The following is a 57,671-nucleotide window of genomic DNA, read 5'->3' as shown; positions in this document are numbered from 1 at the left end:
GCACTTGCGATAAAGTCTCTTCTATTCAAAGTCCACCTCCTGTAGTTTTGATACCATCTTTTATTTTCCCAACAATCCGATATCCGTTCACATATATTTATGTGGAACGGAGACCGTGTTCGCAGATGCACCATAGCCAGCATGTCTTGACAATTTGAAATAGTAGTTTGGATGATTCGTTGTCTGAGTTAGCTAATCCAGACATTTATTGACAGCGTCGATGTCAATACCGGGCCACGATATTATTGGCTGGCCAGTCCAAAGCGTACTAGGTGCCTGTGGTATCGACAGGGTACGATCGAATGGTAGTGTGCCGTCATTTACCGCCATAGGGTTTCATAACGGTGATAATGTATTGCTAGCTTTTGAGCAGTTTTTTTCGATAATGTTTTTTGTGATAAATATGCTCCAGCGAATGCAATGTCAGCAGCTAAAAGAGCAAGTGCCGCCGATTTTTTTTTGTCTCATCTTATCCCCCCATTTATTTTGGGAATAGTTTATCATTTGGAGTCAACGCCAAGTCAAGCTTTTTCTGTAAAAATATGATTTTATTATTGGGGGTACATAATGTCTCTAATCCGAAAGCGTATTAAGCAGCAAAAAATAAAATGTGATTTATACCTGTTTAAAAAGTACCAATCGCCTTTTTTTATATCTTTTCTAAATTTAAATCTTATTATAATTATGCGAGCCGTATAATAACCGGATTGGTATTAGGTAGATGTTTTTACGGGTGGCTGTTTCGAGGTAATCAGTCGAGAATCACATAGTGATAATATTGAGATAATAGTTTCTTTATCGACAAAATGGAATTAATAAAGGATATTAATATTCAATTCCCATTATCAACGGCCTAATATCAATAGCATGCATTATATAACTCACGTATACCGTCATTTTAATTTCTAAAAACAGCCGTTGAAATCTTTCCGTAGCTGTACTTAGGAGGCGAGGGGATGTCCGAACCGCCAGAAAAAAAAACGACACACAAGGGCCACAAGCCATGGAACATGGCATGTTCAGCAAAAAGGATTTGAGAAAACTTATTGTCCCATTGCTGATTGAGCAGACATTGGCGCAGACCATCGGCATGTTTGATACTATCATGGTTTCCTGCGCAGGAGAAAGCGCTGTTGCGGGTGTGGCGCTGGTTGAGACGATCAATGTGCTGATCATCAACCTGCTCACAGCGCTTGCAACTGGCGGAGCGATTGTCGCCGGTCAATATCTTGGCAGAGGTGACAGGAAAAATAGCAGCCGGGCGGGAGAACAACTGGTGATCACGACAGCGGGAGTCTCCATACTGATCATGCTGATTTGCCTGCTTCTGAACCGCCAGATTTTAGTAACCTTTTTTGGCAATATAGAAGCGGATGTCATGAACAGCGCAAGGATATACTTCTACATTACGTCGTTTTCCTACCCATTTATCGGGGTCTATAACTCTGTCGCCGCATTGTTTCTAGGAATGGGCAAGACTAAGGTTGTCATGACAAACTCGCTCATTATGAATGTGATAAATATCATGGGTAGCGCGATTTTTATTTACGGGCTGGGGATGGGCGTAGTCGGGGCGGCGCTGTCTGGCGCAATTTCGAGAACCGTCGCCGCCATTATCATGATAGTCAAGCTGCGCAATCCCAATTTGGCAATTTCTGTTCGCTCCTATTCTCTGCGGAATGTGGACTTCGGTATGATCAAACGAATCCTGCGCATTGGCGTTCCAAATGGACTGGAAGGTGGCATATTTCAAGTCGCAGAATTATCATGACCAGCCTAGTTGCTGCCTTTGGGACCACTGCCATCACCTCATGCCGTGGGGACCAGTTTGACCGGCCTGGAAGTCATTCCAGGGCAGGCCCTGGGATTAGCAATCACGACCGTAGTCGCCCAGTGCATCGGCGCAAAAGAGTATAAGCAGGCAGACAAATACATCAAATATCTGCTTAAATTATCCTGGATTTATATGATAACACTCAATGTGGTCACAATGCTCTTGTTAAAGCCGATCCTGGGATTGTACAATCTGTCCGAGGGAACATTTTCACTCGCTTTTAAGATCATGCTCATTCACGGAATTGGTTGTATGACGGTCTGGCCCGCGTCCTTCACCCTGCCTAACGCATTTCGGGCGGCTGGCGATGTGAAATACCCTATGTTCATTTCCATTCTATCCATGTGGTTTTTTCGGATTGGTTGCAGTTATCTACTTGCCTATAGTATTGGACTCGGCGTATTGAGTGTGTGGATCGCCATGCTTGTGGACTGGGTATTCCGCAGCAGCTGCTTTATCTGGCGCTGGCGGAGTGGAAAATGGAAAAATTACGCGGTCGTTTAAGAAAACAGAGTCGTTTCAATAAGAAGGGCGCAAATATGCCAAACAATCAAACCGCTGGATTCACCAGGAGAAAAATAATGCTTGGATTTTAGCTATCTATCAATTATTTACTTTTAGGCATGAATCAAATATAATATCAACAAAAAAAGCATCAATAATTTTGGAGGTATTCGCATGGAATTTAGAGTTCTGCAATACTTTCTAGCCGTTGTCAGAGAAGAAAGCATTACACGGGCAGCTGAAGTACTGCATATTACTCAGCCGACATTAAGTCGGCAGTTGGCACAGCTGGAAGAAGAACTTGGTGTTAACTTATTTTCCAGAGAGAAGCGAAAAATCGCACTGACGAACGAGGGTGTTTTATTGCGTCGCCGTGCAGAAGAAATTATAGAATTGATCGACAAGACGGAAAGGGAACTACTTGAGGAGGAAGCACTGATTGATGGTGTGGTTTCGTTTGGATGTGGTGAGCTAGCTTCAGTACAAGTATTGTCTGATTTTATTAAGTCCTTTCATCAGAAATATCCTCGCGTCAGATACGATCTATACACTGCAAATGCAGACCAAATCAAAGACAGGATGGATAGAGGGTTGACAGACATTGGCTTGTTATTGGAACCGGTTAATATTGAAAAATATGATTATATACGACTCAATGTAAAAGAAAGATGGGTTGTATTAATGCCTCCAGACGATGAATTGGCGAAGAAAGACTATGTCACAGCTGAAGATTTAAAGAATTTACCAATGATTATAACGCGCCGTACCAGTTTGCGGAATGAACTGGCAAGCTGGTTTGGGGACTATTTCAAAAGTCTCAATATTGTATTTTCACATAGCATGAGTACCAATGCAGCAATCATGGTACGAAACGGCTTGGGATATGCCCTGGTAATTGAGGGGGCAATCCCCTTTTGGGATAAATCAAAAATTTGTTATAAACCTCTGTACCCGGAAATTACGGCAACTACTGTCTTAGCCTGGAAAAGACAACAACCTTTCAGTTTGGCAACAACCGAATTTATAAGACACGTTAAATGCCTTTTAGGCATAAATAAGTAAATATGAGTATTTTTCATCTTTTTACTCCTAAGTTTATAATGCGAGTGTAAAAAGCCTTTTACACTCGTTTTTGTATGATAAAAGCGGAATCAGAGATTATACAGAAGAAGACTGCGGGTGGGTCGAATTTGTCAAATGCATGCGAGATGCAGGTCTTCCGGCTAAAGTATTGGTGGATTATGTTGCGCTTTTTCTTCAAGGTAATGAAACCCTTGAGGCAAGAAAAAAACTACTTATCGAGCAGCGCAATCTGCTCATGTCGAGAATGAAAGATATAAAGAAAACGTTGGATTACATAGATCATAAAATTGCAAATAATTGAACAGAAAATAGTTGAAAAAGGAATTAATAGCTAGAAGAATTAATCTTATAGGTAAAATCGTATTGATATTTTCTAACTCTAAAGAGCTCCAGCAATACTTGGCTGGAATTGGTTTGTTTGTTTGCGTATCTGTCTTGTGTGCGTCCCATGCAAATACCCGCTCGGTGATCTCCGAAATAAAACAGTTTGTCCAAAGGAGCGCTGCAAAACATAATGAAATACTGATCAAAACAGTTCTTCTAGATACTATTCCTTTCATAGGTTTCCTCCTTGCCAATATGAAGAGTTTTAGTAATAACACCTGCGAGCTATTGGCAGAATTAGCTATGCTGTTCAATGGATTGAACAAAATTTTGAACGACTCTACCATACCGATAGTGGTCATCAAAAATGGCAGCTACATGTTTAGCGTGCGGAAACAGATATATTTGTCGGGGGCCTTTGGTGGCATTATAGAGATCTAGGGCCATATTGACAGGAACAAGTTCATCGGCTTCACCGTGAATGTAAAGAACGGGAGTGGTGATATTGCGCACTGACCGGATCGGTGATGCCTGATGAAAGGTAAAGCGGGAATTGAAATATGCAGCAACATTTGCGTATGGTAGTAAAAGCTTAGTCAGAACCTTTCCCGGAAGATTCAGCCGCTGCTCCATTTGTAGCGCTAACAATGTTTCAAAATCAGAGTAGGAGCTATCGGCAATATAGAAAGCTACCCGTTTGCTCTTTTCATTAAGTTCGGCATGCATGAGCGCGGTCGCTGCCCCCATGGAAATTCCATGAACACCGATCATGCCTCCGGGAAAACGATGACCAACCCAATCCACCCACTGGTCCAGATCATATTTTTCATAATTGCCCCAGGTGACCGAATTACCGCCGCTATTGCCATGAGCCCGTGAGTCAACAAGCAGGAGATTAAAGCCGTCATTCAGATAAATATCTAAATAGTTTAGACCAGTCGCGCGATCTTCGGTAAAACCATGTAGGAAGATAAGAGTTTTATCTGTGGATGCTGGGTTTGGAATATACGTGGCAGACAACGGATAACCAAAGCGGGATTCGATGGTAATATCTGACCATTGTCTCTTCTTACCATTTTCTAAGATTTGCTTAAGCTTGCCGGTATTTTGGACATTCATGCGGGAATGTAAGATGCTTGTTTCTTTATAAATAACGTTTCCTATGAATAGGCCAACTCCGCTTATACAAAGAATAGCAATTAGTATACAGACTAGTAGCCGTCTTCGTCGTATTCCCTTTTCTGACACTTTGAAATTAGTATTCGATTGCATGTCCACCTCGTATGGATCTTTATGAGAAAATTTGGTATCTAAGCTTCTCGCTTCTTATATCAGTGGCATTCCTTAAATTCTTCAAAGCTTGTTATTGTCACATAATAAACCCTGAAGTTATGTCCAAGTCAAGATCAAAATTTATTTATTTGTACTATAATTCAAATTGGCGTTGCTCTAAGTTGTAATTTGACGATTGTGGAGCCAGAATAGAGGCAAGCCACAAAAGAATAAGTGTGTAATTAAAAATACATGTTCGATTGAGGACATGTATTTTTAATTTTGGCTTGACTTGGTGTTAAGTCCAAATGCTACTTTTAATTTATTTAATAAACAAAAGGAGAGGAACCCCATGAGAAAACATATTTGTATCTGTTTAGCTTCCATCCTAATGTTTTTTTTGATTGCAGGCTGTAGTACGAACGCTAATAACGGTACAGCAAATGCTGGATTTAAAGCTACGCCTGAGCCGGCGGAGACAACGAGCCGCATTCCGGTTGCCGAGAGCAGCCCGGCTAAGGGGGGATCAACAAATAAAATTCTTGTAGCCTATTTTTCGCATTCTGGCAACACACGGCAAATTGCCAAGTATATCCATGAAGACGTCGGTGGCGATATTTATGAAATTACACCAGTAAACCCATATCCCGAAAACTACGATGCTGTGGTTGCACGATTTAGACAAGAACGAGCCGTAGATGCCCGGCCTGCCCTAACTGCGAAAGTTGAAAATATGGAAGCCTACAACGTGATTTTCGTTGGTTTTCCCAACTGGGGCAGCGACATGCCTAAACCGGTTTACACTTTTTTAGAACAATACGATTTTTCCGGTAAAACCATCATTCCTTTCTGTACTCACGGCGGAGGGGGCTTTGGAAATAGCATACAGCATTTGACTGAGCTTGCCCCGAAGGCAACAATTTTGGATGGCTTTGAAACATCAGGCAGTAATGTAGGAAATCAGAAGCATGCAGTGGATAACTGGCTGCATAATATCGGGATGTTTTCATTAACCCGCACTTGAGATATGGGGTTTCAACAAAATTTTTCACTTTTTTTCTTGACCTTGTGTTAAGTCCAGGTTGTACAATAACAAAAACAAAGATACAACCCTGAGTAAAAAATGTATATGGTTGTTGTAGTGTGCAGCGAAACGATATGGAGGTGAGATGACTTTACTGGTTTTTCAACTTTAAAACACTAAATTAAAAGGAGAGAAAAAAATGAGACGACTAACAGCAATAATCCTGTCGCTTTCTCTGCTTGTTTCTGTGAGTACTTTCACAGGCAAAGCACTCGCTGCTGAGGTAAACAAAGATTCGCAAACAATTACTCGAGCCGGTTCGCAGCCTTCCAGAAAAGCCCCGACCGAATATTTTACCGGTAATGTACGCATTGACCCCCTATTCCCCGCAAACGATTCAGCACATTTCTCTGGTGGTAATGTTACGTTCGAGCCAGGAGCCCGAACCGCATGGCACACCCATCCAACAGGGCAGCATTTGATCGTTACCGCCGGCGTTGGCCGGACACAGGAGTGGGGTGGGCCGATTATGGAGGTCAAGGCGGGCGATGTAGTCTGGTGCCCGCCTGGCGTTAAACACTGGCATGGGGCTTCACCAACCACAGCAATGACGCATGTTGCACTCACAGGAACTCTTGATGACAAAAACGTTGAATGGATGGAGAAGGTTACTGACGGGCAATACAATGGCAAATGAGTGGTACATATCAGCTATTTCGGAATTTAAAAATATCAAGTAAAGGGGAAATAGCATGAATAGAAAAATCACGACAATTCTATTGGGGGTTTTCATCACTGTATTTAGCCTAACAACTATTTCAGAGGCAAAATCCATAAATGATCAAGGCTTGGACGCGAGGCAACAGGGTATTGTCACCATTGCGGCATTTACTGCCAGAGGTGATTTGCCAAAATTAAAAACGGCTTTGAACGAGGGATTGGATGCTGGGTTGACTGTTAATGAAATCAAAGAAGTCCTCGTGCAGATGTACGCCTATTGCGGCTTCCCGCGCAGCCTGAACGGAATCACTACCTTTATGAGCGTCATGGAAGAACGGAAAGCGAAAGGCATTCAAGACGAAATGGGTAAGGAAGCAAGCCCCTTACCTACCAACAAAAGTAGAATCGAACTCGGAACAGAAGTTCAGACAGGCCTGATAGGAGCACCTGCCAGGGGGCAGTTTTCACATTCGCCCCCGCCATTGATGAGTTTTTAAAGGGACATCTATTTGGGGACCTCTTCGGCCGCGACAATTTGGACTTCCAGAGCCGGGAGATTGCAACCATAGCCGCTCTGGCAAGTATGGCGGGCGTCAATTCCCAACTGCAGAGTCATTTTAACATGGGATTTAATACCGGGCTGACTGAGGCGCAGATGAAAAGTTTAATATCCGTTCTTGAGGACAGAATTGGCAAACAAGAAGCCGATAATGCGGATGAAGTGTTAGCTAGGGTTATGCGTAACAGAGCAAAATAAGCATCTTGATATGTATCTCTATTAAACGAAAATGCCCATACAGCAGGACTAAAACTTGCTGCATGGGCATTTTTGCTTTTCAGACTTTCAGAACCAAATGAGTGAACCGGCTTCGAAAATCCAGAACGCTCCTGTTGGTGAAGTTCAGCGACCGAAGAATGTATTTGCTGTGCGCATGCGTTCGAGTATATCCACCTGGAACGGGCAGCGCGGTACACATTGGCCGCAGTACGTACAGTCTCTGGCTGTTCGCCTCAATTTGAAATAATGGTCTTTAGCGAGTTCGTCGCCGGCTTGGGCAAGGTCAAGATATTTATTGACCGCGGCGATATCGATGCCATAAGGACACGGCTGACAGTGATTGCAATAAATGCAGACGCCCTTCATGTCCTGATGTGGTGTACCGGCGATAAAGGCGTAGTCGCGTTCCGCCGGCGAGCTTTTATAATAAGTGAGGACACTGGTGAGGTCATCCATATTACGCACGCCGGGCAGGCAGGAGACAACGGCCGGGCGGTCTAATGCATACTGGATGCACTGCGGCACGGACATAGCGCGCCCGAAGGGTGAAGAACTGTTGTTTAACAGGCGTCCGCCGCCATACACTTTCATGACGGTGATGCCGGCACCGCGTTTTTCCGCTTCCTGATAGAGCAACCGTCGTTCTTCGGACAGCTTCAGCTTGCCATCAACCGGAACAAAGTCATAAGCGGGGTTGAGGCTAAACATAAAGATGTCAATGAGGCCGGTTTCGAGAAAGCGGCGGGAGATATCCACCGAATGCGAAGAAAAGCCGAGATAACGGATGGTTCCATTCTGCTTGAGCTTCTGGGCGTAATTCAGGGTGCCGCCGGAAATTACCCTCTCAAAATCATCGGCCTGGTCTACGTAATGGATGAGCCCAATATCGCTGTAGTCTGTGTCGAAGCCCTGGAGCTGCTGCTCGAAACCCTGTTGTACCTCTTTTAGATCGCGTGTCCTCGTGCAGACCTGGCGCGGATATATGGCGCCAATATGCATCATCGTCATCATCTTGTCACGCCGTCCCTTCAGTGCACGGCCCATAGCTTGCGCCGGCCCAAAGTTCGACATGACGGTATCAATATGATTGATGCCTTGTTCTGAAGCATAAGCGATCATTCTTTCGATCTGAGCTGCAGAAGACTCATGCATGGAACTTACCCCGAGACCTATAGTGCTGAGTTTTACTCCAGCACGCAGGGTACGATATTCAACCGTACTGGAGAAATCCGGCGCATTTTGGTCGTTGGTTGATGGCTTGTCTGAGGGAACAGTCGATGAAGGCGATTTAAAATTGCAACCGCCGAGCAGCATGAGACCTACGGCTCCGGCTCCCATGGTTTTGATAAAATCACGACGTTTTATGATGATATACCTCTCTTTCTTTTCTAAATATAGAATAATGTATCAATTGGAGCTAACTCGAGGTCAAGCTTTTCTTGAGAAAATTTTAAACACCGGAGACATATATATATGGCTTCGGTGTTTTTCTAGATAGGTTCACTTTAAACAGTAATGTTATTGTCTGTTCTTACATAAGACATTTCCCTTTGAGTCAATTTCAAGCCAGGAGAAAATCTAACGCCCGAAAAAAGCTTGACTTTAAGTTAACTCAAGATGATAAGCTTCTATTTAGAAGAAGATAGAAAGGTAATTTAACTATGGAGAATTTTTATGACTATTAAGGAGCTTCACAGATCTCAGATATTTCAGTAGATAGCCTGTGTTATGATGTGAATCAGATTATGATGAGATGACATTGCACTGATTTATCGATGAAGTTCAAAAGAACCGTCGGAAAATTAGCGCTTTTGCAGGATCTAGAAATGAACTGGGGGACGAAATTTTGATTAGAAATATATTGAATGTAGCAATGATGGTACTTCTGCTGTTGAACATGAATTATCGTTTCATGGGAAATGCCTTCCATGAAATCGGCGGGGTGGTTCTTGCTTTTCTGTTTATTTTCCATAATGTGCTGAATTGGCGCTGGTATGTTGTCTTCTTCAAAGGCAGGCAGAGTATTAGACGTTCCATCGTTGTTATTGCTTATGGCGTCTATGCATCCTTTACGAATAACATCGGAGAGAAGCTTCTTATGCAGAGTTTTTTCGTGGGGTGGGGTGAAGAGCCTTCCCTGTGGGGGTTCCTACTGGACCATTTGGCAATTGTAGGCTGTTATGTTAGCATAACATATTATCTGTTATGTTTGCTGCGCAAAAGAAACATGTGAAATGCCTTTTAAGCATTGATTGACCATGAAAAGAAGGTATTAGACATATTAAAGGTCTAGATTTATCATAACATGTAAGTGAAGTTGGGAAGGATAGCTTATGCTGCAAAGCCCAATAGCACTTACATTTTTTATTAAGGAAAGAAGAAGGATGAACACAAACGAGGCAAGCAAACATTTTCCCGTCAGTATGGAAAAATTACAGTATTACGAGCAGAACGGCTTATTGGAAAGCGAAAAGCTCCAAGATGGTTCTTCTAATTATAAGAATGCAGATTTTCGCCGCATTGGCTTGATTCACTTTTTGTTGGACGCGGGGTTGGAGCTTAACGTTTTGAAAGAGTTCGTGAAGTTGCTTGATAGCAGAGCAACAACAAAATATGAACAAATCCGTATATTGAGAAAACAGAGATATAAGCTGCTGGATGATATTCACGACAAGCAGCAATCATTAGATCAACTGGATTATCTGATTCACGAAATCAAAAAAACAGAAATATAAAAGAAGAACGAGGTGAAACCATATGTTGATTGCAGAAATAAGTCAAAAGTTTGATATTTCGCAAGATACGCTTCGCTATTATGAACGCGTTGGACTGATTCCCCGTGTGAAACGCAATAAAAGCGGAAGCAGGGTTTATACGGACCAAGACTGCAGGTGGGTCGAATTTATCAAATGCATGCGCGGCGCAGGTCTTTCGGTTGAAGTATTAGTTGAGTATGTTGCGTTGCTGCAACAGGGCGAGGAAGAAACCCTTGAGGCAAGAAAAAAACTACTTATCGAGCAGCGCAATCTGCTCATGACGAGGATGGAAGATATAAAGAAAACGTTGGAACGCCTGGATTATAAAATTAAAATATTTGGCCAATCAACAATTGAGAAAGATATAACACAGCAAAAACACAGAATTGGAGCTAATCTTTTGGGCTGTATATTCGGTTAGGTCTAGCAACTTGGCCACTTCTTTACAGTATACATTCAACTTCCTCTTTTACCCAAAAAACTCGATTTCGAGTTACACGAAGGTATAGTAGCTGTATCACAGGAAACATTTCAATGCGGTATGAATGAAAAAATTTGGATTTGGGTTAACGCGGTTATCAATAACTGAAGAGGAAAATCTGCAAAGTACTAATTAGGAACTTGTAAATAGAATATGAAATGGAGATGTCTTTTTTATGAAGAAGAGAATGCTTAGAGATATTGAAGTTACAGCAGTAGGGCTTGGCTGCATGGGATTCAGTCACGGTTATGGCCTGGTGCCGGAGCGTGCAGATTCGATCACATTGATCCGAACTGCCTATGATATGGGCTGCACATTTTTTGATACGGCAGAGGCTTACGGAGCTGGCCACAATGAGGAGCTTGTTGGCGAGGCTTTGAAGTCGGTTCGGAGCGATGTTGTATTGGCAACAAAACTGCATATTCCTGATCATAACGATAAAAGCGTTCGCGAGGTAATCAGAGAACATCTGAATGCATCGCTAAAGCGGCTACAAACAGATTATGTTGATTTGTACTATCAACACCGGGTCAATAAGAGCATTCCAGTGGAAGAAGTAGCGGAATGCATGGGCGAACTGATACAGGAAGGCAAGATTCGCGGTTGGGGTCAGTCGCAGGCTACCGTAGAGGAAATCCGGCGAGCTAATGCGGTCACGTCTCTTACTGCCATTCAGAGCGAATATTCCATGATGGAGCGCATGTTTGAAAAGGATGTCATTCCTGCTTGTGAAGAACTGGGAATCGGATTTGTACCCTTCTCTCCGTTGGCAAGCGGCTTTTTGAGTGGTAAATATACGCAAAACAGCAAGTATGTAGGAGATGATGTTCGGCGTGTAATCACCCGGTATCAGAAAGAAAATGTGGAAGCAAACCAACCATTGTTGGATTTATTAAATCACTTTGCTGTTCAGAAGGATGTAACACCGGCACAGATTTCCTTAGCGTGGATGCTCTATAAAAAAGATTTTATCGTTCCGATTCCAGGTATGCGAAAGGTTGAGCGGTTTAAGGAGAATCTTGGAGCTTGTGATGAAATACTTTCTGAAGAAGAATATAATGCAATTGAATTTGAGCTTACAAAGATAGAAATTCATGGTAACCGCACAGATGAAGATATAGCAAAGTTATATGAATGATTGAGGGGCGGTTTGTCAAACTGGACGCAACAAATAAAGGAAATCCAAAACTATGGAATTTACTCAAACCCATAAGGTGGTATTTGCAATAGTTCCAGTTGGAAGTATTGAACGTATATGTTAGTCGTTTTTTAAACAGAATTTTGGCCGTGAAGTCAAAGCTCAAACAACTCCAGTTGAACTGGGGCAGCACAATTAAAATAGCATGGAGTAATAGGAGAGACTATCAAATTAATACATTGTTGACGATGTTTCATCATTATAATGAACATGGATTTGCTGGCAATCCGAATGTTTTGACGTGGAAACTCGGCCGAAGAGCAAATGATTTTGTATCCTTTGTACATAGGAACAATGCAAAGCAAAAGATAATCTCTGCCTTAGAAAAGAACAATGAAAAATTTGATTGCAAGCGAAGGGGGATCTATGCGCCTTACAGGAAATATGATTTTGATAACAGGAGGAGCCTCTGGAATTGACCTGAGTTTGACTAAACGATTTTTGGAAACCGGACATTTGCGGCAGAAGACCGGACAAGTTGATGAGACGTCCCTGGTAAATTGAAACTGCACCCGCCAAGTATGATGCCTACAGCTCTATATGCAGATTTTACAAAGAAAGTTGCCGCTTATTATACCGGTGCAGGGGCGTCAGGAGAGTTTCGTCCATTTCAAAGAGTAGTCTCGTTTGTGCAAATGAGATAGAGTTTTTTTCTTTCTGGCTTCATAAGTTAAAATGAGTTTTTCCTGGTTGCTATATCGCACAGACAAGAAATTAATTATAAAAAATCAAAGAAACTAGTAGTTTCTGAATTAAGATGAAAGGATGAAGGAAAGATGAAACCGTTAAAAAAATCAACACTTTTATTATCGTTTCTGCTTATTTTGCTTTTGGCTAGTACATCTTTGGCTAAAGAGACTGGCAATAAAGGGCAGCAGCCCATTGTACTAAAAACCATGGGAAGTTTATACTTTGGTGGAACAGTAAGCTCAGACAACGATGGTGAAACTTTTCATGGTGATCATGGTTATGCCCAGTATTTCATTCCGAAAAATTCCCGAACGTATCCGCTTGTCATGTGGCATGGTCTAGGACAGTCTGGCAGGACATGGGAAACTACTCCCGATGGTCGTGAAGGATTTATGCAGATTTTGCCCCGCCAAGATTGGTCTGTTTATATTATTGATCAGCCTCGCCGCGGACGTGCCGGACGAACACAAGCTACCTTTGCAGATCCAAATGCTATTCCTACAACTGCACGGGAGAGCGCTGCATGGAGTGTTTTCCGGCTTGGTACTTGGAATCCTCCAAACGGTCCTACTTTTTTCCCGGGAGTGCAATTTCCTCAAGATGCAGCTTCAATAGAACAGTTTCTGCGCCAACAGACACCTAATACAGGCGATGAACCTTCTCCTAGTGTTGAGCATAGGGACTTTATGGCTGATACAATGGTGGACCTTTTCCGTCAAATCGGCCCTGGCATTCTCATTACTCATTCTCGCAGCGGACAGTATGGTTGGGCTACAGCTATGAAGCAACCAGAATTAATTAAAGCTATAGTAGCTTACGAGCCTGGAGCTTTTGCTTTTCCAGAGGACGAGCCCCCTGTTGATATTGCTACTGATAATGATTTACTGAAGAAGTCTCAAGCACCACAATTAGTCCCCAAAGAAGACTTTTTAAAGCTAACCAAGATGCCGATCCTGGTGGTTTTTGGTGATAATATTGCCAAAACTCCAAGTTCAATCTACGGAGTCGAACTCTGGCGAATGGATATTGAGAGAGCAAAACAGTTTGTGGAGGCTGTGAACCGCCATGGCGGAGATGCTGTACTCGTTGAGCTTCCGGAATTTGGTATCCATGGCAATACTCATTTTCCATTTGCTGATTTGAATAACGTCGAGATTGCCGATTATTTGACTAAATTTCTGAAAAGCAAAGGTCTAGACGGGCGCAATAATCCTCACAGTGGACCGGGAAAAAAGGCGATTTAAAGCCCATACCCTTTGAGAATAAAGCAAGGACTGGGCCTGAGAGCAGGACTCCTTTGCAGATAATTTGTACAACGTATGATGGAGCGTCGTTGTTCTTGTAATAATGTCCTGCTACAATCCAAGTTAAAGGATGCCTAGCGTGCAAAAATGTATATGCATTCTCTTTACAAAAAGAAGTGATAAATCAGTGTAGAGAAAACGATTTGGCGACTTTTTCAAAGCTAAGTGCCTAAAAAGGAATCAAACTTAAAGCCCTGGCAAAAAAATGAATTTGTCCATACTGTATTGGAGCGATATTGAAACTAGCCAGAGTTACCCTATAACTGGCAAACTTAAAGTATTAATTAAGACGCTTAGCTTATTTCCTGAAAAGCAGACCTTCTATATGATTCTAGTAGGAAGAGAATGGAAGTATTCCCCAATTTACTCCAATACGTTATGGATTTAAAAGCTACGTGCGTTGCAAGGCAAAACAGTACGCGGCAATAGATTTTAAGATTACTGAAGGAGGCCACTTATGATTGCGATTCCACAAGACTCTTTTCGGCTATATTTTCGAGATTTATGCGGCGCATTCAAATGGCATAAGCTGTTTCAAGGGGATATATCTGCGACAAAAATCTGATCCTCGAATTCCTTGGAAACGCAATAACCCATAATTTAGTTTGGACAATGGACTATTTTAATATATTCTATGAAAACTTTACTTCCTTTACTTTCGATACCCGACCGAAGAGCAAATTTTGTATGCCATAGAGAATGCAACCAAAGCCACAATTCAGGAAATAGGTAAGGCGGGGATTCCATTTCAAGTATTCATTCGGCAGGTTGATGAAAATAAGTGGATTTGGATGCCTAAATATAATGCGATTGTGTGTGATCTAACTCATATAACAGAACTTACTTATATGGACTTATGAAAGGCGTGCTAAGTAACTTAGATCGATTCGATATTTACTATAAAAACAGCAAAGCGTTGCCAGAAAAAGCAGATGTTGATGCTTTAGTTTCGGCAATTCAAAAAGAAGCCGGAAAAAGCTAATCTTTTTCGTCTTCTTTGTTTTATGGAGAAAGCGACTAACTAACACTTTACCTATGACTAGTATGCAACACCATTACTGATTCTAAAATGTCCGCAATAATTTTTAACATTAAAATACCATGTATACTGAGCAACGGAGCCAGTAGTTTAAACCGCTTGAGTTACTAAATGGCCGGATGAAGCTAATTTCAATTAGCTTCATCCGGCCATTTTTTTTATGCCTAAAAGGAGTGGAGCGATGAATGAAAATCAAGTATGGATTCGTGATAGGAGAGATGGTGGAGATTGAAGTACCGGAAGTAATCGGCAAAGTGCTGATTGGAATTGACAAGGAAAACCAAAACAGCGAACGACAGGAAAGTCGTCGGCATAATTCGATTGACGCATTGGCGGAGTTAGGCGTTCAGCTGGCAGCTACCTGTGAAGAGCTTACTGACTCCATCGAAGCGCGGGAAGCAAGGGAAGCATTACGCCATGCACTCGACAAGTTGCTTCCTCAGCTCCCCACCCGCTATGCGGAATCCGCATCGGGTGGTCCTGACCTGCGCAAGTGAATTTTTGTATTTATTGTAGATGATAAGATCGTAAATAGATGACTATATGTCCAATAAAAGCAATATCTCGAACATTTTAGATGCTGTATTATGCGGGAAAGGAAGTTATCGATAAAATCAATAACAAAAATTAAATTTTATTATGACTTTTGAAATCATTTTGCTATAATTATTATAGATACTATAAGAAGTAAAGGGATATGAAATAAGGAGGATTTTGTTTTGCAAAAAAAAATTTATCAAGTGTTTTCCTTGATGTTAGCTCTTATTTTAATCTTCTCAATTGCAGGTTGTTCAGGTGACAAGCAGGCGAATCAATCAAATCAGCCAGCAATGTCCAATGCAAAATCCATTAAGTTAGGCACATTAGTTACCTTACAGCCTTTTATGGTTGTTTTAAAAGATGAGCTTGTCAAAAAGGGATATAACGTAGAACTTGTGCTGTTTGATGCCAATAATATGCCGGCTACGGCAACAAAAGATGGCAATATTGATGGTTTTATCCATAATCATCTTCCCTGGATTAAAACTTTTAACCAGCAAAATAATTCAAAACTCGAAATGATGCAGCCGTACCTGTTTTATTATCGCACCGCAATGTATTCTTCCAAGTATAAAAACATCGACGAGTTTCCTAAAGGTATTCAGATTGCCATCCCCAATGATCCTACCAATATTGAAACTAGCTTATTAATGCTTCAACAACTGAATTTAGTTACTTTAGGAGAGAAAAAAGAAAAGTTTTATACGATTCTCGATATAAAAGAAAATCCAAAACAAATTAAGTTCTTAGAGACTGAGATTTCAACAACGGCTAGAAGCATTAGTGATGCTGGAGCCGTGATTTGCCCGGCGATTCGTGCTAAGCAAGCAGGCATTGATCCGAATTCTTTCCTTGCCGAAGATAAAACAACGGTAAATTTCCCAGTCGGTTTAACGATTGATGCCAAGAATGCTCAAGCACCCTGGGTTAAGGATGCAATGGATATCCTGAAATCCGAGAGTATAAAAGCCAAATTCAACGAACTCTACAATGGAGCTTTGGTTCTGTTATAATCATCATGTAAAAACTTTAATATGTCCTCAGTAAAAAGTAAAAAGCAGCAAATATTTGTTGCTTTTGCTTTTTTCTGAGGACAGCAGAAATGGAAAAGGGTGATCAATTTGATCTCGATCAAGCATTTGAAAAAATGCTTTGCTGAGCAGACTGTGCTTAATGATATTAATCTACATATCGGAAAAGGTAAAATCTATGGCCTGGTTGGGCGCAGTGGAGCGGGGAAATCCACACTGCTCCGTTGTATCAATGGATTGGAAAGCTATGACGAAGGATCGTTGACTGTTGACAGTATTGAAGTAAGCTCGTTATCAGCAAAGGCAGCCCGGGAATTCAAAAAGGATATTGGTATGATCTTTCAGCAGTTTTCACTTTTAAGTCGTTTGAATGTATATGAGAATATCGCTTTACCCATGAAATGCTGGAATTACAATCAGACTCACATCGACAGAAAGGTTAAAGAGCTCGTGGAAGTAGTGGGGATTCACGATAAAATCCACGCTTTTCCTGCACAACTATCCGGAGGGCAGAAACAGCGGGTTGCTATTGCGCGTGCTCTTGCCATGAATCCTAGAATATTATTGTGCGATGAAGCCACCTCTGCGCTGGATCCGCAAACAGCTAACTCCATTATTTCGCTGCTTGATACAATTAACAAGCAGATGGGAATTACTATTGTTGTCGTTACCCATCAAATGTCTGTGCTTAGACGATCTTGCGAAGACATTTCGATTTTGGAAAATGGCAAAATTGCGGAGAGTGGCAGCGTAGTAGAAATTTTTCTGCGACAACCTAAGGCACTAATCAATTTAATCGGCCGGAAAGATCAGATATTGCCCCATACTGGAATAAACATAAAAATTTCCTTATCGCAGGAAGTAGCACAGAAACCGCTTATTACAGAAATGGCCCGGAATTTGCAAATCGATTTTCTGTTCATGGGTGGGGAAATGGAGCGTTTTCGAGACAGCGTGCTTGGTTCGCTAACTATAAATGTAAATGATGAAGACTATACCGGGGTAACTGAATTTTTGAATGCCCATCGGGTGCCCTGGCAAGTATTATTGCCCCTTGAGTGTGCTGAGCAAGCCTTGGCCGAGGAGGAATATTGATGTTCGATAGTATGTCTTGGGCAAATCTGTGGCGCTATTTTGATGGAATAATAGGTCCTTCCATATTTTCGACGCTACGTATGCTTGTAGCAACCATGATTCTTGCTTTTATTTTTGGCTTTTTATTAGCCGTTGCCTTGTATATTACTCATCCGGATGGACTGAAACCAAACAAGACAATCTATCGCATTCTCAACTTTTTTGTTAATTCCATTCGTTCTTTTCCGATCATCATTCTTATTGTTGCCATATCTCCAATTACTCGGATAGTGGTTGGGACAACGATTGGCGAAGAAGCGGCTATTCTGCCCTTAACCCTTGCTGCAACTCCTTTTTTAGCGCGAATATTGGAAAATGCCTTTCTGCAAGTTGACAGGCAATTGGTTGAAGCGGCCCGTTCTTTCGGTGCTTCAGATCGCCAAATTATTTTCAGAGTAATTGTAAAGGAATCGGTGCCTTCCATCGTTTCTGGTACTACACTGGCAACAATTACTTATCTTTCGGCCACAACAATGGCCGGAGCAGTCGGAGCTGGCGGGTTAGGTGCTGTAGCGCTAAATTATGGCTATCAAAGCTTTAATGATATGGTACTTTATACAGCGGTAATCATTCTTTTGATTCTAGTCTATATCATTCAAATTACAGGTGATTACTTGTACAAAAAAATATGATTTTTACAAGCTGAGGTGATTTTTTTGAATAGGGAATTGTATATGGAAACCATCATCAGACTGAACTGCGCTTTGGATTTGGAGAGAAAAGCTGTCGGGGTTAAGTTTCTTCATACGGAGGAGGAGTATCAGCTTGCCGCTGCGAAGACAATTACGGAACCGATTAATTATTGCGTCATGGTTCGTTTGGCAACCCAAGGCAGGGCAACGAAAGCCATTGGCAATAACCTTGCTTGTTTGGCAGGAGCTAGGGCATTAGGATTAAAAGAGATAGACGCTTACCACCGGTCAGGTCAAAACGGAAAAAAACTGGGGTTATATAACGATATGCCCACAGCGAAGCGAACGCGGGATGGAATGAGTTACTGTGACCATCAAGCCTTCGGCATTATGGTTAAACCATTAGAAGACTATGATAGTGAGCCGGATGTCGTGATTATCGTTTCTACCCCTTATAATATTATGAGAATCGTACAGGGGTACTCTTATTATAATGGCATGCAATCGAACTTTAAAATGACTGGCAACCAAGCTGTTTGTTCTGAGTCAACAGCTTACCCCTATTTAAGCAATGATATTAATGCTTCTTTGCTTTGTATTGGAACACGGCATCAAGCCGGCTGGAGTGATCATGAACTTGCTGTCGGTTTTCCAATTGGCCTTTTCACTAAAATTGTAGATGGTATTATGAACACAGTGAATATAATGGAGAATAATCAAAAAAAAGAGGTTATAGAAAAAAAGCTTCTCGCAAACGGAATCGGTGAATTGAAAATTAAGTACGATTTTAATTATTACCGTTAGAAATGTTCCCTAAAAGGGGGGGCATCTTTACACGAAACGTTATTTTCGCGATTAGTATTACCTTTCTAACAAAACACACGTGGAGTGTGCGTTTGGCTGAAAAAAACACAGCCCGTGAAACCAGGCGCGAACTGGGTTTGATGGCTGTGGGGAAATATGGTATATGTTTCCTTTGACGTAGTTAGAAAACATCATTTGGAGAAAAGGTGGCATTAAAGCCGGGTACAGTAGTCCGGCTTTTGGCTATTTTGGTATCAGTTAAAGCAGAGCATGAAGAAAATGGCTGCAGGGAAAATACGGGGATGGGTATATTTTTAGAAACATTTACCCCTGTCCTCGTTTTTTCTTTGCCTTGATAGAGAAAATAATAGTAGTTGGCAGGGAGCAAGTGATTGTTAGCTTGCTTGATGGTATGGAGATGGAGTGGGAAAGGAAACGCCGGCTAGGGTGGTTTTGATGACCATCTTAGTCGGCTCTATTTCCATTCAAGTTAGCAAAAAACATACTAAACATATGTTCTGATATTATGTATATGGAGGTGGATAGTGATGAGCGAACATGTCTGCTAACCGTCAAATTATTACATAATATCACTTGTTTCCCCAATTTTATCCATATAAATTATATACTTAACTTTATGACAGTGGATGTTAGATTGTGCGAAAGTAAAATAAATCATATTGACATAGAATAGTACGAATTGTATAATTTTGTTGTATACAATATGTGTACGACATGAATATTAAGGAGGATTGGTGAAATATTAGTTCAAGAATGTACCAGGTCACGGGGACGAACGAAATAACTTTCATATATTTTGTGCTTTGAGCGACGGGCTCGATTGCGGCATACAGAGAAAGGAATGAAAATTACAATGTCAGTATTTTTGGTTTTTGTTGGGGTAGCTTTGATATTAGTACTTATGGTTGTTTTAAAGATCGATGGCTTTATTTCATTGATGTTGGCGGCCATAGCCGTTGGATTAATGGAGGGTATGCAGTTAAATGCAATTACAAAATCAATATATAATGGGATTGGCGATCAATTAAAAAGCTTAATTTTAATACTTACATTTGGTGCTATGCTAGGTAAATTATTGGCTGAATCAGGTGCGGCCCAAAAAATCGCCAATACCCTCATCAAAAAATTTGGCCTTAAAAATATTCAATGGGCTATATTGTTAACTGCAATTATTATTGGTATTACAATGTTTTATGAAGCAGGTTTTGTTGTACTAATACCGATTATATATACAGTTGCTGCTGAAACAAAATTACCCTTATTATATATAGGCCTGCCCGGTATTGTCGGCTTGGCGGCAACACACGCTTTTTTACCACCGCATCCGGGGCCTGCGGCAGTTACCGTTGTTTTTAATGCCAATATGGGAAAGACCATGCTTTTGGGTCTTCCTATTGCTATTGTTGCCGCTACATTATTAGGCGTATTCTATGCAAGAACGAACTGGGTCAAGAAGATCAACGCAGTAATGCCTGCTGGATTAATCAGTACAAATCAATTAAAAGAAGAAGAATTGCCTGGTTTTGGAATTAGCATATTATCTGCCTTGCTGCCGGTATTTCTCATAGCGATTAGCACAATTGGCGAACTCTTACTTGCAAAGAATGATCCGTTGCAAATATACTTGGGCTTTTTTGGAAGTGCACCGATTGCTTTATTTATTGCTGTTCTTTTTGCTATGTATTTTCTTGGAATTGCTCGTGGAATGAAGATGGATGAAATAGCAAAAATTAATGCTTCGGCTGTAAAAGCGATCGCCATGATCGTATTAGTCATAGCAGCCGGCGGTGCATTCAAGCAAGTCATTGTAGACTCGGGAGTTGCAAATTCTATTAAAGCAATGACTATGGGCCTGCAGATGAATCCTTATATGTTAGCGTGGTTTGTGGGAGCTGTTATAAGAATTGCCGTCGGGTCATCAACTGTTGCTGTGACAATGGCGTCAGGAATCGTATTACCGTTATTGAGTACTGTTGGAATTAGCCCCGAATTAATGGTGCTTGCTACAGCTTGTGGGACCGTATTTTGTTCTCATGTTAATGACCCTGGATTTTGGATGTTTAAGGAATATTTTGGATTGTCGCTTATAGATACGATGAAAGTTAGGACTGTATATTCATCGCTTCTTTCCATCACAGGTCTAATCGGAGTCTTGATCATAAGCGCCATTTTGTAATGCTTTGAGCGGATAAGTTCAAGAAGCGATTTAATATTCAGCGAATACTCCGTCTGTTTTTTCGATGGCTGAATGGTCTTCAACTTACTATATACAACACTATCGAATCGAAAGGTTATTGTGAACGCAGCGGAGTGTGGCAATCTCAAACCCTAATCTTGTGCCAGAGTTTGCTTCGTCGTACCTGCTCAGAACAATGACTCGCAAACTTTGGTTGTATTATAGTAGAGGTGCCGGGTAGGCTTTTTAACCTACCGCTATAGTGTTAGGCAATCGCATAGGAAATCTTCGCGGATGGATAAATCGGAAATTAACCTGTTGATTATTTTTAGTGTTGATCTTATGATATTGACTCCTGATAGTGTGAATTATACAATTTATTGTATACAACCTGAATGCAATAAAGACAGAATTAATAAAGTCTAATATTAAGTAAAGGTGTGCAATGAAGGGAGAAGGTATCAGTGGAATCTAATACAGAAAAAAAATCGTTAAGTGACATAGCGTATAGCCAAATTAAAAATATGCTACTGGAATTTGAATTACATCCAGGTAGTGCTGTAACTGAAATTATGTTCATGCAAAAATTCGGAATAAGTAGAACGCCGGTCCGGCAAGCGTTGCAACGTTTAGAACAAGAAGGATTTATGCGATTAACGCCTCGCAAAGGGTGGTTTGTAGCTGGTGTATCACTGCGGGATATTCAGGAAATTTTTGTTGTACGTGAGGCTTTAGAGGGAATAGCAGCCCGCCTTGCCGCCGAACTGCTTCCTCAAGAGGTATTAGATGGACTAAACCTCTATATGGAAAAAATATCAAGTCAGGAGCAAACTAAGGATATAGATGAAGTTGATCCGGGCGACATATTACACGAGAAAATATTTGAAGCCGTCAATAATCAGCAAATGAACAGAGTACTTAGGTTATATAACGACCAGTTAAGAAGATTTCATATCATGGCTAGCAAGCTGCCCGGGCGTGCCCTGTTATCCTATAAAGAGCATTATGAAATCTTACGGGCTCTAACTGAGCGCAATGGTGAGAAAGCCGAAAAAGCAATGCGGGAACATATCAATAGCAGTAAGCGGAGTATTTTAGATGCTGTTGTTAACGAGTCATACGGAAAGTGGTTTGAATGCCAACCATAAACGTGAAGGAGAACAATTATGAAAATTATTGATGTTAAAACGCATGTATTAACAAGCCCATTAGCGGAGCCATTTGCCTTTTCAATGGGCTGGGTAACCCAGCGTGGCACTATGATTGTTGAGATTATCACCGATGAAGGGATAATCGGCTGGGGTGAATCGCTTTGCCATGGTCTGCAGCCGCCAGAGATTGCTGAAACCATTGTCCAGACAGCATTAAAGCCGATTATTATAGGGCAAGATCCATTTGATGTCGATGTTCTGTGGGAACGTATGTATAATTTAACCCGGCCATTCGGACAAAAAGGGGCAGTACCTAACGCGATTAGTGCGGTAGATATCGCACTCTGGGATTGTCTTGGACGGGCAATAGGCAAACCGGTTTGCAAATTACTAGGAGGTGCTTACCGCAATAGTATAACGCCGTATGCTACCGGTTTTTACCGGGTTGCAGGCAAAAAGTATCCTGAGGCTGCTGTTGAAGAAGCAAAAATGCACATAGCCAAAGGGTTTGGGGCAATGAAACTAAAAATTGGTTTTGGCGTTGAAGAGGATATCCATTATATTCGTCAAGTGCGCAAAGAGATAGGTCCGGACATAAAATTGATGCTTGATGCAAACCATGCCTATAATGTTTCATCAGCTCGTAAAATACTTAAAGCAGTTGAGAATGAGGATATTTTGTGGTTTGAAGAGCCGATATCGCCTGAAGATATTGACGGATACCGGGAATTAAAAAATCTAACCAGCATTTATATTGCCGCTGGAGAAAATGAATTTACCAAAATTGGATTTAGGGATTGGGTGAGCAAACGAGCTATTGATATCGTCCAGCCGGATCTTTGTTCTGCAGGCGGATTCACTGAATGCAGAAAAATTTCGGCATTGGCGCAAGCTTGGCATATGACATTGATTCCGCATGTATGGGGCTCGGGCATTGGGCTTGCCGCTTCCCTGCAATTTCTAGCTACTGTGCCTCCTGCGCCACTTGCACTTAACCCTATCGAACCTATGCTGGAATATGATCAGTCTTCCCATCCCTTCCGGCAGGAACTGATATTTAATGCAATCAATATGGAAGAGGGAATTGTTAAAATTCCTGACGGACCTGGTTTAGGGGTTGAAATTAACCGCGAAGTAATAGAACGTTATGAAGTCAAAAAATAACGAGAGTGAGGTGGGAATATGAAAAAGTGTATCATATTCGGCGTTGATGGATTAATGATGCCGCTACTTAAGAAATTTGCGGCAGAGGGGATCTTGCCGAACATTGATAAAATGTTTAAAAAAGGAGCGGCAACTGAACTGCTGCCCTTTGTCTCAGCGTGGGGCGATGTCAATTGGGTCAGTTTTTTGACCGGTCAATGCCCCGGAAATACCTGGGTTGGACAAGGGAGAGAGCATAATAATCAAAAAAAGTATAGCCTATTATCATTAATGAAAGATAATGGGGAACGTGCTGCGTTGGTTAATTTTATTGGTAGCATTTCAACTGATACTCCTCATTTCCAGTTCGCACCGTTTTGGGGCAGTGTAGAGCCATCGCCATATGAGCTTTGCCCTGCCATGATTCATACGACGATTGATATAGAACAAGCGGGTAATCAGAATCCCAAACAACAAAAACTAGGTTGGCCGCCAGTGGCGGCTCTGGCTTTTCATGAGAAGGGGGCTTGGCGGCGGATTATTTCTCAAGATGGACAGTACCAATTACAATTGTCTGACCATAATGGAGAATCTGTCACCTTATCCATTTTCGCGGAGGGGAGCCAATTACGAATCTATGCAGATGAAACGGCTGTTGACCTTATAGTGGGGCAATGGAGCCAATGGTTGCCTATTCAAATCAATAAATCTAAGGGGCAGGTGCGTTTTTTTCTTGGAAAATTTGATCCGCAAAACAGTCACGTCGAAATTTTACAAAGCCAAGTAATGCGTTTAGGAGGCGTTTCAAATGATGCCAAACTGGAGAAGGTATTGTTTGAACAGTTTGGTCCTTTTATTAGCAAATGGACTTCTAAAGTAGCACTCAATGAACAATATCGCATTTCTGCGTTGCAAGAAGCTGAAGATCAGTCGCTTTGGCTGGCAGATTCAGCGCTTTATCTGACAAAAAGATGCGGGTTTGCCTTATGGGCAACCGTTCATCGGCTGATTGATGAGTCGCAGCATACCTGTCTTGGAAAGTATGATCCGGCTTCGCCGTTTTTTAAGGCCGAGACCGCTGAAGAATACGGAGATGTCATTCGCGAATGCTACAAGGTACTTGATCGTACAATGGGACGAATATTGGAAGGAATGGATAAAGATACCGTTCTTATCCTTGCATCCGATCACGGGGGCGTGCCTAATGCGTATATGTGCGATATTTATCGCTATTTGGAACGGAATGGTCTTGTGAAATTACGTTCTGACGGCAGTGTTATACTGGCCGAGAGCAAGGTATTTCTAAAAAATGAACGTGGTGGACTTGAGATATATGTAAATCTACAAGGGAGAGAGCCTCAGGGAACGGTTTCTCCAGAAGAATTTGAGACCATCAGGGAGAATGTGCTATATCTTCTTGGCAATTGGCATGTAAAGGAGAAGGGGCAAATTCGTAATGCCGTCAGCATGGCGTTAAAGAAAGAGGATGCAGTGGGAATTGGTTACTGGGGTCAGTATGCAGGCGATATTATTTTCGCGTATAATACTGGTTTTGTATGGGGAGTAAGTGCAGGCGGAGAGGATATTTGCCCTGTAGCATTGCCGGGTGCCAACCATGGCCCTCAAAAACCAACGGCTACGACAAATGTGTCTTCCAATTACGGTGTTTTTCTAGCGTATGGTGCCGGAATCCGGCAAGGTTACTATCGGGAAAGAACAACAATTGGTCCAAGGCGTATGGTAGATCCTGCAGCTATGATTGCTGAGCTGTTTGATATAAAACAGTCTTCCTTAGACGGGGTCATTATGACCGATTTTTTCCAGAACTAGCGAAAATATTGTATTTGTATGTGTAGTAGCAGTTGAAGATTCAGCCGCCTTTACTGATCGTGGTGAAGGCGGCTTTAAGTTACAGATAATCGCGATAAGATTAGTAGGCCTTAAGTAACCTTGAGAGGAGAAAAAGGATGAAACAGGTCATTCGTATAGACAAAAAAAATTTCTTGTTACTGGAGATTTTTGCGGCATTCTTTAAGCTGGGCAGTATTAGTTTTGGTGGCGGGTATGCTATGGTACCTCTAATCGAAAATGAAATAGTGGAAAAGAAAAAATGGGTAGCACATGAAACTGCCGTTGATATTATTGCTGTTGCCGGTTCACTACCGGGCGCTATCGGTCTTAATGCAGCGGCGCTTGTTGGTTACAGTATTGCAGGAATACCGGGAACCTTAGTTGCTATTGTGGGCAATTTAAGCCCTTGTGTGCTGATTGTGTTATCCTTGTCCGTACTTTTTCAGCAATTCAGTACCAATCCGGTTGTGCAAGCTGCTTTCAATGGAATTCGTCCGGCGGTAATCGGCCTTATAGCTTATGCCGCATATACGACAGGGAAAACGTCCATTCAAAATAATGCATGTAGCGTGATAGCTATTTTTGCGTTTTGTGCAATGATGATGGCTCCGATGTACATTGTATTAATTATAACGGCCGGTGCTTTAACTGGTATTTTTCTGGATAAATATAAATGTTAGTTATCTAAGAGGACAATTATGGAAATTTTAGTTGGAATATTTTGGTTGTTTGCTAAATTAAGTTTATTTTCGTTTGGTGGTGGCTTTGTAATGGTTCCACCAGCTATTGCAGAAATTGAAGCAAATCACTGGGCGACAGCTGCCGAACTGACCAATACTGTTGCAATTGCAACTATGGCACCAGGGCCCGTAGGTGTAAATTTAGCAGTCGGGCTGGGTTATAAGGTTGGCGGTTTGCCTGGGGCGGGCGCTGCTTTTTTGGGCATTACGTTGCCAACAACAGTTTTAGTAGTGTTTGTCGCATTATTTTTCTTTAAGATTTATAAGCATCCGTTAGTATCTGCGGCTTTTTATGGTTTACGGCCAGCTATTACAGGAATTATTCTATATGCAGCAATAAGCCTGGCTTTAGAAAACGGCATTCTATTTGCTGCTAATGACAGAATACTTGACTCCGGCATTAATGTTATTTTTAATGGATGGCATTTTTTTGAAGCCAAGAGCCTTGTAATTACGGCGGTAACCTTTTTTCTGTTAGCGAAAAATAAGTTAGCTCCGCTTGTATTGATTCTCATCTCTGGGATCATTGGAATAATGGTATTTTCGAACAGTTTGTTGTAAAGCCCAAGAGGCAAGCCCTCTAAGCGAGGGCTTTTTTATTTTAAGTGGAGCTTGAGATACAGTCAGGAATAAAGTTAAAGAGAAGAATTGCACAGAGAGTTGGCTGCACTGGTCAAATTGAATTTGAAGACGGTGATTGATGATACGATTTACAGTAAGGAGTATAACCAGATAGCCAATCATTTGATGGTTACATATGGTTTCTAAATGGCCACAGATAGCCATTTATTTTCTTGACAACCATTACCGTAAGGAGTATATTGTTTATATGAAAAGGTATTCATATATCAGATATTGATAATGTACGCTCGAGTCTGCAATGTAAAGCAGCGTGAAAAACGAGAGAGGTCAGTATATCTCATAAGGCAGTGTGTTTCTCATCAGCCACCTAGCGTTTTCTTGACACTACGGACAAGAAAAGCTATATTTTACATGAATACATATACATATTCATATTCTTAGGTGGTGTGTGATGAAAAGGTGCAATTGTAACAACGATGTATGTGAAGAATTATGTGAGCATCCCCAAACGATATGTCTGGCTAGAGCTGAGATGGTGCCGGAGATCGAGGTGCAGCAGATAACAGATATGTTCAGGCTGCTGGGGGATACAACCCGGTTTAAAATTCTGCAGGCATTGTCCAAGCGGGAGTTATGTGTTTGTGATATTGCCGCCGTGGTACAAATGGGCCAGTCGGCGGTTTCCCATCAGCTTCGCTTGCTGCGCGGAGCTCGGCTGGTTAAATATCGCAAGGAAGGCACGATGGCTTGGTATTCGTTAAATGACCAGAACGTTGCTACCTTGCTGCAGTATGGGGTTGACCACATTCGGCAGAAATAAAGGTTGGAGGTGGTGTCTGCTTGACGACATTAACCGAGGAACGGAAAGCAATAGGCAAGACATTTTACCAAATAGAGGGCATTACCTGTCTGGATTGTGCGCAAAAGTTTGAAAAGGCAGTGAGGGAACTGCCGGGCGTAACAGCGGTGTCGCTCAATACCATGACCGGTAAACTGACGGTGGAAGGGGCGGCCGATCTGGCAGCCATCCAGCGGCTGGGCCAGGAAGAAAATTATACAGTGGCACCGGTCGTGACCAGCCCGAAGAGAACGGCCGCTTACCAGGTGGAGGGCATTACCTGTCTGGATTGTGCGCAAAAGTTTGAAAAGGCAGTGAAGGAACTGCCGGGCGTAACAGCGGTGTCGCTCAATACCATGACCGGCAAACTGACGGTGGAAGGGGCGGCCGATCTGGCAGCCATCCAGCGGCTGGGTCAGGAAGAGAATTATACGATAGAGCCGGCTAGGGAAGTAACGGATCAAGCGAAATCTAAACCCAAGGTGGACTGGGAACTGCGCCGGGCCGTGTTGTCCGGGGTTAGTTTAGCGGTAGCCTACGGTGTAGAAAAATTCGGCGGTCCGGCATTGGTCTTTTTGCCCCTGTATATTGTGGCAATGGTACTGGGCGGCTGGGGCAATTTCAAAAAAGCGGCATATGCCTTGCCGCGGATGAATTTCAATATGAGCGTACTGATGAGCGTGGCCGTCATCGGTGCTTTGGCCATCGGCCAATACGAAGAAGGTGCGTCGGTTGCTTTTCTGTACGCCATTTCGGAAATGCTGGAAGCGTGGACAATGGAAAAAGCCCGCCGTTCGATCCGGCAGTTGATGGATATTGCTCCCAAGACGGCCCGGGTACGGCGCGAAGCTATGGAAGAGGAAGTGTCGGTCGAAGACATTGTCCTGAATGATATTATGGTTGTCCGACCGGGGGAAAAAATCGCTATGGACGGCGTCATTGTCAAAGGGGAATCGGCAATCAATCAGGCGGCCATCACCGGTGAATCGGTGCCGGCGGAGAAAGGGCCTGGCGCAGAGGTATATGCCGGGACGCTCAATACCCATGGTTCGCTTGAGGTTCGGGTAACCAAACTGGTGCAGGATACAACAATTGCTAAAATTATTCATATGGTGGAGGAGACGCAGGGCAAACGCGCGCCGTCCCAAGCTTTTGTAGAAAAGTTTGCGGCTGTGTATACGCCGATTGTACTGGCGTTGGCAGGTGGACTGGTCCTAATTCCGCCCATATTTCTCGGGTATGACTGGGCACCCTGGATTTACCGGGGCCTGGCACTTCTGGTAGTAGCTTGTCCGTGTGCGTTGGTAGTGTCCACCCCTGTGGCGATTGTTAGTGCCATCAGTACGGCTGCTAAAAACGGGGTGCTGATTAAAGGCGGCATTTATCTGGAAGAAGCGGGGGCTTTAACCGCCATTGCCTTTGACAAAACTGGAACACTGACCAAAGGTGAACCGGTAGTGACCGATGTCGTGCCACTCGGAACGTTAGCGCCGGAAAAGTTGCTCACGCTTGCAGCCGACCTGGAGGCCCGTTCGGAGCATCCACTGGCGGTAGCCATTGTTAAAGCAGCAAAAGAGCGCGGTTATGAAGTCAACCCGGTGGACGATTTTACTGCGCTGCCCGGCCGAGGCGCGCAAGGGACGTTGGACGGCCAAATGGTCTATATCGGCAATCCACGCCTGTTCACCGAACTGGATATTGCATTAACTCCGGTGGCCCAGGAGGTGACGCGGCTCCAGGAACAAGGTAAAACCGCCATGATTGTAGGCACCAAGGCGGCATTTCTCGGTCTGATCGCCGTGGCCGACGAAGTGCGGGCGACCAGTGCTGCCGCTTTGGCCGCCCTGAAGCAAGTCGGTATCCGTCATACCATCATGCTGACTGGTGATAATGCTGCTACAGCCAAGGCCATGGCGGCACAGGTCGGGGTGGATGATTACCGGGCCGACCTCCTGCCACAGGATAAGGTAACGGCCGTAGAATCCCTGCTTATACAATATGGCAAAGTGGCAATGATCGGTGATGGTATTAATGATGCACCGGCGCTGGCGCTGTCGACCGTCGGTATCGCCATGGGCGGCGCGGGTACGGATACAGCCTTGGAGACGGCAGATATTGCCTTGATGGGGGACGATTTGGCAAAATTGCCCTTTACTATCCGGCTTAGCCGTCAGGCGCTAGCCATCATTCGGCAGAACATTGGTTTTTCTCTTTTCATAAAAGCCGTTGCCGTGCTGGCCGTATTTCCCGGTTGGCTGACATTATGGCTGGCTATCCTGGCCGATATGGGAGCATCTATTCTGGTGACGTTAAACAGTCTGCGGCTGCTTAACGTGCAGGCCAAAGACTAGGGCCTGACGGTATCGCCCGCTAACAACGCGGGCGGTGCTGGTTGGGTTCTACGCGAAGCTGGCAGAGCAATTTTTTTTATCCTCGTACTTGATAATGATTATTATTCCCTTGAATAAAAAATGATTATTGTGAAGATAAGGACAGTGAAAGGAGGTGAAAGTATGCGTAAATGGTTGCTGATTTTGCTGGTGCCTCTATTATTCGCCTTTAGTACCAACACTGCCCTGGCAGCCAAAACCTGGGGGCATGTGGTCAGCGATATGGAGAAGGTCTTGAATCAGTCACTGACTGTGTATAAACAGGGGGATGCCGAGAAAGCCAGGGAACTGGTGAACGATGCCTACTTCGGCGTGTTTGAAAAAGACGGCATGGAACGGGCAGTCATGTCCAATATTTCCGGCAAACGGGCCAGTATCGAGGAATATAAAATCAGCACAATTCGCAAGTTGATGTCCAACCAGGCCCCGGTGGCCCAAGTGGAAAAGGAAGTCAAGGCTTTGGTTGTCATGTTGCGTGAGGATGCGGCCCAACTGGATGGCAAACAGCAGAATCCGACGGAGACATTCCTGGCGTCCTTACTGATTCTGGTGCGCGAAGGGTTTGAGGCTATTCTTGTTATTGGCGCAATTATTGCCTATTTGATCAAATCCGGTAACGCCGCCAAAACCCGTATTGTCTACTATAGCTCCCTAGCTGCGATTCTGGCCAGTTTTGCAACCGCCGTCGCGTTTCAGCAACTGTTCAGCATTAGTGGCGCCAATCAGGAAATCCTGGAAGGTGCGACCATGCTGCTGGCAGTAGTGGTGCTGTTTTCCGTCAGCCACTGGATGGTGGGCAAGGCAGAAACGCGAGCCTGGCAAAACTATATTGAGGGCAAGGTGCAGGAGTCCTTGAGCGGTGGTAATACCTGGTCCCTGGGAGCGGCCGCATTTCTGGCGGTCTACCGGGAAGGGGCGGAAACGGTACTTTTTTATCAGGCATTGTTTGCTGATGCCGACGGTCAGCAGGGCGTGATCTGGGGCGGTTTTGCTGTAGGTTGCGTAGCGCTGGTGGTCATTTTTGCTCTTATTCGCTTCGGCAGCGTGCGAATTCCGTTGAAGCCATTCTTTTTGGGCACCAGTGTGCTCATGTACCTTTTGTCCATTAGCTTTGCAGGCGGTGGCATAAAGGAACTGCAGGAAGCCGGTGTTGTGAGTGTAACGCCGGCCCCGGGCGTGGAAACCATTGACTTATTGGGCATTTATCCTACTTGGGAGACGCTGGTGCCCCAGTTTGTCTTGATACTGCTGGCAATTGGCGGGGTTCTATATCAACGGCGCAAAAATAAAAGCCAGCTTTCCGCTGGAGCTTGACGCTGGAGAACTAATTGGTGATTGTCGTTTGTTTAATAGGTAGTGCTATTAACAAATAAATGGAAGAAAAAAGGGAGGCTACACAGGTGAGGAAGAAAATTTATTATGTACTAATGCTGGTACTGGTGAGCGCATTGGCCGTATTTGCGTCCGGTTGCGGTAGCAGCCAGACTGCGAAACCGAGCGAACCGCCTAAACAGGAGGCGAAAACCGAGGCCAAAACCGACAAAGCGGCCGCGCCGAATGAAGCTAAAGGGTTCGAGGAGTTCCCGATTGGCGAAGAACAGGAGACGGAGGGGCTTAAGATTGCTGCCGTGTATTTCCAGCCGGTAACGATGGAGCCGGCCGGCATGAGCCTGCCGCCCGATAAAGCCGACTTGCATCTGGAAGCCGATATTTCCGCAACCGCGGACAACAAAACCGGTTTCGGTGTAGGGGACTGGGTGCCAAATTTGACGGTAAAATACAAACTGAAAAAACTGGATAACGGGCAAGTGATTGAAGGGAATTTCATGCCGATGAATGCCACGGACGGACCCCACTATGGCGCTAATGTAAAAATGCTGGGTGCCGGCAAATATGAAGTGGTGTTTATTATTGAAAGTCCGGAAAAACAAGGTTTCATGCTACATACCGACAAGGAAACCGGGGTGCCGGGCCGGTTCTGGACCAAGCCGCTGGAAGTCAAATGGGAATTTGATTTCATTCCAAGAAAATGGGGCGCTTAATCCGCATTCCTGAAAAAAAGGTAGAAAAACAAGTGGTCCGGGAATCCGTTCCCGGACCTTTTCCCCATTGCGGGGATTAAGTAAAGAAGGGGGCAGCGTATGCTTCAATACTTGATACCGGTGCTGCAAAATCTGGCAGCAATCTGTATTCCCCTGGCTTTGCTCTTTGCTCTTACCGGCCAGAGACCAGGGGAAAAGGTGACGAAATGGTTTTGGCGGGGCGTAGTGTTTGGCAGCGCAGGCGCACTGGCTGTGGCGCTGATGGAATGGTATACGGTATGGATTAATCGTGAATTATACGAGCTGGGGACACAAGGAGTGGCGCTGGTCGGCGAAGTATTGTTGCTGCTCTACGGCTGGCTGGGCTATCGGCGGAGGAAGTTGCAAACGGGCGGCTGGCTGCCAAGCGGCGTGGCGTTTCTCGTGCCGGCGGCACTGCTATTCTACCGGGGACCGGATATATTGCTGGTGCCAGCTAATGGATTGGTAATGGCCACCACCTGGGCCAGCAGCGAACTGTGGCTGCAGATCGCCGGCTATTTGCTGGGCATGGGCCTGGCGGTACTGGCAGCGGTGGCTGTACTGAGGGTAGCGTTCCCTTTACCGCCCGTCACGGTGCTTGGTGTGGCTACGGCCGGCTTTTTGACGGTGATGGCCCAACATACGGTCAGCGTGGTGCAGGTCATGCTGGTCCGCGGACTGGTGCCGATGAAGAAGTGGTTGCTGGCGGTCATGGTGCCGTTGATTAATGGTCTGGACTGGTTTTTTTATGCGCTGTTGGTCAGCACTTTAATATTATCAGTGGTGCTATTACTCCGGCGGTCAGCGGCGGTGGACCCGGACCTCAATCCGGCCAAGCAGCGCAAAATCCGTGCCACCGAACGCAATCGGCGGCGCTGGGGGGCGGTGGTTGGTACAAACTTGCTGTGTATTTTGCTGTTGACCAGCGTGGGCAAGGCCTATGTGGATCAGAAGGTGGAATTGTCGCCGGCTGTGCCGGTAACGGCCGTACAGGATGAAGTCCGGGTGCCGCTGACAACAGCGGGTGACGGTCATCTGCATCGTTTTGTCTACACGGCGTCCAATGGAAAGCCGGTTCGGTTTATCATCATTAAGAAAAGTGGTTCGGCCTACGGGGTGGGATTGGACGCCTGTGATATTTGCGGACCGACCGGGTATTACGAACGCGAAGGCCAGGTGGTGTGCAAGCTGTGCGATGTAGTTATGAATACGGCGACCATCGGGTTTACGGGCGGTTGCAATCCGGTGCCGCTGGCCCATAAGGTGGACGGAGGGAACCTGGTCGTACCGGTGACGGCCCTGGAAAAGGAAAAAGAACGATTTTAGCGGGGAGGAAGGACTATGTTTTGGCGGATGCTGCAAGGTGCGTTGGCCCGGCAACGGCGGCGGCTGTTCATGGTAGCGCTGACCATTGCGCTGGGAGTTTCCCTGACGACAGCCATGCTCAACGTGATGCTGGATGTTGGTGACAAAGTCAACCGGGAGCTCAAAGCGTACGGGGCCAATATCACGGTTACGCCCCGGGCGGCGTCGGTAGTGAAAGATCTCTACGGCGTGGAGACGGCCGAAGGGAGTGGTCAGTACCTGCAAGAAGCCGATTTGGGCAAAATTAAGACGATCTTTTGGGCGAACAACATTGTGACTTTTGCGCCCAGTCTGCTCACTGATGCCGTGGGCCCGGACGGACAAACCATCCCGATCGTGGGCACCTGGTTTGACCATGAGCTCCCGTTGCCGACCGGTGATACGGCCTCTACGGGCATTAAGGCATTGAAATCCTGGTGGGACGTTCAGGGAAGCTGGGTTACGGATACCGATAATCAAGGTGCAATGGTGGGAAGTCTGCTGGCCGCAAAACTCGGGCTGCGGGCTGGGGATACAATCGCCATCCGGTTAGTGGGCGGACAGCAGGCCGAGCGTTTCACTGTAACCGGGGTGTTTAACAGTGGCGGAAACGAGGACGAACAGATTTTTGTGCCTCTCCGCAAGGTGCAACAGGCGTTGCAGTTGGACGGGAAAATCGGCAAAGTAGAGGTAAGCGCCATCACTACCCCGGAAAACGAGCTGGCCCGCAAGGCGGCTCAGGACCCGAAGAGCCTATCGCTTAAAGAATGGGAAACCTGGTATTGCACCGCTTATGTCAGCTCTATTTCATATCAAATCGAGGAAGTGGTAAATGGAGCTCGCGCCAAACCGGTACGGCAGGTAGCGGAATCAGAAGGGGCAATCTTGCAGAAGACACAGTTGTTGATGCTGCTGATTACCGTTCTTAGCCTGGCTGGGTCGGCATTGGGCATTTCCAATCTGTTGAGCGCCAGTGTTATGGAACGCAGTAAGGAAATCGGGCTGCTGAAGGCGTTGGGGGCGACCGACGGCGCGGTGGCACTTTTAGTGCTGGTGGAAACCTTGCTGGCCGGGGCTGGCGGCGGGCTTGTCGGCTATTTCGCCGGGTTGGGTTTTGCCCAGATTATCGGCTGGAGCGTGTTTGGGTCCGCTGTGGCGGCCAAGGGCATGGTCATCCCTTTGGTCATGGTGTTGGTCGCGATGGTGACGCTGGCGGGCAGCCTGCCGGCCATGCGGATGCTGCTTACGCTACGGCCGGCTGAAGTACTTCATGGCAGGTGATAGAATAGTATGACAAAATACTCTTTATACGGAAAAATGGTATTATATGCTTTGTTGCGCCGCCGGTCGCGCATGCTTGTCGCTTTGCTGGCGGTAGCGATTGGTGCGACCGTGCTGTCAGGACTGGTGACGCTGTATTACGATGTACCCCGGCAAATGGGCCGGGAATTTCGCTCCTACGGGGCCAATCTCTTATTGTTGCCGGCGGGGGACAATCAGGTTTTGCGGGAACAGACCGTGCAGCAGGCGGCGGGTTCGCTGCCGCAGGGGAAAGTGATTGGCTTAGCCCCGTATTTGTATGATCGGGTAAAAGTCAATGCCCAGCCGGTCATGGCAGCAGGCACGGATTTTGCCGCCGTGCAAAAAGTAAGCCCCTACTGGCAGCTTACAGGCCAATGGCCGGTACCCGGCTCCGGTGGGGTAGTCGTCGGCGCAGAGGTGGCGGAACGGCTGCGACTGGAACCAGGCCAGACGGTGACAGTGGCGGTGCCGGGGTCTGATGAAGAGAAAAAGCTGCCGGTGGCGGGTATTGTCCACACCGGGGGCAATGAAGAGGACTTTATTTTTATGGAACTGCCCTTGCTGCAGCAGTGGCTGAGCAAACCCGGCCAGGTTAGCGTGGCCCAGGTGAGCGTGCAAGCTGGCGAAACCGAATTGACGGCCTGGTTGCAGCAAGTGACCGGTGCAGTGCCTGGCATCACGCCGCGGCTGGTCAAACAACTGACCCAGTCGGAGGGGCTGGTGCTGGGTAAACTGCAGGCGCTGGTGTACTTAGTCACGCTGATTGTCCTGCTGTTAACCCTGATTTGCGTGGCTACCACCATGATGGCGGTAGTGACCGAGCGGCGTAAGGAAATCGGGCTGAAAAAGGCGCTGGGGGCGGAGAACCGAAGCATTGTCCTGGAGTTTCTGGGAGAAGGATTAGCGCTCGGCGGGTTGGGCGGTCTGCTGGGCACCGGTTGCGGGTTCTTTTTTGCTCAGGCCGTCAGTATCCAGGTTTTTGCCCGGTCCATATCGTTTCAACCGCTCATAGCGCTGGCTGCTTTTATCGTGGCGGTAGCGGTGGCTGGCCTGGCCTGTCTCATTCCGGTTAGGATAGCGACCCATGTGGAACCGGCGATTGTGCTCCGGGGCGAGTAAAGGAGGGCTATGATAAAAATGAAAATGTTGGAAAGGCACGGCCAGAAAATCTTGGTAATTGGCGACGAGTTTGGAGCGGCTACAGTAAATACATTGGAATTGCGCGGTATTACCATGGACTACGGAACGGTAAAGGCTCTGGATAACATTCAACTGACGGTAACGCGGGGCGAATGGCTGGCGATTATGGGACCATCCGGCTCAGGGAAAACCACATTGATGAATATTATCGGTTGTATGGATAAACCTTCCAGCGGGGCGGTCGTTTTAGACGGAGTGGACTTGTCCACTTTACCTGCCAAAGGCTTGACTGCCATTCGCCGGGATAAAATCGGGCTGGTGTTTCAGCAGTTTCACCTGGTGCCGTATTTGACAGCTTTAGAAAATATAATGGTGGCGCAATACTATCACAGTATGCCGGACGAAACCGAAGCCCTTACGGCTTTGGAACGGGTGGGCCTCAAAGAGCGGGCCCGGCATTTGCCTAGTCAGCTTTCGGGCGGGGAACAGCAACGGGTCTGCATTGCCCGGGCTTTGATTAACTATCCAGCGCTCATCCTAGCGGATGAACCGACGGGTAATCTCGACGAAGCCAATCAGACATTGGTATTGGAGATTTTTCAGGCGCTTCACCGGGAGGGGCATACGATTATTACCGTGACCCATGACCCGGAAGTGGCAGAACGGGCCGAGCGATGCATCGTGCTGGGGCATGGCCGGATTACCGGTGAGCAGCGTTGTGGACAAGCATGTGGTTGAAGGTTGCCTGACAGAGCAAAGGAGGAATTAAGACGATGCAATTGGTAAAATTCTTGCTTATTGCGAGCATCTTTTTTTTGCTGGGAACAGTAGCGGTTTATGCTGGAATAAACCGGGCTCCTTTCCGGCAAATACCGAGCATGGACCACTCCACGCACGGACGACTGTTTCCGGTCAATGCAGCGGTTCTTTATGCTGCGGCTACGGAAGTGAAAGCTATGGCGACAGGAGAAGAAGCATATGAAATATGATAAAATATTGGGTTGGATTGCAGTCGCCATAGGATTTTTCCTACTCGTACTGCCACGCGCTATCCCTATTTGCACCGGCCTTACCGCCGCTGGCGGCCCCATGCGTTGCCATTATACCTACCAGGCCGAATTTCTGCTGACGTTAGTCGCCATCATCCTGGCCTGGGCTTCGCTAGTGCTGAAAACGGCGGAAGCTCGAATGATGACCGGCTTCACGCTGGCGCTGCTAGCCATTGTGCTGGCTTTGCTGCCTGAACCCTGGATCAGCGGCATTTGCGCTAACGGCGCCTGCAAGAAAACCGCGTTCTTCACAGCCGTGGGAGCCAGTCTGTTGACGATCACCGGCGCGATCATTGCCTGGATAAATTACCGGCAATACCGGGGCAACTAATATGCTGGCACTCATCTGGAAGAGCGTTTGTCACCGCAAACTGCAAAATGCAGCGCTGGTTTTCTCCGTTGCTGCCGGAGTGGCCATTCTTTTTTGCATGGCAGCCATTTATCATGGCGTGGATAGAGGTATGGAACTTTCCCGGCAACGCATGGGCGCGGATCTTGTCGTCATTTATGGCGGCGCCAGACTGGATCCCAGCCTTTATCTGTTTGGCGGGGCAACAGACAATTCCTATCTGCCGGCTGATATGCTGGAGGCTGTTCGCGCAGTTTCGGGCGTTGTCCGCGCAACACCGCAATTTTTTACGCAGAAACTGTCGGCTGATTGTCATGATATTGGCACTAAAAACCGGATGATCGGCTATGATCCTGACAGCGACTGGATTATCGGGCCATGGCTGAAAAAAGTGAGTAAAAACGGGTTGGACAATCAGGAAGTCATTCTTGGCGCCAAAGTTCCTACCTGGCAGCAGAACCGTATTTCCATCCTCGGCAAATGGTACGATATTGTCGCCATTGCGGAGGAGACCGGCACTACGTTGGATTATTCCCTACTGGTCAGCATGGAGGAGGCGCGGCGGGTGGCTGCGGCTAATCCGCGTATGCAGGCCGCCTGGCAGCAATATGGTGCGCCGGAGGGGTGGATATCGGCCGTATTGGTGCAAGTCGAGCCGGAAGCCAATCTCGACGAAATTGTTGACCGGATTCAGCAGAACGGTTATGTAAAAACCATTGTGGCGGCGGACGTGAAGTCTCGTATTCAGGATCAATTTGCCGTGCTGGGGGTGCTGCTGGGCGGCGCCGGCGCCTTGACCGGACTGGTATCGCTCTTTCAGCTTTTCGCCCGGTTTTACGCGCTGACCTGGGAACGACAGGCCGAATGGGGATTATATTTGGCGCTAGGCGCATCAGGACGTTCGATTGCGGTATTGATTATCGGCGAAGCGGTAATGGTGGCCTCGACTGGTTCGGTGGCAGGATTAATGCTTGGCGGTATTTTGTATCATGTTGGCTTGATTGTATTGGAAGCTTATCAGGCGTTTCCTTTTGTGCCTGCTTCCTGGATGGTCCTGGGGAGTTTAGGCTTGGCGTTAACCGGAAGCTTTACTGGTCTAAGTGCTTTGGCCGCATGGCTTCCAGCATATGAAGGAAGTCAGATGGACCCAAGTACGATAATAAGTCGCGGCGAATGCGATTAGAAAGGAGAATCGCCATGAAATATTTATTGGAAGTGCGCCAGGTCAGTAAATGCTACGGTGAGGAGCGTATTTTGACCGACGTTTCCCTGGGACTGCAGTCAGGCCAGTCCCTGGCAATTACCGGGCAATCAGGCGGCGGTAAGACCACACTATTATCTATTATCGGTTTGCTGCAACAGGCGACTTACGGAACGGTAATCATTGCCGGGCATGATACCGGCGGTTTGGGTCCGCATGATCTGACGGCTTTGCGCGCCAACTATTTCGGCTTTGTTTTTCAGCGGACGAGGCTGGTCCATTCCCTCACCGCCCTGGAAAATGTTATGGTTCCGGCATGGCTAACACGGCAAGGAAAGTCGGCCGCGGTGCGTGCGCAGGAATTATTGAGCCGGTTTGGGATGGAGCAGCGGCTTCATTATCGACCGCAAGAATTAAGCATCGGACAGCTAAGGAGGGTAGCGCTTGCCCGGGCGCTGCTTTTACGTCCGCAAGTGATCCTCGCGGATGAACCGACCAATGATCTGGATCCGGCTATCGCGGCCGAAGTGGCCGACAGCTTGCTGGAAATCTGCAAGGAAGGAAAGGGACTTATTTTGGTGACGCATGATCCCGCCCTGGCAGCCAGAGCCGATGTGAACTTTTACCTGCAACAAGGATGCTTGACCAAACAAGGGAGGATATGAATGCGTAATTGGATTACCGGGCTGATTGCCGCCTTGCTGTCCGTCAGTCTGTTAGCCGGCTGCGGCGGAGCCAGGGAAACGGGGCCAGCGGCAAAAAACTATAAAGATGGGACCTATACGGCCCGGAGCAGTCCGGATGAACGGGGCGCAGTGGGTGAAATCACGCTGGTCATCGAAAAAGGGCGGATCGTCAAGGCTGATTACAAAGGAATTAAAAAAGACGGCACAATTAAGGATGAAGATTACGGCAAAACCAATGGCAAAATTGAAAATCAGGAATTTTACAAAAAAGCACAACACGCACTAAAAGCTTCGATGGCCTATCCGGCCAAGCTGGTGGAGACGCAAAACGTGAAGACTATTGACACGGTATCAGGGGCCACCGTATCGTATCAGCAGTTTAGCGAAGCAGTGAAAAAGGCGCTCAGCCAGGCTGCGCCGGTGGACGCCAAGTCCAGTGCCAGTATTTCGCTAACGCGATGGGCTTTGGACACGGTAAAAAAAATATTTGAGTAGGCGACATGGGTGCTTGCACCGACGGCGTTGTGGCGGCCAGACAAGAGAAGGGGCATATTTGATAGCCGCGGCGTGCTGGTTAGTGCCGTTGTCATCCAACTGACGGTAGCGATCCTGCTGGTAGGAAGCTTGGGTGTATACGGCTACTTGCCAGATCTGCTGATAATCAGGACTTTGACTAGTGCGGTGCTGAGTATCTTGCGACGCCAATCACCGCCCGGCTGCGGTACGTCGTCCAGAGGCTCGGCTGACAGGCTAATCTACGAACAAAGGTAACGGCCACTGCATAAAGCAATGGCCGTTACCTGTTTAGGGGCGAGTTAGTGGACAATGTCGTCCATTTCCGGTGGAGTGGCAGACACCACTGTGACGACAATCCGGTAAGGCAGGTTGACAATTTGTTGCGGCGGCTGGCTGATCCAGCCGGTTTTAACGCCAATCTGGCGCGGCGAATCATCCTGACGGATGCGTACTTTGCCATCTTTGGTTTCAATAATCGCATATTCGGTTTGCCCGCCAATGCGCAGTTCCTGGGAATAGCCGGCGCGCAGCGGCAGTGTTTGGACGAATTGGCCGTTTACGCGGACTTCGGCCGACCTGGCGCCCGGCTGGGGTCAGAGGAACCACTGATAGGCAAGAAAGCCGAATGAACCCAGTAACAGGAAGGCTACGGGTGCTCCTGACTGGAAATAGGCAGGGACTGCATGTTATTGGAAGAAATATAAACGATATTTGTAAAATTTTACGAACCGTTGATTATAAAAGGGTGAAAGGTGAAAAAATTCTTGTAATTTGATATAATATCAAATATAATGTGAATAGAAAAATGTTCATGGCGTAACCATATATAATGAGCTAACACCGGATGGGGTGATTTGTATGACAAAAAAGTATGTGACAAAAAATGATTTTGTATATAAAGAATTAAAAGAAGATATTCTCAATGGACGGCTGCATCCAGGAGAACGTCTTATTGTCTCTGATATTGCCAGTCGCTTTGGTTTAAGTCCTATGCCGATACGTGAGGCACTGGTTCGGTTGCAGCAAGAAGATTTGGTGGAAATTATTCCCCATATTGGGGCAAGGGTTGTTCCGCTTGATGTGAAAAAGTTTTTGGAAATTGTTACGATACGGGTTGAACTTGAGACTCTCGCGGCTAAACTGGCTACAACATATATTACTGAGGAACAGATTGCTTGTTTGCGTGATATCGTAAGGAAAATGGAAGAAAAAGCCGCCGATAATGATGCGATAGGATATGAAGAATTAAACCGGAAATTTCATGATCTGGTGTATTCTGAGTGCCAAAATCAGCAACTCTATGAGCTCGTTTCCTCCTTGTGGGACAAGAGCCAAATATCTCGGACAGTTTTTTCGCGTGTATCCAACCACACTTCTGTTTCTATCATGGAACATAAAAAATGGTTGGAAGGAATTATCAGCCGTGACCCTGAACGTGTGGCCTCAGTTGTGCATGCTCACAAAGAGCGGGCCTTTAAAAGACTGTGCGAAGTGTTGGAAAAAGAAAATATATGATACTCATATATTTTCTTTTTATCATAAATTTGATAAAATATCAAATGTTTTATCAAATTAGATAAATATCATATCTATCATATTTATCTGAAAGGTGGGTTGTATAGTAACATTGAACTAAGTTTCCCAATTTTTAAGGAGGAGAGAAAATGAAGGATGTATCTTACTTATTAACAGGAGCAGTTGATCTCCATGTGCATGCCGGCCCTTCGGTTATGCCACGGGAGGTGGATGCTGCAGAAATGTTGCTGAAGGCAATGGAATCCGGTTATCAGGCTTTTGTGGTCAAAGATCACTATTTCCCAACCATGATGAGTGCTAGTATTGTCGAAAAACACATTGGCAAATCCACTGTCAAAGTATATGGGGGGATTGCTCTCAATGGTGCGGTCGGTGGCTTGAATTTAAGAGCGGTAGACGTTGCTTGTGCAATGGGCGCGAAGTTTGTCTGGATGCCGACCATTTCTACCAACAACCACATTGTGAGCCATTCACACGGTCTGAAATTCCCAAGTTCAAAAGGGATGCAACTGGAGGAAACTCCCTTGGTATATGTCAATGAGCAGGGTGAACTCGACAGCCGGGTTGTTGATATTCTCAACTATATGGCACATACGGATATGATTCTTGGCACCGGACATGGCTGCCTGGCGGAAATAGATGCACTGGTGGAAGCCGCCTGTGTTAGCGGCGTTAAAAAGATTTTGGTTAATCATCCCTTATATATGATTGGTGCCGGGATGCCGGAAATTAAGAAATGGGCTGGTCTGGGCGCTTATATCGAACTTAATGCCACCGTATTTGTACCGGAGTCAAAATTCGGTGTGACGCCAATTGAAAAGGCTGTGGAAGTGATTCAAACAATTGGCGCGGATAAAATTGTTCTGGACTCCGATTATGGGCAAAAAAACAACGGGTGTCCGGTAGAAGGCATGAAACAGTTTATCAGCCTGCTGGTTAATGACTTTGGGATCAGCGAAACCGATATCAGCACAATGATCAAGGGTAATCCTGCCAAGCTGCTGGGACTTTCCTAATTATAAAGCGTAGATAAAAGAGGAGGAAAATATTATGGTAACAAAACATGTCAAATTGGATGCATTAACTTGGGAACAGGTTCGTTCAGGGGTTTGCCGGAAAGTGGTTCACGGGGAAGGCGGGACGGTATGTTTGAATAAATTGGCTGCAGGCCATGAACCAAGACCACATCAACATCCTCACGAACAAATTGCGATTATTTTAAAAGGAAAAACCAAGTTTACAGTTGGCGATACGGTTTACGAACTGGGAGAAAATGATATTATTGTGATTCCGCCGAATGTGGTTCATTTCGCAGAAGTAATTGGTACAGAGGACTGCTATAATCTGGATGTATTTGTACCGCGCCGCGAAGACTATGTTGACACGGCCGACGGGAAGTGATTGGAAGTGATAACGGTTAAGGAAAAGTTGGCGGGCGGCAAAACGGTGATCGGTACTTTTGGCAAATTCTCCAGCCCGGCGGCGGTAGAAATCTTAGGTTATCTCGGTTTTGATTTTATTATTCTTGACATGGAGCATGGTACGCTGGATTATCAAGAAGTGGAACACTTAATTCAGGCGGCTGATGCTGCAGAAATTTCTACAGTTGTACGGGTTCCGGGTGCTGAAGAAAGCCCGATCTTACGTATTCTGGATGGAGGTAGTCAGGGTATTCAAGTGTCTGGTGTGGCAACGAGTGAGACCGCTGGACAGGTGGTGGCAGCGGCACGTTACCGGCCGCTGGGGGAAAGAGGGTTATCCTATTCAACACGTGCTGCCAGATATGGCATTAAGGATAAGCAGCAGCATCTGGTGGATAGCAATACCAAACAACTGGTGGTTGCACAGATCGAAAGCAAAGAAGGCATGGATAATCTGGAGGCGATCGGGGGCATTGAAGGCATTGATGTATTATTTTTAGGGCCCGCTGACCTAAGCAGTTCACTGGGGTTCCCCGGTCAAACCAATCATCCGTTAGTGCAGGAGGCCTTGAATGAAGTCTGTGCAGTAGCTAAAAAAAATGGGAAAGCGGCCGGAACTTTTGTGGGTAATCAAGAGCAGGTTTTGCGGGCGTTAAAAGCCGGAGTGCGTTATTTGGTCTATGATAATGATGTGGCGTTTTTTGTTAGAGGAGCGAGAGCGGCGCTGAATGAAATAAAAAGTTCAGGTTGAAATAATTTTAAGGGCGTGACAGAAGATTATGATATGATGCAGCCAAGAACCCTTTTCGAAAGTGATGAAACTAGTTAATTTATAGTAGGGACAGTAAGTTAGGAGAGGATAGTATGGATCTTTCAGTATCATTTGGCAATGTGACACTCAAAAACCCTTTAGTGGTAGCATCAGCGGATATTAGTCTCAATTTTAATTTTTTTCGAATGTTGGTTGACTCTGGTGTTGGTGCTATCGTTACGAAATCGGTATCTGATATTACACAATTGCAATCAGCGTCTATTACACGATTTCGCATTTTACGTGAAGCTGATGAAGGTTTTACAATGCTATCGCGTGGAGGGCCGATGCTTACAATGACTAAATGGCAAAATCATTTAGCCGAATGCCTTCCTTATGCACATAAGCATAATACGAAAATAATAGGCAGTGTATGTTGTAGTTCACTTAAAAACTGGGTTGAATATTCTAAGATTGTCGATCAGTCAGGTGTAGATATGTTAGAGCTAAACCTGGGGAATCCCCATGGGGGGGCTGCTGATAAACCAGCTGGGTATCTCTTAGGCCAGTCTTTAGATGCTAGTGCTGAAGTAGTATATGAAGTTAGTAAGGTTGTCACTAAACCGGTAATTGTGAAATTGACACCTCAAGTTGATGATTTGGTGCCTTTTGCTCGGGCCATGATTTCAAGCGGTGCTTCAGCTCTGAATGTGATGCATCGATATCAGGGATTTCGAGTGGATATTGAGAAAGCGGAGCCTATACTAGGTGGGTGGGCTGGTGTTGGTGGACCTTGGATGAAGACAATTTCATTGGCGTGGACCTCAAAGATATTTAATCAAAATATTGGACCAATCTTCGGTGGTAACGGAGTGTACTCCTGGCAAGATATTGTCGAGTTTCTGATGTCTGGGGCTACGGCTGTTCAATTTGCATCGGTTTTAATGGTACATGGACCTGAGCAAATTCGGGGAATGCTTGACGGATTAGAGAAGTATCTTAAGGAAAATAATTATCAGAATATAAAAGAAATTATCGGAATTGCTGCGAAAAAAGCCTTTACCTATAAGGAACTAAATAAAATTAAAGAAGTTCGTTATATAAATAACCCAGCAGTTTGTGATAAATGCCCCACGAACTTCAAATGTCTGGATTACTGTTATTTTGAAGCAATCAAAAGAGAGGAAGAACAAGTTCGCTTTTTGGATACTTGCAATGGTTGCGGGCTTTGTAACGAAGTCTGTAAAGTGCCGGGAGCTATTTCTCAAAGGATAAAAGACTAACAATTTTGCAATAGGAGGTAAAATCATGAGCATAAATTCAACTATTCGCCCTTGGTATAAAGAGATTACTAACTATCAATGGAAAACTCTTATGGCCGGTTTTCTCGGCTGGGGGATGGATGCGTTCGATTTTATAATTTATAACTATCTAATCGTTGCGATCATTAAAGAATGGTCGTTAAGCACTGTAGAAACAGGAATGGTAGCTTCTGTTACAGTCCTAGCATCGGCTGTTGGGGGGGTATTTTTTGGTGTACTGGCGGATAAGATTGGACGAGTTAAGGTTCTAAATATAACAATTATTGTGTTTTCAATCGGTTCATTTCTTTGTGGCATTTCATCAGGCATTTGGTGGCTAATGGCATTTCGAATTGTGGTTGGTTTTGGTATGGGTGGCGAATGGGGGGCCGGAGCAGCACTTGTATCTGAAACTTGGCCTAAAGAGCATAGGGGCAAGGCTTTGGCAATTATGCAATCAGCATGGGCAATTGGCGGTTTGTTAGCCGCTGCGGTCGCTGGACCAGTTATTGAAGCCTTTGGTTGGCGGTGGGTATTTTTCCTCGGTATAACCCCTGCGATAGTTACTTACTTTATACGACGGACTGTTGGCGAGTCGGAAATTTGGGTTGAAAAGCAGGAAACACAAGCCAATAGTGGTAAAAAGGACAGTGTTCCTTTAATTGAAATTTTTAAAGGAAGCCTTTTAAGAACTACATTGTTAGCTTCGCTATTTATGATAGTCGTAATGGTTGGTAATTATTCCTTTAATACTTGGCTTCCAACTTATTTAGCAACTCCAGTAGAAAAAGGAGGTGCTGGACTTTCAATAATGAAAAGTTCTCTATATGTTATACCGTACTGGATGGGATGCTTTTTTGGATACTTATCCTTTGGATTTATTAGTGATAAAATTGGTAGAAGAAAAACTTTTTCAGGATTTTTCCTTATGGCCGCCGCTTTAATTCCTGTATATATTAAAGCAGCATTGTATCCGACGATTTTCTTAATTATTGCACCTTTGGTAGGCTTCTTTGTTATGGGCTTCTTCGGTGGATTTGGTGCGATATTATCAGAAATTTATCCCACACGAGTTCGCGTAACCGGACAGGGATTCTGTTACAACGTTGGTCGCGGTGCAGGTGCAATTTCTATCACATTGGTAGGGGCGCTTGCAGTAACTGCGGGTATCGGTAAGGCTATGATGATCGCTTCTGGATTGTTTTTTGTGGCTGCAATATTGATATGGACTTTGCCTGAGACAGTGGGGAAAGAACTCGAATAAGCATACAGAGAGATATGTTAGCTCAGTACGAATATTGCACCTAATATCGAGTAGGAAACCAATTCATAGAAAAAGGGGTGGTAACTACTATGTATCTAACTAAGCTTGCCATACTGCTGCTTAAGGAAACAGAAGGAAAAGCTTTAGAATAAAAAAATGCCAAGGAAAAAGCTTCTAAATTAAGAAGTCTTTCCAAGGCCAATAAAATGTAATCAACTTTTAATTATATATAAAATAGAAAAAGTGTCAATAGGATAAGGAAACTATATAACGAAAGTCCTTGAGGTCATTCTCAAGGACTTTTACAAAATTTGAACTGCTTTATTTCTATAGAAAGAGAGGCTAATGACAGGGATGATGCTTCCGTTTGGGCTCTCTTGCGGCTAGGCCTCTGTTAAGTGTATGCCGGATAGGAAAGTAATCTTGTTTTTTGCTCAAAAACTGGAATTTTGGGAGGTAAGAAATGAACAAAGTAATCACCAGCGAACAAACAGCTGAGTTCTTATATAACGGCATGGTAGTAATGATCGGAGGATTCTTAGACGTTGGCAGCCCGGAAATGATGATCCTGGCAATGATTGACAGAAATGTGCGCGACGTAACACTGATTGCTAATGACACTGCCTATGCGGATAAGGGGATTGGCCGTTTGATTGCTAATCGCCAGGTGAAAAAAGCAATTGTTTCCCATATTGGTACTAATCCCGAGACTGGCAGACAGATGATGGATAATGACTTGGATGTGGAATTGGTGCCGCAGGGCACCTTAGCAGAACGTATTCGCTGCGGGGGGGCCGGATTGGGTGGAGTACTAACGCGTACAGGTATTGGCACGGTTGTTGAAACTGGCAAGCAAAAAATGTTGGTTGGCGGTCAGGAGTATCTATTGGAAACGCCGCTAAGGGCGAGTGTCGCCTTGATACGCGCTAAAAAAGCAGATAAGGCCGGGAATCTGATTTACGAAAAAGCCGCCAGAAATTTTAATCCGCTCATGGCGGCGGCTGCCGATCTGGTCATTGCTGAAGTAGATGAACTAGTTGAAACCGGTGTGATCGATGCCGATGAAGTGATGACACCGGGAATTTTAGTAGATAAAATCCTTTACCGGGGAGGCGCGTTTCTATGAAGCAGGAAGATGCTAAAACAGTTATAGCTAAACGGGTTGCCATGGAGTTTAGCAATGGTGATGTAGTCAATCTTGGCATAGGCTTGCCGACGCTGGCAGTCAACCATTTGCCCGAGGAGGTATGTGTCGTTTTTCACTCGGAGAATGGGTTTGTCGGGCTGGCTCCTGCCGGCGATGACGTCAATCCTAATCTGGTCAATGCGGGTGCCCAGCCTTGCGGCCTTATTCCGGGTGCAGCCATGTTTGACAGCGCGATGTCCTTTGCTCTAATTCGTGGAGGTCATGTTGATATGACTGTGTTAGGAGGGCTGCAGGTAGACGAAGAAGGAAATTTGGCAAACTGGACAATACCCGGCAAATTAATCCCGGGTATGGGGGGCGCTATGGATTTGGTGGTCGGGGCAAAGAGAGTGATTGTTGCGATGGAACATCGTTCGAAGGACGGTTCGCCCAAGATCCTCAAGAAATGTACTCTGCCTTTAACAGGTAAAGGGGTTGTCAATATGATTATTACGGAGCTGGGCGTATTTTCTGTTGGCCAGGAGGGGCTAATGCTGGAAGAAATTATGCCGGGGATAACCTTGGAAGAAATCCAGTTAGCTACCGAAGCGGAGTTTTCTGTCAGTCCGGCGGTAAAAAATATGAAAAATTGCCGTTTAGAGGAATAAGGGAGGAGGTTTGACTTGCAGGAAGCAGCCCTGGGACTGGTGCGTTGTGCAATGGCTACGGCGGGCCGTTGCCAGCATTGTTGAGGCCTGTCCCTGATTGGTTGGCGCAGTAACTTGGAAGATGATTGAGCTAAGCGGGGGAGGGAGAAAGAAAAAGATGGATAACGGGGACAGGCTTACTTGCTTTTTTTATGTACTTCCTTATGTAAGTGATTTGTTTGATGTCAGCATAGCGGCAAGTGATACAAGAGAAGTGGTGTTCTATAAGCCTAGTACAACTCTTGATCTAAAAACAAAGGTCGGGCAGCTACTGGGACCTGAGATGCTGATGTACCATGCCTTAAAAGAAAAACGGCGCATCATCAAACGCGTAGATAACCCAATCGCCGGTATCCCTATCATTGTGGCGGCACTGCCGATATTCGATGAAAAACAGGAAGTCATTGGCGTGTTGTCTTTTCAAGAGGGGATTGACAAGCAGGAGACGCTTAAAAAAATGTCGGCTCAACTTACCGACAGCATCAGTGTCTTTGCAGCGGCAACTGAGGAGATTTCCGCGCAGTCGGAGGAAATCTCGGGGGTTGCCAATAATCTCAGCCGGATGATGCACCAGTCACGCGAACAGGTCAAGGAAAGTGATAAGGTAATTAAAATTATCAAACAAATCGCCGGTCAGACGAATCTTTTAGGGCTTAATGCGGCTATTGAAGCTGCACGTGTTGGTGAAAATGGCAGGGGCTTTAGTGTAGTGGCGGAGGAAATACGAAAACTGTCTTTGGAAAGCGAAGCTTCAATTAAAGAGATAGAGCAGGTAATCCGCTTTATTCAACAAGGAAGTATTGAAAACTCCCGGGAAGTAGATCAAGTGAGTGCGATTATAGCGCAAATTGCCCAGGCTGCGAATGAACTGGTCGGCAGCATCCAGCAAATTGCTGCTGCAGCCAGAACCTTGGATATGTTTGCTGAGAATTTGGAATAGCAAAGAATTGCCCGAAAAAGTAAATATTGATGCTTTAGTTGTGACAATCCAAAAAGAAGCAGGAAAAAGCTAATCTTTTCCTGCTTCTCTTTCTCATTTTTTTCCCATGAATTTATGATTGCCTCTAACATGCCCAGGGGAAAACCAATCTTTTCGGCCCGTTCCCCTAGAACGATATAGGGAGTTTTTTCGATAGGAGAACTGGGTTCCGATGAAGGTTCGTGATCGGAAAGTAGCACAGCATTTCCCAGAGAGAAATAATATGAGTTTATGACCAAGGAATTTCAATAATTCAAATCCTCCTTTTTGGCATTTGTTATCGTTTAATGTATTTTTTATACTCATCTCCCCATATTTCAAGTTCTTTTAGAACAGGCAAAAGTTTCATTCCAATTTCAGTTAATGAATATTCTACTCTTGGCGGAACTTCTGGATACACTTTTCTTTTTATGAGTTGGAAACCCTCTAACCTACGGAGTTCTTTTGTTAAAGTAGCTTGTGTTACTTCTGGCATTTGGCGATTTAATTCTCCAAAGCGAAGCATTCCTGTACTTAAATGATACAGTATCCGAAGAACCCATTTCCCTCCGATTATTTTCTGCGCTATTGCAATTGGGCAGTCTTCAAGATCGATGTTATTTATACTTTTTCACCTCCATAGTATCATTTAAGATAGTATCTATTAAATATAATCGTACTTGATATATTTATTGTAACATTATACTATATACGTGTAAAATTCAAATGTAATTTTTTCGAAGGAAGGTGATAATCATGATTACATCAACGGATTTCTGTAAGGTGCAAAAACTGGACGATGATTTATATGTCATTACTGAAGCTGGACTTGTGCATTTTTATCTTATCCTGGGGCAGAAAAAAGCGGTCTTAATTGACGCCGGTTTTGGCTTCGAGGACATAAGGCCTATCATCAGAAGTATAACGGATCTGCCGGTGATGCTGGTATTGACCCATGGCGATCCTGACCACAGTTACGGAAGCGAATATTTTGGAGATATATGGCTGTACCAGCCGGACTACGGTCAGATTATGGGTTTTGACACAAAGCATGAAAGGCAGTTCGCAGCTGAGTTGGGAGTAGAATTTCTGAAAGAGAATAAACCTGAAGCCATTGAACGTTTTGATAGCAAAGCATTCGCTGAAAAGAGCCTGCTCCGAGTCTTGACACCGCATTTTGTAAAGGATGGAGAATTGTTTGACTTGGGCGGAAAGACTTTAGAGGTAATATTTACACCGGGGCATTCTTATGGGCATATCATGTTGCTGGATAGGGCAAAAAAGAGACTTTTTTCAGGAGATATGATTTGTGATTACGTCATCATTTACTTTTTCGAATCTGATAGAAACGCCCCGTTTTCCATGGCACTGGACAGCTGGAAAAAGATAAAACGATTCGAAAAGGACATCAAAGATATTTATAGTAGCCATGGACAGAACCCAATTACAATGGAATGGGTCGACGCATACATCGAATGTTTTTCGGGAGAATTTCAGCAGAATTATTTAACGGATAAACCGTTTTCCAGGGGGCCTTTAGGCCGCGGGTACCAGCATATCTATAAAACCGTCAATATCCAATACTCCGATAAGAGACTGGCGGAATTTTTAGGACACAAAGTGGAACGGATTGATCTGTAGTTAAACAGGATATCTATAAACTGTACCAATGAAAGTGAGAATCTGTAGATTAAAGATGAGCCAAGGCACGCATTATGGATAAACCCTTCCGATACCAGACATCGCGGTATCTGGGACGGATATAAAGTGAGGATGACCTTACTGCGGAAGAAAACATTATTTAGGGAGCAAGTGATTGTTAGCTTGCTTGATGGTATGGCGATTGAGTGTGAAAGAACGCCGGCTAGGGTGGTTTTGATGACCATCTTAGTCGGCTTTATTTTCCATTTGGGTTGGCAGAAACTACCAAGTCTATCGATATTTACATAGAACATATGTTCTGATATTATGTATATGGAGGTGAATAGTGATGAGCGAACATACTATAGATTTACTAAGTATCCCTATTTACCAGCAGATGGCTCGGATAGTTTACGTCGACCGGTGTATGGTAAAGTGGGCGGGAATGCTTCTGTCTGATCACACAGAGCAGATGAAAGAGAAAGAAGGCAAAAGCGATGGGGCTCGTTGATTTTTCTCATTTTCCCCGTAGGAGTGTATTGTGCATCGACGTAAAATCATTCTTTGCGTCCGTGGAGGCGGTTCGGCGGGGGCTTGACCCACTAGAAGCCTATATTGCAGTAGTATCGGATTTAAAGAGAACCGGTGCGGTCGTACTGGCCAGCAGCCCGAGGGTTAAATTGGAATACAATATCAAGACCGGAAATCGACTTTTTGAAATTCCCAAGCGTTCCCCGATTACGGTAGTAGAACCAAATATGGCGTTATATATCAATGTGAACCAGGCAATACAGAATATATTCCGCCGATTCGTAGCAGATGAAGATCTACATGTTTATAGCATTGATGAGTCCATATTGGATATTACCGCATCGCTCAATTTGTTTGGACCCGCAGAGGCGATTGCAGAGGCTATCTTAAAGACGGTGAAGGACGAGTTGGGTCTTATTGTGACTGTAGGCATTGGCGATAATCCGCTTTTGGCAAAACTGGCGCTGGATAATGAAGCTAAAAAGCGTCCGCCATGGATTGTAAAATGGACATATGAGATGGTGCCGGAAAAGGTATGGAAAATACAGCCGCTGACTGCGTTTTGGGGCATATCCAGAGGATACGATGAGAAACTCAAGCGAATGGGTATTTATACGATTGAGGGGCTGGCTCACGCCAATCCAGTGTGGTTGCAGAAAACTCTAGGCGTAATGGGGTTGCAGTTATATTACCACGCATGGGGCTTGGATGCTAGCATCATTAGCCAGAAGGAATGGACGAAAAGTAAATCCTATAGTAAAAACCAGATATTAATGCGGGATTATTATGTAAAAGCAGAGATTCTAATGATCATCAAGGAAATGGTGGGAGATGTATGCGCTAGGCTACGTAAGCACCAGGAAAAATGCCAAGAGGTATATTTGGGGATAGGATACTCGGATAGAAATTTTAAATTGGGTTTTACTGCACGAATTAAGCTAGTTCGCCCAGAACATTCAACGGATATCATTAGTGAAGCGGCACGCCAGGAGTTTATTAAGCGGTGGCAGGGTGAACCGGTACGATCGGTAAATATTACTGCTGGGAAAATCGTGTCACAAGGACATGAGCAGTTGGAACTGTTTTTTGAAGGAGAAGAAAAGAACCATGCCATAGATAGAGTAGTAGATGATCTTCGGAAGCGATTTAGCAAAAAAACGATCTTTTATGCTGGATCGATGGCTGGTGGAACCTTCCTTGAACGATCAGATTATGTGGGCGGACATAAAGGAAAAAGTGAATGATGTAAAGAGGACCGATTGCCCGCCTCTCATCATCATGGTCATAAGTACGCATCACTTTGCGGTGTGTTTCTGGGTATAGTTGTTATAGTGATTTGTGTGATTGTTATGTAATGCTGGGTCACTAGCAACATACTATAACCTTCACTAATGGTACTGTGCTGATTTGAGCGCCTTTTCGGGTATTAACTTTGAACATAGCCTTGGTGTCCTTAGTGCTAGGTGTGGCTATATGATCTGGTCGACAGGCAAAGCGGTACTGGAAACTGGTAAGGTCACGGCTGGGGTGTTAGTGATATTGGCGTTAATTGGCGTGGAGTGCACAGTTCTACTGAAAAGAAAACACAGCCCATGGAGCCAGGTGGGGACTGGGTTTATGGGCTGCGGGAAAATATGGTATATGCTTCCCGAGAGATGGGGAGAAAACAGTTCTTAAACATTAGAATTATGAAATCATAAATCAGAATGCAACTCATGAAACACCACTAGATTGTATACAATCTGATGGCAGTTTCTTTTTTAATGCCGCACGTCCAGCGAAGTGACGGCACTTGCGAGTGAAAGTTCCGTCTGGGTAACTACAAAGGGATCGGATAACTAATCATGGTGCATTGTAGAACCGCAGGGGGGACTAAGCAGGAGGATAAAGGCCATGCCATAGAAGGCAAGAAGAATTTGAAAGGTACGCTCTGGATCTTTTTTTTATTGCTCTGGCTATATTTTGAATTTTGCAACTGCAGCTTGCAGGTCTTCTGCCAGTTGCGCCAAGTTTTGGCTAGAAGCTGAGATTTGTTGCATGGAAGCAGATTGTTCCTCAGTTGCCGCTGCCACTGCTTGGGCCTTCGTTGCGTTTTCTCTGCTCACATGATCAATATCATAGATGGATGTCATCATCGTTTGATCACCGGCGGCGATTTGATCCAGGGAATTGGAAATTTCCTTGCTTTGCTCCGAAAGTTTAAAAATCAGTCCGAAAATTTGTTTAAAAGTTTCACCGGTGGAATTGACAACGTCAATTCCTGTTTTAATTTCTTCGGCCCCTGCGTGGGTCGCTGCAACTGCTTTGTCCATATTTTCTTGATTCTTTTGGATCAATTCGCCAATTTGTTGAGCCGCGTTGTTGGATTCTTCAGCCAGCTTTCTGATTTCATCTGATACGACTGCGAATCCTCGTCCCTTCTCTCCGGCTCTGGCTGCTTCAATGGCGGCATTGAGGGCCAGCAGGTTCGTTTGCCCGGCAATTGTCGAAATGAGGTTTACAATCTTACTGATTTCTTGCGATCCTTTGGTCAATTCGGCTATTGCCTGCTGGACAGCTTTCGATCCCTGACCGATTTGCTTCATACACTCAACGGCTTGTTCAATACTCTGGCTGCCCTCCTGGGCAATTTGTGATGTATTTATAGCAATTTGCGACATTTCGCTAGTTGCAGCGGAAACTTGCTGTGCTTTGGCTGTTTTCTGTTTCGCCGTTGCCGTAGCCCGGGCATTCAACATCGCCTGTTTCTGTGTTCCCTCGGCAATCGAGGCGATTGCCGAGGCCACTTGATCGGCAGCTTCAGTCGACTGCTGAGCGCCTGCGGTCAGTTCTTCACTGGAAGCAGCCACTTGCTCTGATCTGGTCTGAACCTGGGTGACCAGGGAACGAAGATTTGATCGCATATTTTGGAATCCTTTTGCCAATTGTCCGATTTCATCTTCGTTGAATACTTTTGTTTGCTGTTCGCGAAGGTCACCCTGGGTTAAGAGATTACATTCATCCCGGATCAATTGAATTGGCTTCGCAAAACGTTTACTCAGGCAAGTGAGAAATACTACGGCGAAAATTAACAAGAATAGCGATACAATCGTCATTATTCGTGATAAATAATTTATTTCCCTGAAGACTTCTGTTTCCGGCGCTGCAATTATCATAACCCAGTGCTGGCCACCTGGCAGCAGGATGGGAGTGGCAATAGCAATTTGAGAGATGCCATCGAAAGTATACTTTCCGGATATTTGCAAATTTCCTTCGGAACCACCTTTAAAAAGGCTTACCAAACTGTCATCCAGTTCAGTCTCTTTTAATTTGATATCCGGATCAATCTTTTTTTGACTAATATCTAACTTACCGATTGCGTTGCTTACTACGGGGTGGGCAATTACGAGGCCGGTTTTAGCTGCGACAAATCCATAGCCAGTATCTTTGAATTTTATTTCCTTAACCAAATCCGATAGTCGTTCAAGCGAATAGGTGGCCGTCAATACACCGGTTAGACGCCCATTGTCCATTACTGGCACTGCCAATGTGATAGAACCTTTGCCGGTAGCTTTTGAGATTAAGGGATTGGATATAACAGATTTTTTCGTTTCAACCACCTTTTTAAAATAATCACGATCCCCTAAAGCGACGGTTGACCCATTATAACGGACAGACATACCATCTAAAAATATAAAATTTATGGTATCGAACTTTTGGTATCGTTTAAACGCTGCTGCCATAGTTTCAATAATTTGTGCTCGGTCAGTTCCTTTACAAATACTAGGAACATTGCTCAACTCTTCTAGCTTAATCATTTCTGAAGTAATACTCGCCTGGATTTGGTTGGCATAGTTACTGCCTATTGATTGAGCCGTTTCGTTTACACTTTTTATTATCGACTGGTTAAGTAGATAGTAGCTGATGCCGGATAAAACGCCAAATGTGACGATGAAAAAAGGTAGTAATAGCACAATAAGTTTCTTTTGGATACTGTTAATTTTCATTTGCTTTGACCTCAATTCTGGACTGTGATGGAGCCAGTGACAAAGCTGGCAAATCTAGATAGATATACACAAAAACGCAGTCCAATTTGTAATTAATGCTTGTGATAAATATCGGAATAATTCGCTAATTTTAATGGTAATATAGTTCAATTTGTAAGTAAAATGAAAAAAAGGAATAAAACTTATCGAAAACTTTGATATTCAACAAAAATGCACAACTGAAAGTAAATATGAGCTGTATTAAAATGTTGATTTCAACACCAGCTCTTTTGTATACCTTACTTATCGGAATCTGGAATAAATTCTATCTAGATTTTTCGCTTTACGGATAGATTGAATTCTATTAATATTTAGACAGAAAGAATATTCGGCCGATATTGCTCATCATCAAAATAGGGGGAGATGTAGAGAAGCACAGAGCAGACTTACGCAGCTTATACTTTTGAAAGGCTTGATGTCCTAGAGCTAGTAAGTTTTTATAAATACAAAAATTGTCGATATACATTGCACGAAATTTAACTGTGAAGGGAGAATGGAAAATGAGTACAGGCTTAGTTGTTAATTCAGTAACGAAAAAAACAAATATTCGTTACATTATATTAGCGATGTTGTTTATTGTCACTACCTTCAATTATGTAGACCGCGCAACTCTCTCTGTCGCCGCACCGGTTATCAGAAAAGATCTTGGCATTGATGCAGTGTCAATGGGACTCGCATTTTCCGCTTTTGGTTGGGCATATACGGCCTTCCAAATACCTGGCGGATGGGTGTTAGATAAGTGGGGATCGAGAGTAGTCTATGGTGTGGCTCTTTTCATGTGGTCAATTTTTACGTACCTGCAAGGGTTCTCGACCGGGTTTTTGATGCTCTTTCTGTTTCGCTTTCTTATGGGTATGTTTGAGTCCCCTGCCTTCCCGGCGAATAGCCGAATCGCGGCCATGTGGTTTCCGACCAAGGAGCGTGGATTTGCTACAGCCATATTCAATTCAGCACAGTATTTTGCCTTAGCTGCTTTTACTCCGCTGATGGCCTGGGTCTTATCAAGCCATGGCTGGCCCTATGTGTTTTACTCTACTGGTATTGCTGGTGTAATCATTGCTTTGATCTGGTTTAAAGTGATTCGTGATCCTAATGAACACAAGAGTGTAAACCAGGCAGAACTGGACTATATCCGGGAAGGTGGTGGTCTAGCGGATATCGGCAACCAAAAAGTTCCGGTAAAATGGTCAAATGTTAAAATACTACTTACCAACCGGCAAATGATTGGCATATATCTAGCACAATTTTGTGTAGTTACAATTACCTGGTTTTTCTTGACTTGGTTTCCGACTTATCTTGTTACAGCCAAGGGCATGTCCATGTTGAAAGTAGGTATTGTCGCTTCCATTCCGGCTATTGCTGGTTTTATTGGCGGTGTGCTGGGCGGAGCATGGTCGGACTGGCTTCTAAAACGAGGTCACTCGCTGACGTTCGCACGCAAACTCCCCATCGTTCTGGGGCTTGTTATGTCTAGTAGTATCATTGTCTGTAATTATGTTCAATCAGAAGTCGCTGTTATTGCCATTATGTCTTTGGCCTTCTTTTCAAAAGGCTTGGGTGCATTGGGGTGGTGCCTGGTGGGTGATACTTCCCCTAAAGAAATGGTGGCATTGAGTGGCGGAATTTTTAACTTCATCGGGCAAATGGCAAGTATTACTACGCCGATTGTTATTGGTTATATATTGCACGTGACGAATTCCTTTGAATTGGCATTGGTATATGTTGGCGTGCTGGCGATGATCGGGGCGCTTTCGTATCTTTTCATAGTTCAGGATATTCATCGGGTTGTGCTGCCGATGACTGAAAATAATGAGTCTGTATCTAACGTCTAAAGCTTAAAAGAATTACGCGGTAAGGGGCAGTAAGAGTGTTCCATGTTGCATTCCGCTAATATTATCCAGGATAAGCTGAAGAATATGGAGTGTATTGAGCATGCAAAAAAAGTATACCTACAAGTATGGCAAAGGCAAAGTCAACTTTACTATTGATGCATCGTTAATAACTGACGAATTATATATTAAAGAATATCCAGTTTTACCTAATCCGGCAGAGGCTGTCAGAGAGGCAATTCATAACCCGATCGGCGCTAAGCCGTTGCGGGAGATTGTAAAGCCCGGTGAAACAGTTGTTTTTATTGTCAATGACACTACCAGGGTAGCCAATAGCCATATTTTTATGCCAATTTTGCTTGATGAGCTTAATTGCGCAGGGATTCCGGATCAAGATATGTGGATTGTGTTCGCACTGGGGACACACCGACAGATGACCGAAGAAGAGATGATTGGTGAAGTTGGCAGCTCAGTGGCACAAAGGGTGAAAATGTATAACAGTGATTGCCGGGATGAAGGACAGTTTCGGTATTTTGGAACAACTTCCTATGGGACGCCCGTTTATTTTAATAACAAGGTTGTGGCAGCCGACCACATTATTTGCACAGGTAGTGTAGTACACCACTTTTTTGCCGGCTTCGGTGGCGGGCGCAAAGCAATGCTGCCGGGTGTCGCTCATTACGAAACAGTTCGCAAAAATCATAGTTTGATGCTGGATGCCAATGCTGTAATCGGTAAACTTGACGGAAACCCAATATATCATGATCAGGTAGAAGGTACAGAAATGTGCCGGCCATCCTTTATGATTAATGTCGTATTAAATGAAAAGAAAGAGTTTTTAAGAGTATTTGCCGGCGACTACATTGAAGCTCACCTGGAGTGTTGCAAGTT

The 57,671-nt window shown here is 44.8% G+C and carries 56 protein-coding genes (2 of these 56 cut by a window edge); 50 read left to right on the top strand and 6 right to left on the bottom strand.

Annotation, left to right across the window (positions count from 1 at the left end):
* Positions 1-29 carry the start of a 4Fe-4S binding protein gene (locus SATMO3_RS18150; protein WP_371371150.1) on the bottom strand. 310 nt of this gene lie to the left of the window's left edge, so only the first 29 of its 339 coding nucleotides appear in the window; its start codon is at positions 27-29; its stop codon lies beyond the left edge, outside the window.
* A gap of 974 nt (positions 30-1,003) precedes the next feature.
* Between SATMO3_RS18150 and SATMO3_RS18145 the strand changes: the two genes are divergently transcribed.
* From SATMO3_RS18145 to SATMO3_RS18135, 3 genes are all read left to right on the top strand, one after another.
* Positions 1,004-1,771: an MATE family efflux transporter gene (locus tag SATMO3_RS18145; protein WP_371371149.1), complete on the top strand. Its 768-nt coding sequence runs from the start codon at positions 1,004-1,006 to the stop codon at positions 1,769-1,771.
* A 45-nt stretch (positions 1,772-1,816) separates the two neighbouring features.
* Positions 1,817-2,338 carry an MATE family efflux transporter gene (locus SATMO3_RS18140; RefSeq protein ID WP_371381744.1) on the top strand — a complete coding sequence of 174 codons (522 nt, stop codon included), beginning with the start codon at positions 1,817-1,819 and terminating at the stop codon, positions 2,336-2,338.
* 174 nt (positions 2,339-2,512) lie between these two features.
* Positions 2,513-3,400, top strand: a complete 888-nt coding sequence (locus SATMO3_RS18135; RefSeq protein WP_371371148.1) for a LysR family transcriptional regulator — start codon at positions 2,513-2,515, stop codon at positions 3,398-3,400.
* A gap of 642 nt (positions 3,401-4,042) precedes the next feature.
* Here SATMO3_RS18135 and SATMO3_RS18130 read toward each other — a convergent pair.
* Positions 4,043-5,017 carry an alpha/beta hydrolase gene (locus SATMO3_RS18130; protein WP_371371147.1) on the bottom strand — a complete coding sequence of 325 codons (975 nt, stop codon included), beginning with the start codon at positions 5,015-5,017 and terminating at the stop codon, positions 4,043-4,045.
* 352 nt (positions 5,018-5,369) lie between these two features.
* Here SATMO3_RS18130 and SATMO3_RS18125 point away from each other — a divergent pair, with 352 nt between their 5' ends.
* The 4 genes from SATMO3_RS18125 to SATMO3_RS18110 all read left to right on the top strand — a co-directional run bounded on the left by SATMO3_RS18125 (position 5,370) and on the right by SATMO3_RS18110 (position 7,518).
* A complete protein-coding gene (locus SATMO3_RS18125) occupies positions 5,370-6,041 on the top strand; it encodes a flavodoxin (protein ID WP_371371146.1) in 672 nt (223 codons plus the stop codon).
* A gap of 199 nt (positions 6,042-6,240) precedes the next feature.
* A complete protein-coding gene (locus SATMO3_RS18120; RefSeq protein ID WP_371371145.1) occupies positions 6,241-6,738 on the top strand; it encodes a cupin domain-containing protein in 498 nt (165 codons plus the stop codon).
* Positions 6,739-6,793: 55 nt separating this feature from the next.
* Positions 6,794-7,258, top strand: a complete 465-nt coding sequence (locus SATMO3_RS18115) for a carboxymuconolactone decarboxylase family protein (protein WP_371371144.1) — start codon at positions 6,794-6,796, stop codon at positions 7,256-7,258.
* Positions 7,259-7,296: 38 nt separating this feature from the next.
* Positions 7,297-7,518 (top strand): hypothetical protein, encoded by a 222-nt coding sequence (locus SATMO3_RS18110; protein WP_371371143.1) that lies wholly within the window; start codon positions 7,297-7,299, stop codon positions 7,516-7,518.
* Between the two features lie 144 nt (positions 7,519-7,662).
* On the opposite strand, the gene SATMO3_RS18105 is transcribed toward SATMO3_RS18110, so the two are convergent.
* Positions 7,663-8,853 carry an aldo/keto reductase gene (locus tag SATMO3_RS18105; protein ID WP_371371142.1) on the bottom strand — a complete coding sequence of 397 codons (1,191 nt, stop codon included), beginning with the start codon at positions 8,851-8,853 and terminating at the stop codon, positions 7,663-7,665.
* A 532-nt stretch (positions 8,854-9,385) separates the two neighbouring features.
* On the opposite strand from SATMO3_RS18105, the gene SATMO3_RS18100 reads away from it, so the two are divergent.
* The 30 genes from SATMO3_RS18100 to SATMO3_RS17955 all read left to right on the top strand — a co-directional run bounded on the left by SATMO3_RS18100 (position 9,386) and on the right by SATMO3_RS17955 (position 39,945).
* Positions 9,386-9,772, top strand: coding sequence for a hypothetical protein (locus SATMO3_RS18100; RefSeq protein ID WP_371371141.1), 387 nt, complete (start codon positions 9,386-9,388; stop codon positions 9,770-9,772).
* Positions 9,773-9,872: 100 nt separating this feature from the next.
* Complete coding sequence (locus tag SATMO3_RS18095) at positions 9,873-10,274, top strand: MerR family transcriptional regulator (RefSeq protein ID WP_371371140.1); 402 nt, start codon at positions 9,873-9,875, stop codon at positions 10,272-10,274.
* 22 nt (positions 10,275-10,296) lie between these two features.
* Positions 10,297-10,716, top strand: coding sequence for a MerR family transcriptional regulator (locus SATMO3_RS18090; RefSeq protein ID WP_371371139.1), 420 nt, complete (start codon positions 10,297-10,299; stop codon positions 10,714-10,716).
* A 235-nt stretch (positions 10,717-10,951) separates the two neighbouring features.
* The gene (locus SATMO3_RS18085) at positions 10,952-11,914 is read left to right on the top strand and encodes an aldo/keto reductase (RefSeq protein WP_371371138.1); all 963 of its coding nucleotides are present in this window, start codon (positions 10,952-10,954) and stop codon (positions 11,912-11,914) included.
* 836 nt (positions 11,915-12,750) lie between these two features.
* The gene (locus tag SATMO3_RS18080) at positions 12,751-13,908 is read left to right on the top strand and encodes an alpha/beta fold hydrolase (RefSeq protein ID WP_371371137.1); all 1,158 of its coding nucleotides are present in this window, start codon (positions 12,751-12,753) and stop codon (positions 13,906-13,908) included.
* A 1,284-nt stretch (positions 13,909-15,192) separates the two neighbouring features.
* Positions 15,193-15,504, top strand: coding sequence for a hypothetical protein (locus tag SATMO3_RS18075; RefSeq protein ID WP_371371136.1), 312 nt, complete (start codon positions 15,193-15,195; stop codon positions 15,502-15,504).
* A gap of 222 nt (positions 15,505-15,726) precedes the next feature.
* Positions 15,727-16,560, top strand: a complete 834-nt coding sequence (locus SATMO3_RS18070) for a MetQ/NlpA family ABC transporter substrate-binding protein (protein WP_371371135.1) — start codon at positions 15,727-15,729, stop codon at positions 16,558-16,560.
* Between the two features lie 108 nt (positions 16,561-16,668).
* On the top strand, positions 16,669-17,673 hold the full coding sequence (locus SATMO3_RS18065) for a methionine ABC transporter ATP-binding protein (protein WP_371371134.1): 1,005 nt from the start codon (positions 16,669-16,671) through the stop codon (positions 17,671-17,673).
* On the top strand, positions 17,673-18,344 hold the full coding sequence (locus SATMO3_RS18060) for a methionine ABC transporter permease (protein WP_371371133.1): 672 nt from the start codon (positions 17,673-17,675) through the stop codon (positions 18,342-18,344). Before SATMO3_RS18065 ends, SATMO3_RS18060 begins: the two co-directional genes overlap by 1 nt.
* Before the next feature lie 42 nt (positions 18,345-18,386).
* Entirely contained in the window at positions 18,387-19,148 is a 762-nt protein-coding gene (locus tag SATMO3_RS18055) for a DUF169 domain-containing protein (RefSeq protein ID WP_371371132.1), read from the top strand.
* Between the two features lie 862 nt (positions 19,149-20,010).
* Complete coding sequence (locus SATMO3_RS18050) at positions 20,011-21,345, top strand: gluconate:H+ symporter (RefSeq protein ID WP_371371131.1); 1,335 nt, start codon at positions 20,011-20,013, stop codon at positions 21,343-21,345.
* A gap of 464 nt (positions 21,346-21,809) precedes the next feature.
* Positions 21,810-22,493, top strand: coding sequence for a GntR family transcriptional regulator (locus SATMO3_RS18045; RefSeq protein WP_371371130.1), 684 nt, complete (start codon positions 21,810-21,812; stop codon positions 22,491-22,493).
* 18 nt (positions 22,494-22,511) lie between these two features.
* Entirely contained in the window at positions 22,512-23,660 is a 1,149-nt protein-coding gene (locus SATMO3_RS18040) for a mandelate racemase/muconate lactonizing enzyme family protein (RefSeq protein WP_371371129.1), read from the top strand.
* A gap of 18 nt (positions 23,661-23,678) precedes the next feature.
* Positions 23,679-25,469, top strand: a complete 1,791-nt coding sequence (locus tag SATMO3_RS18035; protein ID WP_371371128.1) for an alkaline phosphatase family protein — start codon at positions 23,679-23,681, stop codon at positions 25,467-25,469.
* A gap of 137 nt (positions 25,470-25,606) precedes the next feature.
* The gene (locus SATMO3_RS18030; RefSeq protein ID WP_371371127.1) at positions 25,607-26,170 is read left to right on the top strand and encodes a chromate transporter; all 564 of its coding nucleotides are present in this window, start codon (positions 25,607-25,609) and stop codon (positions 26,168-26,170) included.
* Between the two features lie 18 nt (positions 26,171-26,188).
* Positions 26,189-26,791 (top strand): chromate transporter, encoded by a 603-nt coding sequence (locus SATMO3_RS18025; RefSeq protein WP_371371126.1) that lies wholly within the window; start codon positions 26,189-26,191, stop codon positions 26,789-26,791.
* 472 nt (positions 26,792-27,263) lie between these two features.
* Positions 27,264-27,632, top strand: coding sequence for an ArsR/SmtB family transcription factor (locus SATMO3_RS18020; RefSeq protein ID WP_371371125.1), 369 nt, complete (start codon positions 27,264-27,266; stop codon positions 27,630-27,632).
* Positions 27,633-27,652: 20 nt separating this feature from the next.
* On the top strand, positions 27,653-30,001 hold the full coding sequence (locus SATMO3_RS18015) for a heavy metal translocating P-type ATPase (RefSeq protein ID WP_371371124.1): 2,349 nt from the start codon (positions 27,653-27,655) through the stop codon (positions 29,999-30,001).
* 162 nt (positions 30,002-30,163) lie between these two features.
* Positions 30,164-31,354, top strand: a complete 1,191-nt coding sequence (locus tag SATMO3_RS18010; protein WP_371371123.1) for an FTR1 family protein — start codon at positions 30,164-30,166, stop codon at positions 31,352-31,354.
* Between the two features lie 86 nt (positions 31,355-31,440).
* Positions 31,441-32,082: an iron transporter gene (locus SATMO3_RS18005; RefSeq protein ID WP_371371122.1), complete on the top strand. Its 642-nt coding sequence runs from the start codon at positions 31,441-31,443 to the stop codon at positions 32,080-32,082.
* Between the two features lie 99 nt (positions 32,083-32,181).
* Positions 32,182-33,429, top strand: a complete 1,248-nt coding sequence (locus tag SATMO3_RS18000; RefSeq protein WP_371371121.1) for a Fe-S-containing protein — start codon at positions 32,182-32,184, stop codon at positions 33,427-33,429.
* 15 nt (positions 33,430-33,444) lie between these two features.
* On the top strand, positions 33,445-34,728 hold the full coding sequence (locus tag SATMO3_RS17995; RefSeq protein WP_371371120.1) for an ABC transporter permease: 1,284 nt from the start codon (positions 33,445-33,447) through the stop codon (positions 34,726-34,728).
* A gap of 9 nt (positions 34,729-34,737) precedes the next feature.
* Positions 34,738-35,868, top strand: coding sequence for an ABC transporter permease (locus SATMO3_RS17990; protein WP_371371119.1), 1,131 nt, complete (start codon positions 34,738-34,740; stop codon positions 35,866-35,868).
* Between the two features lie 114 nt (positions 35,869-35,982).
* A complete protein-coding gene (locus SATMO3_RS17985) occupies positions 35,983-36,627 on the top strand; it encodes an ABC transporter ATP-binding protein (RefSeq protein WP_371381743.1) in 645 nt (214 codons plus the stop codon).
* Between the two features lie 35 nt (positions 36,628-36,662).
* Entirely contained in the window at positions 36,663-36,878 is a 216-nt protein-coding gene (locus tag SATMO3_RS17980) for a hypothetical protein (protein WP_371371118.1), read from the top strand.
* On the top strand, positions 36,868-37,269 hold the full coding sequence (locus SATMO3_RS17975; protein WP_371371117.1) for a DUF4418 family protein: 402 nt from the start codon (positions 36,868-36,870) through the stop codon (positions 37,267-37,269). Before SATMO3_RS17980 ends, SATMO3_RS17975 begins: the two co-directional genes overlap by 11 nt.
* A 1-nt stretch (position 37,270) precedes the next feature.
* Positions 37,271-38,470, top strand: a complete 1,200-nt coding sequence (locus tag SATMO3_RS17970) for an ABC transporter permease (RefSeq protein ID WP_371371116.1) — start codon at positions 37,271-37,273, stop codon at positions 38,468-38,470.
* 14 nt (positions 38,471-38,484) lie between these two features.
* Entirely contained in the window at positions 38,485-39,153 is a 669-nt protein-coding gene (locus SATMO3_RS17965) for an ABC transporter ATP-binding protein (protein ID WP_371371115.1), read from the top strand.
* A complete protein-coding gene (locus SATMO3_RS17960) occupies positions 39,154-39,669 on the top strand; it encodes an FMN-binding protein (RefSeq protein WP_371371114.1) in 516 nt (171 codons plus the stop codon).
* A gap of 9 nt (positions 39,670-39,678) precedes the next feature.
* Positions 39,679-39,945 carry a hypothetical protein gene (locus SATMO3_RS17955; protein WP_371371113.1) on the top strand — a complete coding sequence of 89 codons (267 nt, stop codon included), beginning with the start codon at positions 39,679-39,681 and terminating at the stop codon, positions 39,943-39,945.
* Positions 39,946-39,989: 44 nt separating this feature from the next.
* Here SATMO3_RS17955 and SATMO3_RS17950 read toward each other — a convergent pair whose 3' ends face one another.
* Positions 39,990-40,220 carry a NusG domain II-containing protein gene (locus SATMO3_RS17950; RefSeq protein WP_371381742.1) on the bottom strand — a complete coding sequence of 77 codons (231 nt, stop codon included), beginning with the start codon at positions 40,218-40,220 and terminating at the stop codon, positions 39,990-39,992.
* Positions 40,221-40,548: 328 nt separating this feature from the next.
* Between SATMO3_RS17950 and SATMO3_RS17945 the strand changes: the two genes are divergently transcribed.
* The 9 genes from SATMO3_RS17945 to SATMO3_RS17905 all read left to right on the top strand — a co-directional run bounded on the left by SATMO3_RS17945 (position 40,549) and on the right by SATMO3_RS17905 (position 48,736).
* Positions 40,549-41,205, top strand: a complete 657-nt coding sequence (locus SATMO3_RS17945; protein ID WP_371371112.1) for a GntR family transcriptional regulator — start codon at positions 40,549-40,551, stop codon at positions 41,203-41,205.
* 149 nt (positions 41,206-41,354) lie between these two features.
* Positions 41,355-42,242 carry a DUF6282 family protein gene (locus SATMO3_RS17940; protein ID WP_371371111.1) on the top strand — a complete coding sequence of 296 codons (888 nt, stop codon included), beginning with the start codon at positions 41,355-41,357 and terminating at the stop codon, positions 42,240-42,242.
* A 34-nt stretch (positions 42,243-42,276) separates the two neighbouring features.
* Positions 42,277-42,627: a cupin domain-containing protein gene (locus SATMO3_RS17935; protein WP_371371110.1), complete on the top strand. Its 351-nt coding sequence runs from the start codon at positions 42,277-42,279 to the stop codon at positions 42,625-42,627.
* A gap of 6 nt (positions 42,628-42,633) precedes the next feature.
* Positions 42,634-43,398, top strand: a complete 765-nt coding sequence (locus tag SATMO3_RS17930; RefSeq protein ID WP_371371109.1) for an HpcH/HpaI aldolase/citrate lyase family protein — start codon at positions 42,634-42,636, stop codon at positions 43,396-43,398.
* 113 nt (positions 43,399-43,511) lie between these two features.
* Entirely contained in the window at positions 43,512-44,681 is a 1,170-nt protein-coding gene (locus tag SATMO3_RS17925; protein WP_371371108.1) for a tRNA-dihydrouridine synthase, read from the top strand.
* A gap of 25 nt (positions 44,682-44,706) precedes the next feature.
* Entirely contained in the window at positions 44,707-45,963 is a 1,257-nt protein-coding gene (locus SATMO3_RS17920) for an MFS transporter (RefSeq protein ID WP_371371107.1), read from the top strand.
* Between the two features lie 463 nt (positions 45,964-46,426).
* Positions 46,427-47,089 (top strand): acetate CoA-transferase subunit alpha, encoded by a 663-nt coding sequence (gene atoD, locus SATMO3_RS17915; RefSeq protein WP_371371106.1) that lies wholly within the window; start codon positions 46,427-46,429, stop codon positions 47,087-47,089.
* The gene (locus SATMO3_RS17910) at positions 47,086-47,757 is read left to right on the top strand and encodes a 3-oxoacid CoA-transferase subunit B (protein ID WP_371371105.1); all 672 of its coding nucleotides are present in this window, start codon (positions 47,086-47,088) and stop codon (positions 47,755-47,757) included. Before atoD ends, SATMO3_RS17910 begins: the two co-directional genes overlap by 4 nt.
* Before the next feature lie 157 nt (positions 47,758-47,914).
* Positions 47,915-48,736 (top strand): methyl-accepting chemotaxis protein, encoded by an 822-nt coding sequence (locus SATMO3_RS17905; RefSeq protein ID WP_371371104.1) that lies wholly within the window; start codon positions 47,915-47,917, stop codon positions 48,734-48,736.
* A 316-nt stretch (positions 48,737-49,052) separates the two neighbouring features.
* Here the strand turns inward: SATMO3_RS17905 and SATMO3_RS17900 are convergent, their stop codons facing one another.
* Positions 49,053-49,328 (bottom strand): winged helix-turn-helix transcriptional regulator, encoded by a 276-nt coding sequence (locus tag SATMO3_RS17900; RefSeq protein WP_371381741.1) that lies wholly within the window; start codon positions 49,326-49,328, stop codon positions 49,053-49,055.
* Positions 49,329-49,510: 182 nt separating this feature from the next.
* Here SATMO3_RS17900 and SATMO3_RS17895 point away from each other — a divergent pair, with 182 nt between their 5' ends.
* Positions 49,511-50,395, top strand: a complete 885-nt coding sequence (locus tag SATMO3_RS17895; protein WP_371371103.1) for an MBL fold metallo-hydrolase — start codon at positions 49,511-49,513, stop codon at positions 50,393-50,395.
* A 497-nt stretch (positions 50,396-50,892) separates the two neighbouring features.
* A complete protein-coding gene (locus SATMO3_RS17890; RefSeq protein ID WP_371371102.1) occupies positions 50,893-52,170 on the top strand; it encodes a Y-family DNA polymerase in 1,278 nt (425 codons plus the stop codon).
* A 711-nt stretch (positions 52,171-52,881) separates the two neighbouring features.
* Here SATMO3_RS17890 and SATMO3_RS17885 read toward each other — a convergent pair.
* On the bottom strand, positions 52,882-54,912 hold the full coding sequence (locus tag SATMO3_RS17885) for a methyl-accepting chemotaxis protein (RefSeq protein ID WP_371371101.1): 2,031 nt from the start codon (positions 54,910-54,912) through the stop codon (positions 52,882-52,884).
* 539 nt (positions 54,913-55,451) lie between these two features.
* Here SATMO3_RS17885 and SATMO3_RS17880 point away from each other — a divergent pair.
* On the top strand, positions 55,452-56,783 hold the full coding sequence (locus SATMO3_RS17880) for an MFS transporter (RefSeq protein ID WP_371371100.1): 1,332 nt from the start codon (positions 55,452-55,454) through the stop codon (positions 56,781-56,783).
* 100 nt (positions 56,784-56,883) lie between these two features.
* Positions 56,884-57,671 carry the 5' portion of a nickel-dependent lactate racemase gene (gene larA / locus SATMO3_RS17875; RefSeq protein ID WP_371371099.1) on the top strand. It continues 481 nt past the right edge of the window, so the window shows 788 of its 1,269 coding nt (coding positions 1-788); its start codon is at positions 56,884-56,886; its stop codon lies beyond the right edge, outside the window.

The sequence above is a fragment of the Sporomusa aerivorans genome (genome assembly GCF_041428895.1).
Classification (GTDB): domain Bacteria; phylum Bacillota; class Negativicutes; order Sporomusales; family Sporomusaceae; genus Sporomusa; species Sporomusa aerivorans.
Note: the sequence above shows the minus strand (reverse complement) of the source record. Positions and strands in the feature narration are given on the sequence as shown.

Excerpts from the sequence above, each read along its gene's own strand:
- SATMO3_RS18145 (WP_371371149.1), top strand. The coding sequence starts at position 1,004 with ATGGAACATGGCATGTTCAGCAAAAAGGATTTGAGAAAACTTATTGTC.
- SATMO3_RS18135 (WP_371371148.1), top strand. The coding sequence starts at position 2,513 with ATGGAATTTAGAGTTCTGCAATACTTTCTAGCCGTTGTCAGAGAAGAA.
- SATMO3_RS18130 (WP_371371147.1), bottom strand. The coding sequence starts at position 5,017 with ATGCAATCGAATACTAATTTCAAAGTGTCAGAAAAGGGAATACGACGA.
- SATMO3_RS18125 (WP_371371146.1), top strand. The coding sequence starts at position 5,370 with ATGAGAAAACATATTTGTATCTGTTTAGCTTCCATCCTAATGTTTTTT.
- SATMO3_RS18120 (WP_371371145.1), top strand. The coding sequence starts at position 6,241 with ATGAGACGACTAACAGCAATAATCCTGTCGCTTTCTCTGCTTGTTTCT.
- SATMO3_RS18115 (WP_371371144.1), top strand. The coding sequence starts at position 6,794 with ATGAATAGAAAAATCACGACAATTCTATTGGGGGTTTTCATCACTGTA.
- SATMO3_RS18105 (WP_371371142.1), bottom strand. The coding sequence starts at position 8,853 with ATGCTGCTCGGCGGTTGCAATTTTAAATCGCCTTCATCGACTGTTCCC.
- SATMO3_RS18095 (WP_371371140.1), top strand. The coding sequence starts at position 9,873 with ATGCTGCAAAGCCCAATAGCACTTACATTTTTTATTAAGGAAAGAAGA.
- SATMO3_RS18090 (WP_371371139.1), top strand. The coding sequence starts at position 10,297 with ATGTTGATTGCAGAAATAAGTCAAAAGTTTGATATTTCGCAAGATACG.
- SATMO3_RS18085 (WP_371371138.1), top strand. The coding sequence starts at position 10,952 with ATGAAGAAGAGAATGCTTAGAGATATTGAAGTTACAGCAGTAGGGCTT.
- SATMO3_RS18080 (WP_371371137.1), top strand. The coding sequence starts at position 12,751 with ATGAAACCGTTAAAAAAATCAACACTTTTATTATCGTTTCTGCTTATT.
- SATMO3_RS18075 (WP_371371136.1), top strand. The coding sequence starts at position 15,193 with ATGAAAATCAAGTATGGATTCGTGATAGGAGAGATGGTGGAGATTGAA.
- SATMO3_RS18060 (WP_371371133.1), top strand. The coding sequence starts at position 17,673 with ATGTTCGATAGTATGTCTTGGGCAAATCTGTGGCGCTATTTTGATGGA.
- SATMO3_RS18055 (WP_371371132.1), top strand. The coding sequence starts at position 18,387 with ATGGAAACCATCATCAGACTGAACTGCGCTTTGGATTTGGAGAGAAAA.
- SATMO3_RS18050 (WP_371371131.1), top strand. The coding sequence starts at position 20,011 with ATGAAAATTACAATGTCAGTATTTTTGGTTTTTGTTGGGGTAGCTTTG.
- SATMO3_RS18040 (WP_371371129.1), top strand. The coding sequence starts at position 22,512 with ATGAAAATTATTGATGTTAAAACGCATGTATTAACAAGCCCATTAGCG.
- SATMO3_RS18035 (WP_371371128.1), top strand. The coding sequence starts at position 23,679 with ATGAAAAAGTGTATCATATTCGGCGTTGATGGATTAATGATGCCGCTA.
- SATMO3_RS18030 (WP_371371127.1), top strand. The coding sequence starts at position 25,607 with ATGAAACAGGTCATTCGTATAGACAAAAAAAATTTCTTGTTACTGGAG.
- SATMO3_RS18025 (WP_371371126.1), top strand. The coding sequence starts at position 26,189 with ATGGAAATTTTAGTTGGAATATTTTGGTTGTTTGCTAAATTAAGTTTA.
- SATMO3_RS18020 (WP_371371125.1), top strand. The coding sequence starts at position 27,264 with ATGAAAAGGTGCAATTGTAACAACGATGTATGTGAAGAATTATGTGAG.
- SATMO3_RS18010 (WP_371371123.1), top strand. The coding sequence starts at position 30,164 with ATGCGTAAATGGTTGCTGATTTTGCTGGTGCCTCTATTATTCGCCTTT.
- SATMO3_RS18000 (WP_371371121.1), top strand. The coding sequence starts at position 32,182 with ATGCTTCAATACTTGATACCGGTGCTGCAAAATCTGGCAGCAATCTGT.
- SATMO3_RS17995 (WP_371371120.1), top strand. The coding sequence starts at position 33,445 with ATGTTTTGGCGGATGCTGCAAGGTGCGTTGGCCCGGCAACGGCGGCGG.
- SATMO3_RS17990 (WP_371371119.1), top strand. The coding sequence starts at position 34,738 with ATGACAAAATACTCTTTATACGGAAAAATGGTATTATATGCTTTGTTG.
- SATMO3_RS17985 (WP_371381743.1), top strand. The coding sequence starts at position 35,983 with ATGGACTACGGAACGGTAAAGGCTCTGGATAACATTCAACTGACGGTA.
- SATMO3_RS17980 (WP_371371118.1), top strand. The coding sequence starts at position 36,663 with ATGCAATTGGTAAAATTCTTGCTTATTGCGAGCATCTTTTTTTTGCTG.
- SATMO3_RS17975 (WP_371371117.1), top strand. The coding sequence starts at position 36,868 with ATGAAATATGATAAAATATTGGGTTGGATTGCAGTCGCCATAGGATTT.
- SATMO3_RS17970 (WP_371371116.1), top strand. The coding sequence starts at position 37,271 with ATGCTGGCACTCATCTGGAAGAGCGTTTGTCACCGCAAACTGCAAAAT.
- SATMO3_RS17965 (WP_371371115.1), top strand. The coding sequence starts at position 38,485 with ATGAAATATTTATTGGAAGTGCGCCAGGTCAGTAAATGCTACGGTGAG.
- SATMO3_RS17960 (WP_371371114.1), top strand. The coding sequence starts at position 39,154 with ATGCGTAATTGGATTACCGGGCTGATTGCCGCCTTGCTGTCCGTCAGT.
- SATMO3_RS17945 (WP_371371112.1), top strand. The coding sequence starts at position 40,549 with ATGACAAAAAAGTATGTGACAAAAAATGATTTTGTATATAAAGAATTA.
- SATMO3_RS17940 (WP_371371111.1), top strand. The coding sequence starts at position 41,355 with ATGAAGGATGTATCTTACTTATTAACAGGAGCAGTTGATCTCCATGTG.
- SATMO3_RS17935 (WP_371371110.1), top strand. The coding sequence starts at position 42,277 with ATGGTAACAAAACATGTCAAATTGGATGCATTAACTTGGGAACAGGTT.
- SATMO3_RS17925 (WP_371371108.1), top strand. The coding sequence starts at position 43,512 with ATGGATCTTTCAGTATCATTTGGCAATGTGACACTCAAAAACCCTTTA.
- SATMO3_RS17920 (WP_371371107.1), top strand. The coding sequence starts at position 44,707 with ATGAGCATAAATTCAACTATTCGCCCTTGGTATAAAGAGATTACTAAC.
- atoD (WP_371371106.1), top strand. The coding sequence starts at position 46,427 with ATGAACAAAGTAATCACCAGCGAACAAACAGCTGAGTTCTTATATAAC.
- SATMO3_RS17910 (WP_371371105.1), top strand. The coding sequence starts at position 47,086 with ATGAAGCAGGAAGATGCTAAAACAGTTATAGCTAAACGGGTTGCCATG.
- SATMO3_RS17905 (WP_371371104.1), top strand. The coding sequence starts at position 47,915 with ATGGATAACGGGGACAGGCTTACTTGCTTTTTTTATGTACTTCCTTAT.
- SATMO3_RS17895 (WP_371371103.1), top strand. The coding sequence starts at position 49,511 with ATGATTACATCAACGGATTTCTGTAAGGTGCAAAAACTGGACGATGAT.
- SATMO3_RS17890 (WP_371371102.1), top strand. The coding sequence starts at position 50,893 with ATGGGGCTCGTTGATTTTTCTCATTTTCCCCGTAGGAGTGTATTGTGC.
- SATMO3_RS17885 (WP_371371101.1), bottom strand. The coding sequence starts at position 54,912 with ATGAAAATTAACAGTATCCAAAAGAAACTTATTGTGCTATTACTACCT.
- SATMO3_RS17880 (WP_371371100.1), top strand. The coding sequence starts at position 55,452 with ATGAGTACAGGCTTAGTTGTTAATTCAGTAACGAAAAAAACAAATATT.